Source organism: Vibrio sp. B1FIG11, assembly GCF_905175335.1.
GTDB classification, from domain to species: domain Bacteria; phylum Pseudomonadota; class Gammaproteobacteria; order Enterobacterales; family Vibrionaceae; genus Vibrio; species Vibrio campbellii.
The window spans coordinates 3,400,436-3,458,106 of the sequence record NZ_HG992751.1; the positions used below are offsets into that span (position 1 = coordinate 3,400,436).

Sequence of the window (57,671 nt, forward strand, 5' to 3'; positions counted from 1 at the left end):
TGGGAATCTCACATTTACACAGGCTACACAGTACCACCTCATTACGATTCAATGATTGGTAAACTGATCACTTACGGTGAGAACCGTGATGTAGCGATTGCACGTATGAAGAACGCACTAGGCGAGATGATCATTGAAGGCATCAAGACTAACGTTACTCTACAAGAGTCAATCATGAATGATGAGAACTTCCAGCACGGTGGTGCAAACATTCACTACCTAGAGAAGAAGCTAGGCCTACAATAAGCCTCCGCTAACCTCATAATAAATGCCCACATCTGTGGGCATTTTTGTTTTGTATAAAGTCTATACTCAAACAAATCGTAGAGTTCTGGTAAACTCTGCGCCACTTCATTCACTTTAAGAGCAAAAACAAATGCCTTGGATTCAAATCAAACTCAATGCGACCAATGAAAACGCTGAGCAAATCGGCGACATGCTAATGGAAGAGACTGGTGCGCTGTCTGTAACATTCCTAGACGCGCAGGATACGCCTGTATTCGAACCTCTACCTGGCGAGACTCGCTTATGGGGCGATACTGACATTCTGGCACTGTACGATGCAGAAGCTGATACAAACTTCATCATCACTCAAATCAAAGCAAGCAACATGCTAGCGGAAGATTTTGCTTACAAAGTAGAACAGCTAGAAGACAAAGACTGGGAACGCGAGTGGATGGAAAACTTCCACCCAATGAAGTTCGGCGAACGTCTATGGATTTGCCCAAGCTGGCGTGAAATTCCAGAGCCAGACGCAGTAAACGTAATGCTCGATCCGGGTCTTGCATTCGGTACAGGTACTCACCCAACGACTGCATTGTGTCTTGAGTGGCTAGAGGGTCTCGATCTATCAGGTAAGACAGTAATCGACTTCGGCTGTGGTTCAGGCATCCTAGCGATCGCAGCGATCAAACTAGGCGCAGAAAAAGTTATCGGGATCGACATTGATCCTCAAGCACTACAAGCATCTCGCGACAACGCTGAACGTAATGGCGTAGCCGATCAACTTGAAGTGTTCCTACCTCAAAACCAACCTGAAGGTCTAATTGCAGACGTTGTGGTTGCAAACATTCTTGCAGGTCCACTACGTGAACTTGCACCAATCATTAAAAGCCTAGTGAAGCCAAATGGCGACCTTGCAATGTCGGGGGTTTTAGATACTCAAGCAGAAGATGTAGCGAACCATTACCGTGACGAGCTTCACATTGACCCAATCGCAGAGCAAAGTGAATGGTGTCGCATCTCTGGTCGTAAGCAAGGCTAGACAAGGTTTTCAGGGCTAATTGTTTGAATTTCATACAAATTACAAAAACAATTTGTAAATGCTCAAATATTAGTCTTTTCACGCAGTAAAAAAATGCGTAAAATGCGCGCCCTTGCTGGTACAGAACTGTGATGACGTTTTGAAAATCGGAAACTATCAACTTAAGAACAATCTAATCGTAGCCCCTATGGCTGGTGTAACGGATAGACCGTTTCGCGAGTTGTGTCTTCGCTATGGTGCGGGAATGGCCGTCAGTGAAATGATGTCTGCTAACCCGAAGCTATGGGGAACGTCAAAGTCGAAACAGCGCATGGTGCATGAAGGCGAATCGGGCATTCGCTCTGTACAGATTGCCGGTTCCGATCCACAGCTTATGGCCGATGCAGCTCAATTCAGTGTTGAAAACGGTGCGCAAATCATCGACATCAACATGGGCTGCCCAGCAAAGAAAGTGAATAAGAAGCTGGCGGGTTCTGCACTGCTTCAATACCCAGACATCATCAAAGAGATTTTGACTGCGGTAGTGGACGCGGTAGACGTTCCTGTAACGTTAAAGACCCGTACTGGCTGGAACACAGAAAACAAAAACTGTGTTCACATCGCTAAATTAGCCGAAGACTGCGGCATACAGGCTCTTGCACTGCATGGCAGAACAAAAGCATGTATGTACAAAGGTGAGGCCGAATACGACAGCATTAAAGCGGTTAAACAAGCTATATCCATTCCGGTTATCGCAAACGGTGATATCGATAGCCCGGAGAAAGCGAAGTTTGTACTGGAGTACACCGGTGCAGACGCTTTAATGATTGGACGCCCTGCCCAAGGTCGTCCTTGGATTTTCCAGGAAATCCATCACTATTTGGAAAACGGCACCACAATGGATGAGCTTCCAAGTGAGGAAGTGAAAGCCATTATGCTTGGTCATGTTAACGCTCTGCATGGTTTCTATGGAGAGTTCTTAGGTCCACGTATCGCGCGCAAGCACGTTGGGTGGTATCTAAAAGAGCATGAGCAAGCGAGTGAGTTTCGCCGTACCTTCAACGCTATCGACGCAGCTGAGCTGCAACTTGAGGCGTTAGAGGGTTATTTTGATAACGTTGCATCATAATTAAGAGAAGAGCTAGACCGAATATGTTCGAACAAAATCTGACTTCAGAAGCATTAACAGTAACTACAGTAACGTCACAAGACCAGATTACTCAAAAGCCTTTACGTGACTCTGTTAAAGCGTCTCTTAAAAACTACCTAGCTCAACTAAACGGCCAGGAAGTAACAGAACTATACGAATTAGTTCTAGCTGAAGTTGAACAGCCACTACTAGATACCATCATGCAGTACACTCGCGGTAACCAAACTCGCGCAGCAACTATGATGGGTATCAACCGCGGTACTCTTCGCAAGAAACTTAAAAAATACGGCATGAACTAATACGTTCATACAGTATTTTTGTAAAAAAGGCTTGGCCAGCAATGGTTAAGCCTTTTTTATTGCCTTCAAGAATCTTCAGGTATTTTTAAGCCATCCAGCTCTGCGCTCCTCATATTCTGTGTAAACATTAGTCGAATCTGATACATTGAACTGTGATCGGTATTGATTGTGAACTCAATATAAACAGATATAATCAAAGACTTACATTGGATAAAGGAACTAACCTCGTGATTTACAAAGAAAGGGAAGATTGGCTCCATGCCATTTTGAATACCCTCCCTGATCATGTCTTTATCCTCAATGAACAAGGCCGCTATATCGAAAGTTTCGGTGGCACTTACCATTCAAAGTACTTCAATGCGCAAAGCTATACCAACCTCAAGTTGAGCGATGTTTTGTCGACAAGCAAAGCCGCTGAGTTGCTTGGTTATATTGGTGATGTACTCCACTCTAACGAGCCAAAAGTCGTCAAATACAGTATCGCACTGCAAGATCACCTACTAATGCCAATAGAAGAACTAGAGGCGTTAGACAATCCAGAAGAGACCTGGTTTGAAGCAATCATCAAGCCTGTAGAAAGCCTACAAAGTGGCGAGAATTGGGTAATTTGGTCTGTCCGTGACGTTACGAAAACCCACCTACTTGAAAAGCGCTTGAAAGAGCTCTCAGAGACCGATGAACTAACTGGTGTGTTGAATCGACGAGCATTCTTAACCAGCCTAGATAAGGCTATGAGCTCACATTTGCGACCGTCTCAAACACTCTCCTGCATAATGATCGATATCGACCACTTTAAAGAGATTAATGATCAAGTCGGCCACTTCTCTGGGGATCAAGTGATCCATCACGTAGCCAAGATCTGCCAGCGAGCAATTCGCGGTAGTGACTTTATTGGTCGCTTAGGAGGAGAAGAGTTTGCTGTGATCTTAGTTAACACTAGTGCAATACAAGCCTATGATGTAGCAGAGAGAATAAGAGAGGCGATTCAAAATGCGCCATGTAAAGTTGATGGTATTGAGATCAGTACAACTGTAAGCATTGGCGTCGCAGAATATGATGAGCAAGTATCTAGCACTACGGAGCTCATGGTTAACGCCGATAAAGCTATGTATTACTCGAAGCACTCGGGGCGCAACCAAGTAACGCTTCACCACGGTAGTATTCCTGATGTGAAACTACAGCACTCTACCAACTTAAGAATCCAAAAGGTTTCTTAACTTTCTCTGTCTTATTTCAAATTAATCAACCCCATACCCATTTCACTCTATACACCTTCTCTCTTTAAAAACTGTTATACACGGCCTTCTCGCGAGCTCTATACAACCAAGGATACTTTCTTAATACAGTTTGTGGGTTAGCCTCAGAAAGGCCTATAAGTTATTGCGGAGTCGAACAAGGTGAGATGCGGAGAAGTAGTGCGTTAGCACTACATCGCAGCCAGTTGTTTAGGCGGAACAAAGAATAGTGAACAATAGTAAAAGAAGTTTAGAAGCGCCTTTAACAAGGTCTTGTCATTGGAATGAATTTACTTTGCTCCAAATGTAAAAAAGCCCACTCTTTCGAGTGGGCTTCTTCAAATTAAAAGCCTGGCGATGTCCTACTCTCACATGGGGAAGCCCCACACTACCATCGGCGCTAATTCGTTTCACTTCTGAGTTCGGAATGGAAGTCAGGTGGGTCCAAATCGCTATGGTCGCCAAGCAAATTCTTTAATTCAGAAAGCTGTTTCAGTTCTTACACATTCAATTCGTTCTTGCTTTGAGTCCATCAAAACCCCTTGGGTGTTGTATGGTTAAGCCTCACGGGCAATTAGTACAGGTTAGCTCAACGCCTCACAACGCTTACACACCCTGCCTATCAACGTTCTAGTCTCGAACAACCCTTTAGGATACTTAAAGTATCAGGGAAGACTCATCTCAGGGCTCGCTTCCCGCTTAGATGCTTTCAGCGGTTATCGATTCCGAACTTAGCTACCGGGCAATGCGTCTGGCGACACAACCCGAACACCAGAGGTTCGTCCACTCCGGTCCTCTCGTACTAGGAGCAGCCCCCTTCAATCTTCCAACGCCCACGGCAGATAGGGACCGAACTGTCTCACGACGTTCTAAACCCAGCTCGCGTACCACTTTAAATGGCGAACAGCCATACCCTTGGGACCGACTTCAGCCCCAGGATGTGATGAGCCGACATCGAGGTGCCAAACACCGCCGTCGATATGAACTCTTGGGCGGTATCAGCCTGTTATCCCCGGAGTACCTTTTATCCGTTGAGCGATGGCCCTTCCATTCAGAACCACCGGATCACTATGACCTGCTTTCGCACCTGCTCGAATTGTCATTCTCGCAGTCAAGCGGGCTTATGCCATTGCACTAACCTCACGATGTCCAACCGTGATTAGCCCACCTTCGTGCTCCTCCGTTACGCTTTGGGAGGAGACCGCCCCAGTCAAACTACCCACCAGGCACTGTCCGCAACCCCGATGAGGGGTCAACGTTAGAACATCAACACTACAAGGGTGGTATTTCAAGGACGGCTCCACTAATACTGGCGTACTAGTTTCAAAGCCTCCCACCTATCCTACACATGTAGGGTCAATGTTCAGTGCCAAGCTGTAGTAAAGGTTCACGGGGTCTTTCCGTCTAGCCGCGGGTACACTGCATCTTCACAGCGATTTCAATTTCACTGAGTCTCGGGTGGAGACAGCGTGGCCATCATTACGCCATTCGTGCAGGTCGGAACTTACCCGACAAGGAATTTCGCTACCTTAGGACCGTTATAGTTACGGCCGCCGTTTACCGGGGCTTCGATCAAGAGCTTCGACCGAAGTCTAACCCCATCAATTAACCTTCCGGCACCGGGCAGGCGTCACACCGTATACGTCATCTTACGATTTTGCACAGTGCTGTGTTTTTAATAAACAGTTGCAGCCACCTGGTATCTGCGACTCTCAATAGCTCCATCCGCAAGGGACTTCACCGTCGAGAGCGTACCTTCTCCCGAAGTTACGGTACCATTTTGCCTAGTTCCTTCACCCGAGTTCTCTCAAGCGCCTTGGTATTCTCTACCCGACCACCTGTGTCGGTTTGGGGTACGATTCCTTACAATCTGAAGCTTAGAGGCTTTTCCTGGAAGCATGGCATCAATGACTTCACTACCGTAGTAGCTCGACGTCGTGTCTCAGCCTTAAGAAGAGCCGGATTTACCTAACTCTTCAGCCTACGCACTTGAACCTGGACAACCGTCGCCAGGCCCACCTAGCCTTCTCCGTCCCCCCATCGCAATTGTAAGAAGTACGGGAATATTAACCCGTTTCCCATCGACTACGCCTTTCGGCCTCGCCTTAGGGGTCGACTTACCCTGCCCCGATTAACGTTGGACAGGAACCCTTGGTCTTCCGGCGAGGAGGTTTTTCACCCCCTTTATCGTTACTCATGTCAGCATTCGCACTTCTGATACGTCCAGCATGCGTTACCACACACCTTCAACCGCTTACAGAACGCTCCCCTACCCAATGCACAAAGTGCATTGCCGCAGCTTCGGTTTACTACTTAGCCCCGTTACATCTTCCGCGCAGGCCGACTCGACCAGTGAGCTATTACGCTTTCTTTAAATGATGGCTGCTTCTAAGCCAACATCCTGGCTGTCTGAGCCTTCCCACATCGTTTCCCACTTAGTAGTAATTTGGGACCTTAGCTGGCGGTCTGGGTTGTTTCCCTCTCCACGACGGACGTTAGCACCCGCCGTGTGTCTCCCGGATAGTACTTACTGGTATTCGGAGTTTGCAAAGGGTTGGTAAGTCGGGATGACCCCCTAGCCTTAACAGTGCTCTACCCCCAGTAGTATTCGTCCGAGGCGCTACCTAAATAGCTTTCGGGGAGAACCAGCTATCTCCAGGTTTGATTGGCCTTTCACCCCTAGCCACAAGTCATCCGCTAATTTTTCAACATTAGTCGGTTCGGTCCTCCAGTTGATGTTACTCAACCTTCAACCTGCCCATGGCTAGATCACCTGGTTTCGGGTCTATATCCAGAGACTGAACGCCCAGTTAAGACTCGGTTTCCCTACGGCTCCCCTAGATGGTTAACCTTGCCACTGAATATAAGTCGCTGACCCATTATACAAAAGGTACGCAGTCACACCACGAAGGTGCTCCTACTGCTTGTACGTACACGGTTTCAGGTTCTATTTCACTCCCCTCACAGGGGTTCTTTTCGCCTTTCCCTCACGGTACTGGTTCACTATCGGTCAGTCAGTAGTATTTAGCCTTGGAGGATGGTCCCCCCATATTCAGACAGGATATCACGTGTCCCGCCCTACTCGATTTCACTTTAAATGCGTTGCCGGTTACGGGGCTATCACCCTGTATCGCACAACTTTCCAGAAGTTTCACCTGACGCATAAAAAGCTTAAGGGCTAGTCCAATTTCGCTCGCCGCTACTTTCGGAATCTCGGTTGATTTCTTTTCCTCGGGGTACTTAGATGTTTCAGTTCCCCCGGTTCGCCTCGCTACGCTATGTATTCACGCAGCGATACTTACTTATGTAAGTGGGTTTCCCCATTCGGAAATCCCAGACTCAAATGGTTTTTACTACCTAATCTGGGCTTATCGCAAGTTAATACGTCCTTCATCGCCTCTGACTGCCAAGGCATCCACCGTGTACGCTTAGTCACTTAACCATACAACCCGAAGGAGTTTCGAATTGAAGTTAAACAACCAAAGTTGCTATCTCATTATTTGAATGAGCGAGATAGCTTTCGATTTTGCCGGACTCAAATATGTTTTGCTTTCACAAAACCCAAGAACACTTGAATGTGTTGTATTGGTGTTTGTCATAAAGACAAACATTGAGAACTTTACAAACAATCTTAAAGATTGTTTTGTCAGCTTTCCAAATTGTTAAAGAGCTATGTTAGCTACAAGCTTTCGCTTGTGAACTATCAATCTGTGTGGACACTCATCGTGAGTAATCATCGTATAAGGAGGTGATCCAGCGCCAGGTTCCCCTAGCGCTACCTTGTTACGACTTCACCCCAGTCATGAACCACAAAGTGGTAAGCGTCCTCCCGAAGGTTAAACTACCTACTTCTTTTGCAGCCCACTCCCATGGTGTGACGGGCGGTGTGTACAAGGCCCGGGAACGTATTCACCGTGGCATTCTGATCCACGATTACTAGCGATTCCGACTTCACGGAGTCGAGTTGCAGACTCCGATCCGGACTACGACGCACTTTTTGGGATTCGCTCACTCTCGCAAGTTGGCCGCCCTCTGTATGCGCCATTGTAGCACGTGTGTAGCCCTACTCGTAAGGGCCATGATGACTTGACGTCGTCCCCACCTTCCTCCGGTTTATCACCGGCAGTCTCCCTGGAGTTCCCGACATTACTCGCTGGCAAACAAGGATAAGGGTTGCGCTCGTTGCGGGACTTAACCCAACATTTCACAACACGAGCTGACGACAGCCATGCAGCACCTGTCTCAGAGTTCCCGAAGGCACCAATCCATCTCTGGAAAGTTCTCTGGATGTCAAGAGTAGGTAAGGTTCTTCGCGTTGCATCGAATTAAACCACATGCTCCACCGCTTGTGCGGGCCCCCGTCAATTCATTTGAGTTTTAATCTTGCGACCGTACTCCCCAGGCGGTCTACTTAACGCGTTAGCTCCGAAAGCCACGGCTCAAGGCCACAACCTCCAAGTAGACATCGTTTACGGCGTGGACTACCAGGGTATCTAATCCTGTTTGCTCCCCACGCTTTCGCATCTGAGTGTCAGTATCTGTCCAGGGGGCCGCCTTCGCCACCGGTATTCCTTCAGATCTCTACGCATTTCACCGCTACACCTGAAATTCTACCCCCCTCTACAGTACTCTAGTCTGCCAGTTTCAAATGCAATTCCGAGGTTGAGCCCCGGGCTTTCACATCTGACTTAACAAACCACCTGCATGCGCTTTACGCCCAGTAATTCCGATTAACGCTCGCACCCTCCGTATTACCGCGGCTGCTGGCACGGAGTTAGCCGGTGCTTCTTCTGTCGCTAACGTCAAATAATGCAGCTATTAACTACACTACCTTCCTCACGACTGAAAGTGCTTTACAACCCGAAGGCCTTCTTCACACACGCGGCATGGCTGCATCAGGCTTGCGCCCATTGTGCAATATTCCCCACTGCTGCCTCCCGTAGGAGTCTGGACCGTGTCTCAGTTCCAGTGTGGCTGATCATCCTCTCAGACCAGCTAGGGATCGTCGCCTTGGTGAGCCCTTACCTCACCAACTAGCTAATCCCACCTAGGCATATCCTGACGCGAGAGGCCCGAAGGTCCCCCTCTTTGGCCCGTAGGCATTATGCGGTATTAGCCATCGTTTCCAATGGTTATCCCCCACATCAGGGCAATTTCCTAGGCATTACTCACCCGTCCGCCGCTCGACGCCGTTATCGTTCCCCGAAGGTTCAGACAACTCGTTTCCGCTCGACTTGCATGTGTTAGGCCTGCCGCCAGCGTTCAATCTGAGCCATGATCAAACTCTTCAATTTAAGATTTTGTTCGGCTCAATGAATACTGAACATTACATAAAGTAATGTTTGAATTGACTGTGCTGAATCTTTCGATTCAATGGTCACTTCGTTTCATTGAAACCTAATTTGAAGCCGAAGCTTCTAATTGGATTATCATCAACGAGTGCCCACACAGATTGATAGGTCTATATTGTTAAAGAGCTTGGCTTTCAGTGCCTTAGCACTTAAGCGAGGTGCGTATAATACGCTTTCCACTTTGAAAGTCAACATAAAACTCTAAAATAATTTAGAACTTTATGGTGACTTGCTTATTAAATAAGCAAGTGCGAAATAAAGCCTGGCGATGTCCTACTCTCACATGGGGAAGCCCCACACTACCATCGGCGCTAATTCGTTTCACTTCTGAGTTCGGAATGGAAGTCAGGTGGGTCCAAATCGCTATGGTCGCCAAGCAAATTCTTTAATTCGGAAAGCTGTTTCAGTTCTTACACATTCAATTCGTTCTTGCTTTGAGTCCATCAAAACCCCTTGGGTGTTGTATGGTTAAGCCTCACGGGCAATTAGTACAGGTTAGCTCAACGCCTCACAACGCTTACACACCCTGCCTATCAACGTTCTAGTCTCGAACAACCCTTTAGGATACTTAAAGTATCAGGGAAGACTCATCTCAGGGCTCGCTTCCCGCTTAGATGCTTTCAGCGGTTATCGATTCCGAACTTAGCTACCGGGCAATGCGTCTGGCGACACAACCCGAACACCAGAGGTTCGTCCACTCCGGTCCTCTCGTACTAGGAGCAGCCCCCTTCAATCTTCCAACGCCCACGGCAGATAGGGACCGAACTGTCTCACGACGTTCTAAACCCAGCTCGCGTACCACTTTAAATGGCGAACAGCCATACCCTTGGGACCGACTTCAGCCCCAGGATGTGATGAGCCGACATCGAGGTGCCAAACACCGCCGTCGATATGAACTCTTGGGCGGTATCAGCCTGTTATCCCCGGAGTACCTTTTATCCGTTGAGCGATGGCCCTTCCATTCAGAACCACCGGATCACTATGACCTGCTTTCGCACCTGCTCGAATTGTCATTCTCGCAGTCAAGCGGGCTTATGCCATTGCACTAACCTCACGATGTCCAACCGTGATTAGCCCACCTTCGTGCTCCTCCGTTACGCTTTGGGAGGAGACCGCCCCAGTCAAACTACCCACCAGGCACTGTCCGCAACCCCGATGAGGGGTCAACGTTAGAACATCAACACTACAAGGGTGGTATTTCAAGGACGGCTCCACTAATACTGGCGTACTAGTTTCAAAGCCTCCCACCTATCCTACACATGTAGGGTCAATGTTCAGTGCCAAGCTGTAGTAAAGGTTCACGGGGTCTTTCCGTCTAGCCGCGGGTACACTGCATCTTCACAGCGATTTCAATTTCACTGAGTCTCGGGTGGAGACAGCGTGGCCATCATTACGCCATTCGTGCAGGTCGGAACTTACCCGACAAGGAATTTCGCTACCTTAGGACCGTTATAGTTACGGCCGCCGTTTACCGGGGCTTCGATCAAGAGCTTCGACCGAAGTCTAACCCCATCAATTAACCTTCCGGCACCGGGCAGGCGTCACACCGTATACGTCATCTTACGATTTTGCACAGTGCTGTGTTTTTAATAAACAGTTGCAGCCACCTGGTATCTGCGACTCTCAATAGCTCCATCCGCAAGGGACTTCACCGTCGAGAGCGTACCTTCTCCCGAAGTTACGGTACCATTTTGCCTAGTTCCTTCACCCGAGTTCTCTCAAGCGCCTTGGTATTCTCTACCCGACCACCTGTGTCGGTTTGGGGTACGATTCCTTACAATCTGAAGCTTAGAGGCTTTTCCTGGAAGCATGGCATCAATGACTTCACTACCGTAGTAGCTCGACGTCGTGTCTCAGCCTTAAGAAGAGCCGGATTTACCTAACTCTTCAGCCTACGCACTTGAACCTGGACAACCGTCGCCAGGCCCACCTAGCCTTCTCCGTCCCCCCATCGCAATTGTAAGAAGTACGGGAATATTAACCCGTTTCCCATCGACTACGCCTTTCGGCCTCGCCTTAGGGGTCGACTTACCCTGCCCCGATTAACGTTGGACAGGAACCCTTGGTCTTCCGGCGAGGAGGTTTTTCACCCCCTTTATCGTTACTCATGTCAGCATTCGCACTTCTGATACGTCCAGCATGCGTTACCACACACCTTCAACCGCTTACAGAACGCTCCCCTACCCAATGCACAAAGTGCATTGCCGCAGCTTCGGTTTACTACTTAGCCCCGTTACATCTTCCGCGCAGGCCGACTCGACCAGTGAGCTATTACGCTTTCTTTAAATGATGGCTGCTTCTAAGCCAACATCCTGGCTGTCTGAGCCTTCCCACATCGTTTCCCACTTAGTAGTAATTTGGGACCTTAGCTGGCGGTCTGGGTTGTTTCCCTCTCCACGACGGACGTTAGCACCCGCCGTGTGTCTCCCGGATAGTACTTACTGGTATTCGGAGTTTGCAAAGGGTTGGTAAGTCGGGATGACCCCCTAGCCTTAACAGTGCTCTACCCCCAGTAGTATTCGTCCGAGGCGCTACCTAAATAGCTTTCGGGGAGAACCAGCTATCTCCAGGTTTGATTGGCCTTTCACCCCTAGCCACAAGTCATCCGCTAATTTTTCAACATTAGTCGGTTCGGTCCTCCAGTTGATGTTACTCAACCTTCAACCTGCCCATGGCTAGATCACCTGGTTTCGGGTCTATATCCAGAGACTGAACGCCCAGTTAAGACTCGGTTTCCCTACGGCTCCCCTAGATGGTTAACCTTGCCACTGAATATAAGTCGCTGACCCATTATACAAAAGGTACGCAGTCACACCACGAAGGTGCTCCTACTGCTTGTACGTACACGGTTTCAGGTTCTATTTCACTCCCCTCACAGGGGTTCTTTTCGCCTTTCCCTCACGGTACTGGTTCACTATCGGTCAGTCAGTAGTATTTAGCCTTGGAGGATGGTCCCCCCATATTCAGACAGGATATCACGTGTCCCGCCCTACTCGATTTCACTTTAAATGCGTTGCCGGTTACGGGGCTATCACCCTGTATCGCACAACTTTCCAGAAGTTTCACCTGACGCATAAAAAGCTTAAGGGCTAGTCCAATTTCGCTCGCCGCTACTTTCGGAATCTCGGTTGATTTCTTTTCCTCGGGGTACTTAGATGTTTCAGTTCCCCCGGTTCGCCTCGCTACGCTATGTATTCACGCAGCGATACTTACTTATGTAAGTGGGTTTCCCCATTCGGAAATCCCAGACTCAAATGGTTTTTACTACCTAATCTGGGCTTATCGCAAGTTAATACGTCCTTCATCGCCTCTGACTGCCAAGGCATCCACCGTGTACGCTTAGTCACTTAACCATACAACCCGAAGGAGTTTCGAATTGAAGTTAAACAACCAAAGTTGCTATCTCATTATTTGAATGAGCGAGATAGCTTTCGATTTTGCCGGACTCAAATATGTTTTGCTTTCACAAAACCCAAGAACACTTGAATGTGTTGTATTGGTGTTTGTCATAAAGACAAACATTGAGAACTTTACAAACAATCTTAAAGATTGTTTTGTCAGCTTTCCAAATTGTTAAAGAGCTATGTTAGCTACAAGCTTTCGCTTGTGAACTATCAATCTGTGTGGACACTCATCGTGAGTAATCATCGTATAAGGAGGTGATCCAGCGCCAGGTTCCCCTAGCGCTACCTTGTTACGACTTCACCCCAGTCATGAACCACAAAGTGGTAAGCGTCCTCCCGAAGGTTAAACTACCTACTTCTTTTGCAGCCCACTCCCATGGTGTGACGGGCGGTGTGTACAAGGCCCGGGAACGTATTCACCGTGGCATTCTGATCCACGATTACTAGCGATTCCGACTTCACGGAGTCGAGTTGCAGACTCCGATCCGGACTACGACGCACTTTTTGGGATTCGCTCACTCTCGCAAGTTGGCCGCCCTCTGTATGCGCCATTGTAGCACGTGTGTAGCCCTACTCGTAAGGGCCATGATGACTTGACGTCGTCCCCACCTTCCTCCGGTTTATCACCGGCAGTCTCCCTGGAGTTCCCGACATTACTCGCTGGCAAACAAGGATAAGGGTTGCGCTCGTTGCGGGACTTAACCCAACATTTCACAACACGAGCTGACGACAGCCATGCAGCACCTGTCTCAGAGTTCCCGAAGGCACCAATCCATCTCTGGAAAGTTCTCTGGATGTCAAGAGTAGGTAAGGTTCTTCGCGTTGCATCGAATTAAACCACATGCTCCACCGCTTGTGCGGGCCCCCGTCAATTCATTTGAGTTTTAATCTTGCGACCGTACTCCCCAGGCGGTCTACTTAACGCGTTAGCTCCGAAAGCCACGGCTCAAGGCCACAACCTCCAAGTAGACATCGTTTACGGCGTGGACTACCAGGGTATCTAATCCTGTTTGCTCCCCACGCTTTCGCATCTGAGTGTCAGTATCTGTCCAGGGGGCCGCCTTCGCCACCGGTATTCCTTCAGATCTCTACGCATTTCACCGCTACACCTGAAATTCTACCCCCCTCTACAGTACTCTAGTCTGCCAGTTTCAAATGCAATTCCGAGGTTGAGCCCCGGGCTTTCACATCTGACTTAACAAACCACCTGCATGCGCTTTACGCCCAGTAATTCCGATTAACGCTCGCACCCTCCGTATTACCGCGGCTGCTGGCACGGAGTTAGCCGGTGCTTCTTCTGTCGCTAACGTCAAATAATGCAGCTATTAACTACACTACCTTCCTCACGACTGAAAGTGCTTTACAACCCGAAGGCCTTCTTCACACACGCGGCATGGCTGCATCAGGCTTGCGCCCATTGTGCAATATTCCCCACTGCTGCCTCCCGTAGGAGTCTGGACCGTGTCTCAGTTCCAGTGTGGCTGATCATCCTCTCAGACCAGCTAGGGATCGTCGCCTTGGTGAGCCCTTACCTCACCAACTAGCTAATCCCACCTAGGCATATCCTGACGCGAGAGGCCCGAAGGTCCCCCTCTTTGGCCCGTAGGCGTTATGCGGTATTAGCCATCGTTTCCAATGGTTATCCCCCACATCAGGGCAATTTCCTAGGCATTACTCACCCGTCCGCCGCTCGACGCCGTTATCGTTCCCCGAAGGTTCAGATAACTCGTTTCCGCTCGACTTGCATGTGTTAGGCCTGCCGCCAGCGTTCAATCTGAGCCATGATCAAACTCTTCAATTTAAGATTTTGTTCGGCTCAATGAATACTGAACATTCCTTTCGCTAATAAATAGCAGAAGTAATGTTTGAATTGACTGTGCTGAGTCTTTCGACTCAATGGTCACTTCGTTTCATTGAAACCTAATTTGAAGCCGAAGCTTCTAATTGGATTATCATCAACGAGTGCCCACACAGATTGATAGGTTCTTATTTTTAAAGAGCTTTTCTAACATTTTCAGCAACTTAGTTGCTCGTCGTTAGGGGTGCGTATCTTACTTCACACCGTGAGAGAGTCAAGCATTTTTTCAAATTCTTTTTTCTCTCTTCCCGACTCGCTGTGTGACTTTCGTCTCACTCCGTGTCGGTGGATGCGCAGTATAGGGGGTTGAGAAATTAGCACAAGCCTTTTTGCAAAAAAACTTTCAACCGCACAAATAACGAGCACTCTGCATAGATACTCAGCGATCTTGTCTAATATTTCGGGTTGCAGAGGATCTTTTCATGAAGAAACACCTGACTTCTGCATTAAAAGATCGCCGATTTCTTTGTGATTTCGGTTGCTGATCTTATCTCTCTTGGTTCTTTTTTCTCTTTCTATCTATATAAAGGCGAAAAAAAAGAGCAGAACGATGACGAACTGCTCTTTGGTCTTTGCTTTTTATTTAGGATGCTTCAGGTGAAGTCTTGGAAAAGTGCTTCTTCTATATATAGAAGAAAAGATCAGAGCATCCTTGCCCTTCTCTTTACGACAGAATAGTTAGGGGTATATCTAATATGCCGTTATTGTTCGATGACGCATTGAGCTCGTAAGAGTGGAGCATGCTTGCATTCCCAATGACGTCATCTTCGAGAGGAACTTAGTTCTTCAATACTTTTACGGTGTAGCTACCATCTTTTTGTTGGTATAGACCGTGGATGTCGGTTTCGAAACCTGGGTAATGCGCACCGATCTCACAAAGCATCTCTAGGAAGTCCAGCACAGGGCGAGACTCTTGAGTCACCATTTCACCAGGAAGTACTAGTGGCACACCTGGAGGGTAAGGAAGAATCATGTTCGCACTTACGCGGCCAACCATTTCTTCCAGTTTGATTTCTTCTACGTTACCGCGAAGCTCTTCTTGCCATGCTGCGTGTGGTGTTACTTTCATTTCAGGAAGAACATCGAACGCTTTGTACATTAGCTCTGGTAGGTTGTATTTCTTAGTTAGGTTGTGAATTGCTTGTGCTAGTTCTTGAACACGCATACCTTCATAGAAGCTTGGGTCTTCGTTGTATAGTGAAGGTAGGAAGCTCTTGATGGTTAGGTTCAAGTCGTAGCCACGTTTAAATTCAGTTAGGCCGCGTAGCAATTGCATTGCTTTTGATTTGTCGATACCGATTGAGAATAGGAACAACAAGTTGTATGGACCTGTTTTCTCTACCACGATGCCGCGCTCGTCTAGGAATTTAGCCACCAGCGAAGCAGGAATACCTGATTCTTCTAGTTCGCCTTCTTTATTCATCCCTGGAGTCAGTAGCGTTACTTTGATTGGATCAAGATACATGTGGTTGTCATCCATGTTCTTGAAGCCGTGCCATGTGTCGCTAGGGTCTAGTTTCCAACATTCAGTGCTATCGATGTTTTCTGGTTGCCATACATCGAAGAACCAGCTGTCACTTTCTGCTTCTAGGCGTTTGATCTCTTTACGGAAGCGGATTGCGCGATCGATAGAGTCTTGCATCAACTTCTTACCAGTGTTGCCGCGCATCATTGCCGCTGCTGTTTCAGTAGAAGCAACAATGCCGTACTGAGGTGAAGTTGAAGTGTGCATCATGAATGCTTCGTTGAAAGACTCTTTATCAAAGTCACCTTTCACGTGAATCATTGAAGCTTGTGAGAACGCTGCCAACAGTTTGTGTGTTGATTGTGTCTCGTAGAACACTTTGCCTGGCATCGCTTCACCACTCATACCGCATTTACCTTCGTAAATTGGGTTGAAGTTAGTGTAAGGCACCCAAGCACTGTCGAAGTGGATGTGTTTACAATCTAGCGACTCTTTGATGAATTGCGTGTTGTACAGCAGGCCATCGTAAGTTGAGTTAGTCACTACTGCGTAACTTGGCGCAGTTGCACCTGGTGTTTTCGCCACTTTCTCTGCAATGACATCACGGCTGAATTCACTTTGTGGAATACCACCAAGAATGCCGTATGCGTTACGAGTTGGGCGGAAGTAGATTGGTGTCACGTCGCTCATCATCATTAGGTGAGTCAGAGACTTGTGACAGTTACGGTCAATCAGTACTGTGCTGCCTGCAGGCGCTGAGTACATACCAACGATTTTGTTCGATGTAGACGTACCATTAGTTACGATGTAAGAGCTGTCTGCATTGAATGTACGTGCAATGTATTCTTCTGCATCTTTATGTGGGCCTGAGTGGTCTAGTAGAGAACCTAGCTCAGGCATTGAGATTGATACGTCCGCTTTGAATGTGTTTGGACCGTAAAAATCGTAGAAGATGCTACCAGCAGGACTTTTCTGGAATGCAGTACCCCCCATGTGACCTGGAGTACAGAAGGTGTATTTACCTTCTTCTACGTATTTGAATAGCGCTTTAGTGAATGGAGGCATGATTGCATCTTTGTATGCCTCAGTCGCTTGGTTGATTTTGATAGCGATGTCGTCAGCCATACCTAAAGCATACTCGAAGAAGCTCACGTTTAGACGTAGGTCTGTTAGTGAAATGTCTAGAGTAGACTGTTCGTTAGCAAATGCGTGAACAGGTAGTTTCTCGTTGATTTGGCTAATACGTTCACATAGCTCTAGTGAGTATTTATCCCAGTCGAACAGCACACCGCAAATGCGTGGGTTCATCTCAATCATTTTGATCAAGTCTTTATCATCTACTGGGTAAACCACTTCGTAGCCCGCTTTCTCGAGAGCAGCGTGAAGTTGACGAACTGGCTCTTCTTTAAAGAACACACCCATGTGGTTCAAGATAGCGAATATATTCATTTGGACATCTCCAAGGCGAATGAGGGCGCTCTTTGCCCTTTACAGGCAATGAGTAAGGTGAGCGCCGCGTGAATTTGAGTTTTATGGGCTGGCACCGTAGTGCCAGCGTTTGGGGATTAGTTGCTTGCTTGAGCAGCTACGTCTTCGTCAGCATGAAGCTTCATGTACTGAGCTAGACCTGCTTTTTTGCTGTAGAACATCAAGATAACAAGAGACACGATGAAGGTTGCTGTTAGCGTACCGCCCTCTGCACCTGCTAGTGCAATGAAGCAGAACAGACAAGCCACACCAGAGAACAGCATTACGAAGCCGTTACGTGTTGTCATACCTTCGAAGCGAATCAAGTTAATGCTTGAGTAGAAGTAAGGCAGCATAGTTAGTAGTACTGCGTCAGTTGTTAGCTGGTTGAACAGGTCTGATGCGTGTGCTGTTTTAGAGCTGAAGAACATCAGTACAACCATTAGCGCAGTCATCTTGATTGACGCAAGAATTAGACCTTTCTTAGGCACACCGTTTTTGTCTGTTTCGCCGTAGATTTTAGGGAAGTTACCGTCGTTTGCTGCGCGTTTACCCGCTTCACCTACTAGCATCATCCAAGAACCTAGCGAAGTGAAACATGCTAGTGCTGTGAATGCTGATACGAATGGTGCTGTCCAGCTACCGAATAGCTCAGTGGTTGCTAGCGCGAATGGTGCACCTGATGCTGCTACCTCTGATGCTGGGAACATACCGCTGATCATTTGAGTAGATAGGATGTAAATAACACCTGCGATAGCCGTACCCAACATAGTTGCTAGTGGTACTGTGCGTTTAGGGTTTTCAACCATACCTGTAGATACCGCCGCTGATTCCACACCAACGAATGACCATAGACAGATAAGAACCGCTGTTACTACTGCGTGGCTGTCAGTGCCTGCTGATACGTTCCAGTTTTGGCTGTAAAGCGCAGTATCGAAGTGTGTCCAACCAAATGCGGCTGTACCAACAACAGGGATAAGGATAAGTACTAGACCAAGCGTACATAGACGGCTTACCCAGCTACCACCAAGTAGGTTGACGAAAGTGAAGATCCATACCGATGCAATCGTCGCAATACCTGCCGGGATTGGGTTATTAAGCACAGGGAAGAATACAGAAAGGTAAGAGACACCTGTAATGGCAATAGCCAGGTTACCAATCCAGTTCGCGTGGTAATAAAGAACGCCCGTTTGGAAACCAAATACCGGAGACACTTCGCCAGCATAAGCGATAGGACCACCTTCTTGTGGGTTTTTGGTTGCCAGACGAGCGTAAACGAACGCCAGACTCAGTGCACCGACCAAACAGATCAGCCAACTGAAGATTGAAACAGAGCCTACAGAGGCAAGACTAGAAGGTAATAGTGCAATACCACTACCCATCATGTTACCGGCTACGACACCCGTACAGGCAATAAGGCCGATTTTTTTCGCATTCGATGACATAACATCTCCAAATCTATTCTACTCGAGTCAACATGACTCAAACTGAATGGTTATTAGCGAGATGCTCTGAGGAGGAATCTGCTCGACCTCGCTAAATTTCGAAGTGAAGACTACGCCCAAAAACTGGGAAAAAAATAAACTTGGGGTTATCAATAAAACAATTAGCCCATCGGTATAAAGTTGAGATAAACCTGATAAACTAAAAAACATAAATGCTGCATATACAGCAACTTATGAACAAAACCTAAAATGCTCATACTGAAAAACTAAAAACATCAACCTCAACAAATTTTCCATCAACCTTATCAACGACTATCAACATCAAGACAAGAACCAGCTAATTACCTGAACTGTTGATGTCGCCCTTCCCCACCGTTATTCGACAATTGACTTACATCAAACTTCCTTCCCTCTATTAATAAGAGGAGCTCGAATACAAGCCCTCTTTTTACTAAATCACTGAGCAATAAAGGACGGATTGAAGAATCAAGGCTACTGGATTGAGACTTACTTTTGATGCTGAATCTTTCTCTCCATACAAACAGATATAGAAAGCAGCGGCATTAGAGAATAGAGAATGAAAAGCCCTCTCCTTTTATATAACAAGCGTCATTAGTAGAAATAGAGGTAAGAGGCAGATACAAAAAAGCCCCTCACCGAAATGAAGGGCTAAGTATCTTACTCATCAAGAGCTGGTTTATTACAGCATACGCACTACAGAAGGGTGAACTGCGCGATACATAGCGTAATCAATCGCCTTCATGTTACTTGGAAAAACCAAGTTCTCGCACAATAAGTAAGTCTCGACGGATGTATCAATATAGAAGGCTTCGCTGTAGGACTCACTTGCCCAATCCAAATCACCATCTAATTCAGCGTGCTTACCTCGAATCACGTAAGACAGAACTGAATCCCGAATCTCAAGTGCTTGGTTCAAATGCTGCTTAGCTAAATCAATATCGCCAGCGATGGTTTCATTAAGGGCGAGAGCTTCATAAATTCGTGGTTGAATTGGCCCTACCATCATTTTCGTATTGGTTTCCAACTTCTCACTCAGTTGCTGAACTCTCCCCTTCCGTAGTTCTAATGCCGGATCAAGCGCATTTTGTACATGATAGGCAATCAGCAGTTCAGCCTGTACATAAGCATTATCTGGTTCAAGCTCAAGGATTTTCTCCATCAAGTCGATGCTATGCTGGAATTGATTCGCATCGGACACGTTTAAGTAGTGGTTTGCTTCAACAAACAACTCTACCGCGTCAGGGTTCATTGGCATACCCGCCACCAGCACTTTTGATTTCAATTTTGCATCTGGCACTTTCAATGCGTGCATCAAATCTAGAGAGGCTTGCTGCATAACCGACTTCAAATGGCTATTGGTTAACGCGTATTGGCGGCTGAACAAAACCTTTTCTGAAGAGTTATTGCGATATTCCACCTCAAGGAAGCTACCACCATCGTTTTCTTTGACGCGCACCACCACAGATTTCCCCGGCACAATACCCGTCGTAAAGGTCGCCTTTTTCAGCATCACTCGATAATCACTGACTTGAGCTACATCTGCCATCAACTTCTGTGCAAACCCGTCAGCTAAGTCATAGCTGCGGCCTTCTTTGCTGAAGTTATCCTGAAACTTGAATTCGATGAGGTGAGTATCAATAGCTTGCGTAATGCGCACTTCTGATTGCTTGTAGGTAAACACGCCCATCACCACAACCAAAATACTGATCCAAATGAAATTCATTAATCCCAGTCGCCAAGGGCTAATCTTATTTGGTTTACGCGGCGCTTTTTTTTTCTTTCGACATCTCGCACACAGCGCGAGTTAATGGTCCGGCAGGAAATGCGATGGATGGTACAGGCGCCTCGGGCTGTTCCTCTTCTGTTTCTTCAACAATAGGGGGAAGGATTTCGGCATTGCAATGACGACTTGCAAGGAATTCCTCGTGTGTCATTGGGGTCACATTCGCCACCAGCTTGTAACCACGCTTAGGTACAGTGATCACGTAGCTGATGTTTTCTTCTCGACCATCTCGCAGAAGTTTGCGCAGTTCGAAGATCGACTGTGTTACGACTTGATCCGTCACAATCGCGCCCGCCCAAACGTATTGGATCAGCTCTTCGCGATTGAACACTTCACTAGCGTGCTCAGCAAGAAAATGCAGCAAATTAATTAAGCGTGGCTCAACGGTAACTTCCCTGTCTTGTCGATACAGCTTATTTTCATCAACGCTCAAAACCCAGTCATTGATTTGAAAATAGACTCCAACCATGTATGAAAACTCTCGTATCTGATAGACAGCGTCGCTTTAGGAATAGATAGAACTACACATTCTTACAGTCGACTAAAGCCGAGATTATAGGTGGGAATACGGCTTGAACCTAGAAAAGCAAGCCGCCAAAAATGCAAACTTAAATTAAATGATGCAAAAGTGAGACTATTCAAGGGCTGCTAAAATCGAGCAGTGGCTTGCATCGTCGTTGTTATGACCACAACACGCGTCGTTTATCTTCTTTAATGCCGTGCGAATTTTAGTTAGTTCAGCAATCTTCTCATCAATTAAAGTTAACTTTGCAGAAGTAATGGCTTTTACCTCCGCACAGCTGTGTTCTGTTGCCTCTAATTTGATCCCAAGAAGTTCCTTGATCTCATCTAAGCTCAAGCCAAGCTCTTTCGCTTTGAGAATAAAACGCACCTGCTTTTGGTTCTCTTCGTTATACAGGCGATAGCCCGAATCACTTCGTCCTGCGGGTTTGATGAGCGCATTTTTCTCATAGAATCGCAGTGTATCGGCAGTCACACCACAGCGTTTCGCCAGTTCACCTATCTGAAACATAACTTTCCTTATTAACTATCTCGTTACTTTTAAAGCCAAAGATCGAGTTTTTTGCAATTATTTTTGAGATGCCAAACGATTGCGCGAGCTTTTTTGTAATAAATTGGTTAGAATACGCGCCATCAAATAGTGGAGACTGTTTTCTAAGCATGAAAACGCCTCGCAAAGGTCTTTACCAAAACTGGCCAATATTTTACCCCAAGAGGTAAAAACAAGTTCATTTTTGGCAAACATCTTTAACTCCGTGAATTTGAGGAAAATGGAAGCATGAACAACGCTCGTCCTATTCGCCGTGCGCTTATCAGCGTATCAGACAAAACAGGTATTGTTGAGTTTGCACAAGCTCTTGCTGAGCGCGGTGTCGATATCCTATCTACTGGTGGTACGGCTCGTCTACTTGCAGAACAAGGCATCGCTGTAACAGAAGTCTCTGACTACACTGGTTTCCCAGAAATGATGGACGGTCGCGTTAAAACGCTTCACCCGAAAGTTCACGGTGGTGTGCTGGGTCGTCGTGGCCAAGATGATGACGTGATGGAAAAACACGGCATCAACCCTATCGATATGGTTGTTGTTAACCTATACCCATTCGCAGAAACAGTTGCTAAAGAAGGCTGTACGCTTGCTGATGCAGTTGAGAACATCGACATCGGCGGTCCAACAATGGTTCGCTCTGCAGCGAAAAACCACAAAGATGTAACTATCGTTGTGAACGCTCACGACTACAACCGCGTGATCGCTGAAATGGACGCGAACGACAAATCTCTAACACTAGAAACTCGCTTCGACCTTGCTATCGCAGCATTCGAACACACGGCTTCTTACGACGGCATGATCGCAAACTACTTCGGCACTATGGTTCCATCTTACGGTGAGAACAAAGAAGGTGACGAAGAGTCGAAATTCCCACGTACTTTCAACCAGCAATTCGAGAAGAAGCAAGACATGCGCTATGGTGAGAACAGCCACCAAGCCGCAGCTTTCTACGTAGAAGCAAACCCACAAGAAGCATCTGTTTCTACTGCTCGCCAAATCCAGGGTAAAGCCCTTTCTTACAACAACATCGCAGATACTGACGCAGCACTTGAATGTGTGAAAGAGTTCAACGAGCCAGCATGTGTGATCGTAAAACACGCGAACCCATGTGGTGTAGCTCTAGGTAAGGATATCCTAGAAGCGTACAACCGCGCTTACCAAACTGACCCAACATCTGCATTCGGCGGCATCATTGCATTCAACCAAGAGCTAGATGCAGAAACAGCAACCGCTATTGTTGAGCGTCAATTCGTTGAAGTAATCATCGCACCTTCTGTTTCTGCTGAAGCGATTGAAGTGGTTGCAGCGAAGAAGAACGTGCGTCTACTTGAGTGTGGCGAATGGACAACTAAGACAACTGGCTTTGACGTGAAACGCGTGAATGGTGGTCTACTGGTTCAAGACCGCGACCAAGGCATGGTAAGCCTAGACGACCTAAAAGTGGTTTCTAAGCGTCAACCAACAGAAGAAGAGCTGAAAGATGCGCTGTTCTGCTGGAAAGTAGCGAAATACGTGAAATCAAACGCGATTGTTTACGCAAAAGGTGACATGACTATCGGTGTAGGTGCTGGCCAAATGAGCCGCGTTTACTCTGCGAAGATTGCAGGTATCAAAGCTGCAGACGAAGGTCTAGAAGTTGCAGGTAGCGTAATGGCATCTGACGCATTCTTCCCATTCCGTGATGGTATCGATGCAGCTGCAGAAGCAGGCATTAAGTGTGTTATCCAACCGGGTGGCTCTATGCGTGATGACGAAGTTATCGCAGCAGCAGACGAGCACGGCATGGCGATGATCTTCACAGGTATGCGTCACTTCCGCCACTAATTAGTTTTTGGTCCTCCCCCTTACCAAGGGGGAGTTAGAAGGGGTCTGTTGTACGTACACGACTTACCCCTCCCAACCTCCCCTTAATAAGGGGAGGAGCGAAATCAAAGGAAATATTATGAATATTCTTATCATTGGTTCAGGCGGTCGTGAACACGCACTAGGTTGGAAAGCGGCGCAAAACCCAAATGTTGAGACTATCTTCGTTGCTCCAGGTAACGCAGGCACAGCACTTGAGCCTAAACTAGAGAACGTAAATATCGCAGTAGAAGACATCGCAGGTCTGGTTGCTTTTGCAAAAGAGAAAGCGGTTGAACTGACTATTGTCGGTCCTGAAGCACCGCTGGTTATCGGTGTTGTGGATGCTTTCCGCGAAGCAGGCCTGCCAATCTTCGGCCCAACACAAGCAGCAGCGCAGCTTGAGGGCTCTAAAGCGTTTACCAAAGACTTCCTTGCTCGTCACCAAATCCCAACGGGCGCATACGCGAACTTCACTGAAATAGAGCCAGCTCTTGCTTACGTACGTGAACAAGGTGCGCCGATTGTGGTGAAAGCTGACGGCCTTGCTGCTGGCAAAGGCGTTATCGTAGCGATGACACTAGAAGAAGCTGAAGAGGCAATCAAAGACATGCTAGCAGGCAACGCATTTGGTGATGCTGGTAGCCGTGTCGTTATCGAAGAGTTCCTAGATGGTGAAGAAGCAAGCTTCATCGTTATGGTGGATGGTGAGAACGTTCTGCCAATGGCCACCAGCCAAGATCACAAACGCGTAGGCGACAAAGATACCGGTCCTAACACAGGTGGCATGGGTGCATATTCTCCTGCTCCAGTCGTGACACAAGAAATCCACAACCGCATCATGGAAGAAGTGATTTACCCAACGGTACGCGGCATGGCTTCTGAAGGTAACCCTTACACTGGTTTCCTATACGCGGGTCTGATGATCGACAAAGACGGCACTCCGAAAGTAATCGAGTACAACTGCCGCTTCGGTGATCCTGAGACGCAACCTATCATGATGCGTATGGAATCGGATCTTGTTGAACTCTGCCTAGCAGCAATCGACGAGAAACTGGATCAAGCGGAATCGAAGTGGGATCCACGAGCATCAATTGGTATCGTGCTAGCAGCCGGCGGCTACCCTGCCGCATACAACAAAGGCGACGTAATTTCGGGTCTGCCACAAGTTGAAATTGAAGGCGAAAAAGTCTTCCATGCTGGTACAGATAACAAAGACGGCGACATCGTGACAAACGGTGGTCGCGTTCTTTGTGCAACGGCACTTGGCAACAGCGTATCAGAAGCGCAGCAGCGTGCTTACGAGCTTGCAAAACAGATCAGTTGGGATGGTATGTTCCATCGTAACGACATCGGCTACCGTGCGATAGCACGTGAGCAAGAAAAATAAAAACAACTTCAGTTGGCTAAAAAGACAAAAGGCGCACTCAGCGCCTTTTTTATTGTTCTTTTTCGAGAGAATTCGAAGCCATGTCTATTCAGAGATCAACTTTGGTCGTGGTACACAATCAAAGTCATCATCATTGAGCATCAGCAATTCATCAACGGTCGCCGCATTACGCGACTCTTTACCAATAAACGCAATGTAACTGTCCACTGACGCCAATCTATCAATCACAAACTTAGGTAGGGTCTGATTGAATTCCAACGTCGTAAACTCTCGCCCTTTGCAGGTTTCGAACGTTTCACCATCCCAATAACCTTGGATTAGGCTCTGGCCATCACGAGATTGTTTCTTGATAGACGTAACGACATCGTTCGCCTCTTGCTTGTAACGCTCTAACTGGTCGCGCTGTAAGGGCAGCACTTTCCCATTCACACGGTACTGCTGATAGACCGCGTCACCATCTTTATTGAATCGAATGTGGATTTGAAAAGGCACCAATCCTTGTTTGGCATCGAGTTGCTTACCTTTTCGAATCAACTCTCTTAGCTCACCATCATCCCAGCGATAATCACTCTGGTACGAGCCGTAATCTCCCATCGTGACATAGTCTGCTGCCGTACTGACGCGTGTAAGACGCTCTGTCATCCAATATAAACTAGTTGCATCACCCATGATTTTCCCGCCTGAGAAATGGGTAAATTGGTCAAGATTTGGGGTTTCAACAGAAGAACAGCCAACAAGAGCGAGGCTTGATAGAAGGAGCGAAGTGAGTAGATGTTTTTTCATGAAATTGCACCGAGGCAGGATACCTCGGTGCATTTTAACTTAGTTTACTGATTCTTTCAGCGCTTTACCTGCTACGAATGCAGGTACGTTAGCTGCTGCGATTTGAATCTCGTCACCAGTCTTAGGGTTACGACCAGTACGTGCAGCACGGTGGTTTACTTTGAATGTACCAAAACCAATTAGTTGAACTTGGTCACCCTCTTTAAGAGCGCCAGTAACACCCTCAAGAGTTGCTTCAAGAGCAGCTTTAGCTTGTGCTTTAGATAGGTCTGCTTTCTCTGCAATAAAGTCGATTAATTGGGTCTTGTTCATTAGGTTTCCCTTCTCATATGTTATCGAATTCATCTCACTCTAAAACATAAATGCCCCATCTGGCAAAGGTTTGTAAGCGATCTTTCGATTTTCTGACGTAGTTTTAGCCATAATATGAGTAATAACTCACAATTTGTTACTACTTGTACGGGGAAAGCTCTTGCTTTCTAATGCAATAAGAACGATTTATAGGGCGCTTTTGCGGTTATAATCGCTTAAAATCCCGACTATCACATTACATTCAAGGGCAACTATGCTGCTGTTATCCATTTATATCTCTATTGCTATCGGCATTTCGTTTATCTGTTCGGTACTGGAGGCGGTACTTCTTAGTATCAGTCCGAGCTACATTGCGCAGCTCAAACAACAGGGGCACCCTGCTTCTGCTCAGTTAGAAAAACTGAAAGCAGACATCGACCGACCACTGGCTTCGATCCTGACCCTGAACACCATTGCTCACACTATCGGTGCAGCAACGGCAGGTGCACAAGCGGCGGTAGTGTTCGGTAGCGAAGCACTAGGTATCTTCTCTGCGGTACTGACACTGGCGATTCTTGTTCTATCAGAAATCGTACCTAAGACGATTGGTGCAACTTACTGGCGCCAACTTGCACCATCTGCGGCGGTATCGCTACGTTGGATGGTATGGGCACTAACACCATTCGTATGGTTCTCTGAGCAAATCACTAAGCGTCTAGCTCGTAACCACGAAGCACCAAAAATGCGTGATGAGCTGTCTGCTATGGCTATTCTGGCAAAAGAAAGCGGTGAGTTCGCAGAAGGTGAATCAAAGATCCTAAGCAACCTACTTGGTATTCAAGATGTGCCAGTAACACAAGTTATGACTCCGCGCCCAGTAGTATTTCGCGTTGACGCGACCATGACCATCAATGACTTTCTAGAGAAGCATAAAGAGACGCCTTTCTCTCGCCCACTGGTTTACAGCGAGCAGAAAGACAACATCATTGGTTTTGTGCACCGTCTAGAGCTGTTCAAGCTGCAACAATCAGGCAGCGGCCAAAAACAACTTGGCTCGGTCATGCGCCCAATCCAAGTGGTACTGAACAACACCGCTCTGCCTAAAGTGTTCGACCAGATGATGACTCACCGCCTGCAGCTAGCGCTTGTGGTTGACGAATACGGTACAGTACAAGGCTTGGTAACGCTAGAAGACATCTTTGAGCACCTATTGGGTGAAGAGATCATCGATGAAGCGGATAAGAGCACTGACATGCAAGAACTGGCTTACCAACGCTGGGAAAGCTGGAAAGAAAAGCACGGCGTAATTGAAAGCCGCGATGACGATGAAGAAGAGGAAGAACTGGAGAAACAGGACAAAGAGCCAGAAGCTCAAGAGCCAACCAAACCAGAATCTAAAGAATCGTAATCAGCATGGGGCGTAATCGCTCAAACGCAAAAACAAAAAAGGCATCCAATCTGGATGCCTTTGTTTTATCTATTCAACGATTAAAGTGCGATGCCGATGTTACTCACGGCTTCTTCGCGTAGTTCTTCACGCAAATCTTTAATCAAGCAGATGTCGCGCTCTACCGCTTCACGCAGTGGGCGGAAGATAGCCCATTGAACATCCCACTCTTCACATACGGCTTCATTTTCTTTTTGATTGTCGTTGGTGATTGGCTCTGAACCTTGTGCTTGTTCTAGGTCAGCCACGGTTTTTACCGACTGTTGGCTCACTTTAAGCATTGAATCGAAAAGGTAGTCGCGATCCAACAGACCGTGCAACAGCGTCGACAAGCTCTGACACGCATCCATCGCTGGATAAACACCGTAAAAATCGAATTCATCCGCACTTGGGAACAACTCTTCTAACTTCTCTAATTGACGTTCAAAATTAATTTTCGCGTTCTTAACCGTCAGAATTTCCCATACACTATCAAGAATCGCTCGGTAAGCACGTGGCTCAGCAAATTCTGTATTCTCACAAAACATCGCATAGTTTGGATACATGCGTTCACACAGACACGCCATGAAGGTAATTTGTTGCCAAGGTTCTAGTTTTTCCAAACGAACCTGAAGAGGATTCTTAAGCATAGTCACTCAATCATTGAAGAAAAAAACAGCGAAAGTGTACTTGATTCATCACAGGGAAAAAAGTTAATGCAGCATCCAAATCAGATTTTCCTGCTCTCAGAGCATCGCGACACCTACGAAACGTTACTGGCAGAGAAAAATCTGCCCGATCTTTGCCTCACCGACCAACCTGAAGAAGCTCAGATCGTACTGGCGGATCCACCATTACTACCACAAAGGTTAGACGAGTTTTCACAGCTTGAGTGGGTGCAATCCACATTTGCGGGGGTGAACGCTTTAATGTCACCGGATCTGCGCCAAGATTACACTCTGACCAACGTACGCGGTATTTTCGGCCCATTAATTGCCGAGTACGTAATTGGCTACTGCATTGCTCACTTCCGCCACTTTATGCAATACCACCAGCAACAACAGAGCAAGCAGTGGCAACCGCATCTGTACACCTCGCTGCAAAACAAAACCATGGTGATTCTTGGTACAGGCAGCATAGGTAGCCACTTGGGTAAAGCGGCACAATTGATGGGCATGAAAACCGTAGGGATCAATCGTACTGGTATCCCAACTTCTGGTGGCGAATTTACTCAAACCTTTCATATCAATGAACTGGCAAGCGCATTTCATCAAGCGGACATTGTGGTAAATACACTGCCGAGCACGCCAGACACTCAACGCTTACTCAACAGCGAGGTGCTAAGCCACCTTAATCAGGCACTGTTATTTAATGTCGGAAGAGGTGATGTGATTGATGATACTGGTCTATTGCTCGCGCTCAAGAATCGTTGGGTCGAACATGCTTTTCTCGATGTGTTTGAACAAGAGCCACTCTCACCGCAACATCCTTTTTGGAAACTTCCGCAAGTAACCATCACACCCCACATCGCAGCATTGAGTTTCCCAGAGCAAGTGGTCGACATTTTTGCAGACAACTACTTGAGTTGGCGAGACGGGTTCTCTCTAAATAATCAGGTCGATTTCGATAAAGGGTATTAACCATCTTATGTCTTTAGAAACATTGCTAAAGCAAGTACGAGCCTGCCAGATCTGCGCAGACGATTTACCTTTGGGTGCAAATCCTGTCGTACAAGCAGCAAAAGACGCACGCATCCTAATCATCGGACAAGCGCCAGGGACGCGCGTACACAAAACCTCGATACCTTGGAATGACCCAAGCGGCGATCGGTTACGCCAATGGCTCGATATCGACAAAGACACTTTCTACGACCCAAACAAAATAGCCATTGTCCCGATGGGCTTCTGCTATCCAGGCAAGGGGAACTCTGGCGATTTGCCTCCTCGCAAAGAGTGTGCGCCTGCTTGGCATAAAAAGATTCTAGATCAGTTGCCCAATATAGAGCTGACACTACTGATTGGTCAGTACTCACAACAGTACTATCTCACCAACAAACCAAAAACACTCACGCAAACTGTTCAGCAATGGCAGGACTGGGAGCCTGACTTTATCCCGCTTCCTCACCCTTCTCCACGCAACACATTGTGGTTAAAGAAGAACCCTTGGTTTGAATCTGACGTCGTGCCATACCTTAAAAAGCGTGTCCATTCGATGCTTTAGGTTACCTATGATCTAATTGCTTGTTTATCTGTACAAGAAAATTTTCGCACAAGCACCAAGACTATAAATCATTGTTTATAAACACCTTAAGCAGCAACTGAACAGCTCGAGTAGTAATTAGATCATGGTAGACCAAATGCTATCAGAGCTGTACAACCTTGCGTTTCAGATAAAAAATCTGAATTTTGGGTAAAAAAATACCGGCACTGAAGGCCGGTATTTGATTTCAAAAATTCGAGGTTACTTATGGTATGGCTTAGATAGCTCGTGTACCGCTTCCACAAATACGCCTGCGTTTTCTGGCGGCACATCCAAGTGGATACCGTGGCCTAGGTTGAACACGTGACCAGTACCTGCATCGCCAAAGCCTTCTAGAATACCCGCGACTTCTTCACGGATACGCTCTGGTGAAGCGTAAAGCATTGATGGGTCCATATTACCTTGTAGAGCCACTTTATCGCCGATACGTGCTTTTGCGTCTGCGATGTTGATCGTCCAGTCTAGACCTACCGCATCACAGCCCGTTGCTGCGATTTGCTCAAGCCACATACCACCGTTCTTAGTGAACAACGTTACTGGCACACGGCGACTGTCGTTTTCACGAATCAGACCATCCACAATCTTGTGCATGTATTGCAGTGAGAACAGGTTGTAATCACGAGGAGTCAGTACACCGCCCCATGTATCAAATACCATCACCGACTGTGCACCCGCTTTAATTTGCGCGTTTAGGTACTCGATAACGCTGTCTGCTAACTTATCTAGAAGTAGGTGCAGCGTTTGTGGTTCTGCGTACATCATCTTCTTGATCTTGGTGAACGCTTTCGAGCTGCCGCCTTCAACCATGTAAGTCGCCAGTGTCCATGGGCTACCAGAGAAACCAATCAGTGGAACGTCACCGTTCAAATCTTTGCGGATTTGACGCACTGCGTTCATTACGTATTGCAGCTCGCCTTCTGGATCCGGCAGACCGATCTTTTCTACGTCTGCTTTGCAAGTGATAGGCTTATCGAAAACCGGACCTTCACCCGCAGCAAAGCGAAGCTCTAAGCCCATTGCATCTGGGATAGTTAGGATGTCAGAGAACAAGATCGCTGCATCAAGAGGAAAACGGCGTAGTGGCTGAAGCGTTACTTCTGACGCCAACTCCGCGTTTTTACACAAAGACATGAAATCGCCCGCTTGCGCACGAGTTGCTTTGTATTCTGGTAGGTAACGACCTGCCTGACGCATCATCCATACTGGCGTGTAATCTACTGGCTCTTTTAAAAGGGCACGCAGATAACGATCATTTTTTAATTCAGTCATTCCGTAATTCCAATTGTTAGGCTTTCTTTGAAAGGGGGTATTCTATCACTGATTTAAGGCTAATAGCTGTGTGCTTTGCAACCTGGATCAAGTTATTAACTTTTAAATCAGTGCTTAATTTGCACCCAATCGGTATCAGTGTTAAAAATTTGTTCGCTAGCGAAAACTACAATTATAAACTGAGTACCCGGTACTCAGCATCTCATAACGACATCTTACTTACCCCCTCCCTCTCGGAGGGTTTTTTTTACCTATTTTTCAATGAATTAAAAAAGCCACCTTTCGGTGGCTTCATATTTCATAATCATGATTGGCAAACTTTTTTCATGACCCCTTTTACATATCCTTTGGATAGGTAAGTCGGGCACAAAGCCTCCCGCACCGATTGCGAATCAATAATGTAATTCTCAAAGTTTGTTAGTGCCGTGTTAGCACACCCATTTGTTGCGACTTCTTTAGCCAGCGCAAACTGAGAATTACTCGGTCGATCAAGCGTATACAACAACGCATTCGAGACCTTTTCATCTTCACAATATTCTGGAGACTGCTTGACTGCCGCAGCATAGAATGGAATCGCGAGAGATTTAGAGACATTCTGGAACACCTTTGTCCCTTCTTCAAAACTTACGCTGCCTGCTGGAGAGAGTTCGGCGAGCAGTTGACCGTAACTCTCAACACACCCTTCCATCGAATACTTAATGCAAGATTGCGCTGCCGGAACTAAAGTTTTTGCGAAGCTTTGAGTAAAACCTTTGGATTTAGACAGAAACGCATACTCAGTGAGTAGCTGTTGCCCTAGACCAATTGCGCTATCCGCCGCTCCAGAAGAGACGTAATTATTGAAGGCACCAGTCGCGGCATCCGCCACGAGAACTTGCCATGCATCATCTCGTTTTGAAGGTCGAATATCGTTCGCGTGAGCGAGCAGTTCATTCCAGCTTTGCGTTTTATGAAGAGCAGTTAAGTCCTCCATGGAATAACGCTCTTCCGCCGCAAAAGCTGAAAAGCTAGATGCCACGGCAAGTAAAGGTAATAATATTTTGTTCATTACCTTAGTTCCACGCTTGCTTGAGGTACTTCAGCGTTGAAGAGTCGTACGCCGCGTTCGGGTTCAAAGCAACATTGAGAACGCTACCACCGTCATCAAGAGAGAATCCTGCTTTACGCGCCTCAACGGAATCTTGACCAACAAATTGGATCTGCTGAACTTTCTGGAATTCTTCTTTGTAAAGCGCGGCATGTTCAGTCGTCGTACATAGCTTGACCATATCGTCATAGATATTGTTGATTAAACTACCAAGCCAGCCCGTGGTTTTTACTTCGTCTAAACGAGCTTCAGCGAAGTCATAGTCATCCCATGCGGTCCAATCAAAGTTCGTTGCTAGAGCTTCATTGCCACAAGCAGCTTGTACTTTTGCGACGTTTTCCGTCATGGTATTTTCGGTCAACATGCGCTTCGCTTTCACTTCAATACTTGCCTGTGCCGAAACACTCACCAAAGAGAAAGACGCAATACCTAGCCATAACGCTGATCTGTATTTCATTAGACATACTCCTTTATTAATCATTGTGTCATTACAGAATGCTGTGCCAGGTCAGTCTAACAACCCCTTTTGTCTCAAAAGTGATTCTACATTTTCCTTTAATCGCTTTACGAGTCGGCTCTCAAGCCTGTTGAATATCACTAATTGTTTGCTCAATTAGCGCTCGTGCAATCGTTCCTTCTGGTGCGACTGGCGGCATCTTGTCAACACCAAACCATTGCGCATCGGATAACTCAGTGTAGTCAGGGTTCAATTCACCAGAGTCAAAATCGGCCAGAAAAGCCATCATCATGCTAGATGGAAACGCCCACGGCTGGCTGCCAAAGTAACGAATGTTTTTCACATGTACGCCCGTTTCTTCGTGCACCTCACGCGCCACACACTCCTCCAAGGTTTCACCCACCTCTAAAAAGCCCGCTATTACGGTATACATGCCATTTCGATGGCGAGGGTGCTGAGCTAGCAAGATTTGGTTGTCTTTACGCACAGCGACAATGATGCATGGGAAAATACGCGGATAATGCAAAGTACGGCACTCACCACACTGCATTGCCAATTGATTGTTATTGAGGAAATTACGACCGCCACATTGTGGGCAAAAGCGTAGGCTCTGTGTCATGTGGCCATATTGAATCGCTTTGCTGATCAGTAAGAAAAGCGCTTCTGGAAAATGCAGGCAATCACGCAGAGAAACCAGTTCTAAATCATTGTCTAAATCCGACAGGTTGAACCACATTACTGGGGCACCTTGGTATTCACCTATCTGCCTTGCGCTGCCCTCTGGCAGTGAGTACTGCTCTGCACTTCCGAAAGGAATAGCACCATCCACCAGCCAAACATCGCTTCCTGAAACAACACACCAATGGGCGTTTTTCGTACGGTTAACTTCACCTTTTCTTAACATTACAGCGTCCCTTTGCTTGAAGTTCATTCATTTTACTGGCAATCTAATTTCATACCAGAGTTTGTCGTTCGCCAATTTTGCAACTATAAATTCTAGTAAGGACAAGAGTTTGTAATCACTTTACTAACTTTGCTTTGCAAAGGATACGTTCGCCAATGGGCGATCAGATCATGAGGGCATGGTCATGCTAAAAAAATTCAAACAAACACAAGACCAATGGGGCGGCTCCAGTGACGTTATCGACCATTGGCTGGAAACGAGACAATCTCTGATTGTCGAATATTGTAAGCTTGCAGCACTGCAACCTTGTTCGAAATCCAATGTCATTGAACTCCCTTCTCCTGACGAACTTCAGCACTTCTGCCAACACCTTGTCGACTACATCTCCGAAGGTCACTTTAAAATCTACGATATGGTGATGGATAAGTGGAAAGCCACTGGCTTTGTCGCGACAGATGAAATCAACCAGACTTACGCGAAGATCGTCCTTACTACTGAGCCGTTACTGAACTTTACCGACAAATACTCTGATGTTTCCGCTGAAGATGAATTGTCTGATTTTGATCAGGACATGTCTTTGATTGGGGAAATCATTGAGACACGTTTCGCGGTAGAAGACCACTTGATTCAGTTGATTGCCGACAGTTTAGCAATGCCGCCTGGCGCATAGCGAGAAGCGAGAAGCGAGAAGCGAGAAGCGAGAAGCGAGAAGCGAGAAGCGAGAAGCGAGAAGCGAGAAGCGAGAAGCGAGAAGCGAGAAGCGAGAAGCGAGAAAATTCTTGAGGGTTGGCGTATGCACGTCAACCCTTTTTGTTTTTCGGGATTCGGGATTCGGGATTCGGGATTCGGGATTCGGGATTCGGGATTCGGGATTCGGGATTCGGGATTCGGGATTCGGGATTCGGGATTCGGGATTCGGGATTCGGTTCATTTTGTCTTTTTAGGAACAAGTCCTGTCAACACCTTTCGAGAGCAAGCTTCTTGTAACCCCCTCCAACAAACACTCCTCGACTCCTAAAGCGAAGCGCTCTCGACTCTCGGAGCGTAAGCGTTCTATTTGGCCTCCAAGAAACAAAAAAGGCACCCGAGGGTGCCTTTTCTTTTAAGATCTTAACGATTACTCGTCAGAAGAGAAGCCTGCGTTTAGAAGTGCAGCTAGGTTATCTGTTGCTTGTTCAGCAGATGGACCTTCTTGCGCTTCAGCACGTTTAGCTTGACGATCTTGGTGGTATGCGAAACCAGTACCAGCTGGGATCAGACGACCAACAATTACGTTCTCTTTCAGACCACGTAGGTCATCACGCTTACCAGAAACCGCAGCTTCTGTTAGTACGCGAGTTGTCTCCTGGAACGATGCCGCAGAGATGAACGACTCAGTCGCTAGAGATGCCTTAGTAATACCTAGTAGCTCACGCTCGAAACGTGCAGGCTCTTTGCCTTCAGCTTCTAGGTTACGGTTAGCAATCTTAACTTGTGAGTATTCAACTTGCTCACCAGGTAGGAACTCAGAGTCACCAGCGTGAGTAATTGTACACTTACGTAGCATTTGACGAACGATAGTCTCGATGTGCTTATCGTTAATCTTAACGCCTTGTAGACGGTAAACTTCTTGTACTTCGTTAGCGATGTACTGAGTTACAGCGTGTACGCCACGTAGACGTAGGATGTCATGTGGAGACTCTGGACCATCTGCGATCACGTCACCACGTTCAACACGCTCACCTTCAAATACGTTCAACTGACGATGCTTAGGAATCATCTCTTCGTAAGTATCACCGCTGTCGCGAGTGATAACTAGACGACGCTTACCTTTCGTTTCTTTACCAAAGCTCACAGTACCTGTGTGCTCAGCAAGGATCGCAGGCTCTTTAGGCTTACGAGCTTCGAATAGGTCAGCTACGCGTGGTAGACCACCGGTGATATCTTTGTTACCGCCAGATTTCTGAGGGATACGAGATAGTGTGTCACCAATGCCAACTTCAGCGCCATCTTCGATGTTTACAATCGCTTTACCAGGTAGGAAGTAGTGAGCTGGCATTTCTGTACCAGGGATCATTACATCGTTACCTTGCTCATCAACAAGTTTGATAGCTGGACGCATATCTTTACCTGCTGCTGGGCGAGCTGCTGGGTCAGTTACTTCGCTTGAAGATAGACCTGTTAGGTCATCTGTTTGACGAGAAACTGTAACACCGTCGATCATGTCTACGAACTGGATGCGACCTGCCACTTCAGTGATGATTGGCATGGTGTGCGCTTCCCAGTTAGCAACAACTTCACCAGCTGTTACTGCGTCGTTGTCGCCTTTGCTTAGCATCGAACCGTAAGGAAGTTTGTGCTTCTCTTTAGTACGACCGAATTCATCAATGATAGTTAGCTCAGATGCACGAGACGTGATTACTAGCTTCTTATCTTTGTTGATTACGAACTTAGCATTGTGCAGTTTAACTGTACCAGTTGTCTTCGCTTGGATGCTGTTCTCTGCTGCTGCAGTAGATGCTGCACCACCGATGTGGAACGTACGCATCGTAAGCTGTGTACCCGGTTCACCGATAGACTGAGCAGCGATAACACCTACTGCTTCACCTTGGTTCACTAGGTGACCACGTGCTAGGTCACGACCGTAACACTGTGCACAACAACCGAAGTCAGAATCACAAGTAACTACAGAGCGCACTTTCATGCTGTCTACTGAGTTCTCTTCCATGATCTGACACCACTTCTCATCAATTAGAGTGTTACGTGGGATCAGAACATCTTCTGTACCTGGCTTAAGAACGTCTTCAGCTACTACACGACCTAGCGCTAGCTCAGTTAGTGCAACTTTAACATCACCACCCTCGATGTGAGGCATCATGTCAACACCCTCATGAGTGCCACAGTCATGTTCAGTTACAACAACGTCTTGAGCAACGTCTACTAGACGACGAGTTAGGTAACCCGAGTTCGCTGTTTTCAGTGCCGTATCCGCAAGACCCTTACGAGCACCGTGCGTTGAGATAAAGTACTGAAGTACGTTTAGACCTTCTTTAAAGTTCGCAGTGATCGGCGTTTCGATGATCGAACCATCCGGACGAGCCATCAGACCACGCATACCCGCTAGCTGACGAATCTGAGCTGCAGAACCACGAGCACCCGAGTCAGCCATCATGTAGATGCTGTTAAACGATTCTTGTTGCTCTTCTTCACCGTCACGGTTAACTACCGTTTCAGATGAAAGGTTTGCCATCATCGCTTTCGCTACGCGATCGTTGGTCGATGCCCAGATATCGATAACTTTGTTGTATCGTTCGCCCGCAGTAACAAGACCAGATTGGTATTGTTCCTGGATTTCACGTACTTCTTCTTCCGCTTCTGCGATTTCAGTGTACTTAGCTGGCGGTACAACCATATCGTCGATACCAACAGATACACCAGATAGTGCCGCGTATGCGAAACCTGTGTACATGATTTGGTCAGCGAAGATTACAGTGTCTTTCAGACCTAGCTTACGGTACGCCTCGTTTAGTAGGTTAGAGATTTGCTTCTTACCTAGCTTTTGGTTAACGATGCTGTACGGTAGACCAGCTGGCACGATTTGCCATAGCATTGCACGACCGATAGTTGTATCAACCATCTTAGTCTCTGTTGTGCTGTTGCCGTCTTCGTCTACAACTGTTTCTGTAATACGTACTTTAACGCGTGCGTGAAGTTCAGCTTGCTTAGTGCGGTATGCTTTCTCAGCCTCTGCTGGGCCAGAAAGGTACATGCCTTCACCTTTCACGTTGATCTTGTCACGAGTCATGTAGTACAGACCCAATACAACGTCCTGAGAAGGTACGATGATCGGATCACCTGACGCTGGCGACAGAATGTTGTTTGTCGACATCATCAGAGTACGAGCTTCAAGCTGTGCCTCTAGAGTTAGAGGTACGTGAACCGCCATTTGGTCACCATCGAAGTCCGCGTTGTACGCCGCACACACTAGTGGGTGTAGCTGGATCGCTTTACCTTCGATTAGTACTGGTTCGAACGCCTGGATACCTAGACGGTGAAGTGTAGGTGCACGGTTCAATAGTACTGGGTGTTCGCGGATTACTTCGTCTAGGATATCCCAAACTACCGCTTCTTCACGCTCTACCATCTTCTTAGCAGCTTTGATTGTAGTCGCAAGACCACGAGTCTCTAGCTTGCTGTAGATAAATGGTTTGAATAGCTCAAGTGCCATCTTCTTAGGAAGACCACACTGGTGTAGACGAAGGTATGGACCTACTGTGATTACAGAACGGCCAGAGTAGTCTACACGTTTACCTAGAAGGTTCTGACGGAAACGACCTTGTTTACCCTTGATCATATCAGCAAGAGATTTCAGAGGACGCTTGTTAGAACCTGTGATCGCACGACCACGACGACCGTTATCTAGTAGCGCATCAACAGACTCTTGCAGCATACGTTTTTCGTTACGTACGATGATGTCCGGAGCAGCTAGCTCTAGAAGACGCTTCAAACGGTTGTTACGGTTGATCACACGACGGTATAGGTCGTTCAGATCTGAAGTCGCAAAACGACCGCCATCTAGTGGTACTAGAGGACGTAGATCTGGCGGAAGAACTGGAAGTACAGTTAGGATCATCCACTCTGGGTTGTTGCCAGATTGAATAAACGCTTCTACCAGTTTCAGACGCTTAGTTACTTTCTTACGCTTAGTTTCAGAGTTAGTTGTTTCTAGCTCTTCACGCATCTGTTCTGCTTCAGCGTGCATATCCATAGAACCTAGTAGGTCCTTGATTGCTTCTGCACCCATCTTAGCAGTGAACTCGTCGCCCCACTCTTCTAGACGATCCAGATACTCTTCTTCAGTAAGCATCTGAGATTTTTCTAGATCAGTCATACCCGGTTCTGTTACTACGTACATTTCGAAGTAAAGAACACGTTCGATATCACGTAGAGGGATATCCATTAGTAGACCGATACGAGACGGTAGCGATTTTAGGAACCAGATGTGAGCTACTGGTGAAGCTAGCTCGATGTGGCCCATACGGTCACGACGAACTTTAGTTTGTGTAACTTCTACACCACACTTCTCACAGATAACACCACGGTGCTTCAGGCGCTTGTACTTACCACAAAGACATTCGTAGTCTTTAACTGGACCAAAGATACGCGCACAGAACAGACCATCGCGTTCAGGTTTGAACGTACGATAGTTGATCGTTTCAGGTTTTTTAACTTCACCGAAAGACCATGAACGGATCATGTCTGGTGAAGATAGACCGATTTTGATTGCATCAAATTCTTCGGTCTTATGCTGTGCTTTTAGAAAGTTTAATAAGTCTTTCACAATCAGCTCCTGTAAGGAGTTAAAAGGAGCTCACCCGCTAAAGTGAGCACCTTCTACCAAATAATCGCTTTATATCTCTCTCAACCTTGGTCGAGAGAGAAAGAGATTACTCTTCGTCTTCTAGCTCGATGTTGATACCTAGCGAGCGAATCTCTTTCAACAATACGTTGAACGATTCTGGCATACCAGGTTCCATGCTGTGGTTACCGTCTACGATGTTTTTGTACATCTTAGTACGGCCGTTAACGTCATCCGACTTAACCGTTAGCATTTCTTGTAGAGTGTAAGCAGCACCGTATGCTTCTAGTGCCCATACTTCCATCTCACCGAAACGCTGACCACCGAACTGAGCTTTACCACCAAGTGGCTGCTGAGTTACTAGGCTGTACGAACCAGTTGAACGAGCGTGCATCTTGTCATCAACAAGGTGGTTCAGTTTCAGCATGTACATGTAACCTACAGTTACAGGACGCTCAAACTGGTCACCTGTGCGACCATCAAACAGTTTTAGCTGACCAGATTCTGGTAGGTCTGCTAGTTTCAGTAGCGCTTTAATAGACGCTTCTGGTGCACCGTCAAATACTGGAGTCGCGATTGGTAGGCCGCCACGTAGGTTCTTGATCAGAGTACGAACTTCGTCATCAGATAGAGAAGCAATGTCTACTTTCTGGCGAGTTTCGCCTAGATCGTAAACTTTCTGTAGGAACTCGCGGAATTTCGCTAGTTCTTGCTGCTCTTTAACCATCTGGTTGATCTTGTCACCGATACCTTTCGCTGCCAGACCTAAGTGTACTTCTAGGATCTGACCGATGTTCATACGCGAAGGTACACCCAGTGGGTTAAGTACGATGTCTACAGGCTGACCTTTTTCATCGTATGGCATGTCTTCAACAGGGTTGATCTTAGAGATTACACCCTTGTTACCGTGACGACCCGCCATCTTATCACCAGGCTGGATGCGACGTTTAACCGCTAGGTAAACCTTAACGATCTTCAGTACGCCAGGTGCTAGATCATCACCTTGTGTGATCTTACGACGCTTAGTTTCGAATTTCTTATCGAAGTCAGCTTTTAGCTCGTCCCACTGCTCAGCAAGTTGCTCTAGCTGAGTTTGTAGAGCGTCATCTTCTAGCGTTAGTTCTAGCCACTTCTTACGATCAGTTGTGTCTAGTTTCGCTTCAGAGTAACCGCCATCGATCAATACAGCGCGAACACGGTTTAGAAGGCCACCCTCAAGAATCTGGAATTCTTCAGTTAGGTCTTTCTTCGCTTCTTTAAGCTGCATTTGCTCGATTTCAAGCGCACGCTTGTCTTTCTCTACGCCATCGCGAGTAAAGACTTGAACGTCGATAATCGTACCTGAAACAGAGTTAGGTACACGTAGTGAAGTATCTTTAACGTCAGATGCTTTTTCACCGAAGATTGCACGTAGTAGCTTCTCTTCAGGCGTTAGCTGAGTTTCACCTTTAGGTGTTACTTTACCAACTAGGATGTCGCCACCCTTAACTTCAGCACCGATGTAAACGATACCTGACTCGTCTAGTTTAGACAGAGCAGATTCACCTACGTTTGGAATATCCGCTGTGATCTCTTCAGAACCAAGCTTAGTATCACGCGCCACACAAGTAAGTTCTTGGATGTGGATAGTCGTGAAGCGGTCTTCTTGAACTACGCGCTCAGATACTAGGATCGAGTCTTCGAAGTTGTAACCGTTCCAAGGCATGAACGCGATACGCATGTTTTGACCAAGCGCTAGTTCACCAAGGTCTGTTGAAGGACCATCAGCAAGAACGTCACCGCGTGATACAGGTTCACCTGGCATCACACATGGGCGCTGGTTAATACATGTGTTCTGGTTAGAACGTGTGTATTTAGTCAGGTTGTAGATGTCGATACCAGCTTCACCTGGTACTAGCTCTTCTTCGTTCACTTTAACAACGATACGAGAAGCATCTACTGACTGGATTACACCACCACGTTTAGCAACTGCAGTTACACCTGAGTCAACTGCTACGTTACGTTCAATACCAGTACCAACTAGAGGCTTGTCAGCCTTAAGTGTTGGAACTGCCTGACGTTGCATGTTCGCACCCATCAATGCACGGTTCGCATCATCGTGTTCTAGGAACGGGATAAGCGATGCAGCGATAGATACAACCTGGTTTGTCGCAACGTCCATGTACTGAGCGTGCTCACGAGGGTGTAGACCAGATTCACCTTTTTGACGAGCTGTGATCAGCTCATCTGCAAAACCGCCTTCTTCAGTTAGCGCAGCGTTAGCCTGTGCGATAACGAATTGGCCTTCTTCGATTGCAGATAGGTAATCTACTTCGTCTGTTACAACGCCATCTACAACGCGACGGTATGGTGTCTCTAGGAAACCGTACTCGTTACAACGCGCAAACGCAGATAGAGAGTTGATCAGACCGATGTTTGGACCTTCCGGCGTTTCGATAGGACATAGACGACCGTAGTGAGTTACGTGTACGTCACGTACTTCGAAGCCAGCACGTTCACGAGTTAGACCGCCAGGACCCAATGCAGAAATACGACGCTTGTGCGTTACTTCTGATAGCGGGTTGTTTTGGTCCATGAACTGTGAAAGCTGTGAAGAACCAAAGAATTCTTTAACAGCTGCAGAGATTGGTTTCGCGTTGATCAGGTCTTGAGGCATGATTGCGTCAAGATCGCCTAGGCTTAGACGCTCTTTAACTGCACGCTCAACACGTACTAGACCTACACGGAACTGGTTCTCAGCCATTTCGCCTACAGAACGGATACGACGGTTGCCAAGGTGGTCGATATCGTCCACTTCGCCTTTACCGTTACGGATCGCGATAAGCTTCTTCATCACTTCAACGATGTCTAGCTCGTCAAGTGTGCCTTGCTCTTGAGCATCTTCACGGCCGATAGAGCTGTTGAACTTCATACGACCAACAGTCGATAGATCGTAACGCTCTTCAGAGAAGAATAGGCTTTCGAATAGTGCTTCTGCAGCTTCTTTTGTTGGTGGCTCGCCAGGGCGCATCATGCGGTAGATTTCTACCAATGCAGAAATACGATCAACAGTGCTGTCGATACGTAGTGTTTCTGACATGAATGGACCGTGGTCTAGATCGTTGGTGAACAACGTTTCTAGTGATTTGTGGCCAGCCTGAGATAGGTTCGCTAGTGCTTCCAGGCTAATTTCCTGGTTAGCGTTAACAATGATCTCGCCTGTTGCTTCGTTGATGTAATCTTTCGATGCAACTTTACCAACGATGTACTCAACTGGTACTTCGATGTGATCAACGCCATCTTTTTCTAGTTGGCGGATATGACGAGCTGTAACGCGGCGACCTTGCTCAACGTAAGTTTTACCGTTCGCTTCGATGTCGAATGACGCAGTTTCACCACGTAGACGATCAGGAACCAACTCCATTAGTAGAGTTTGGTCTTTCACTTCGAAGTTCACTTTCTCGAAGAAGATATCTAGAATTTCTTCTGACGTCTTACCAAGTGCACGAAGGATGATCGAAGCTGGTAGCTTACGACGACGGTCGATACGTACGTATAGGTTATCCTTAGGATCGAACTCAAAGTCTAGCCATGAGCCACGGTAAGGAATTACACGTGCGTTATATAGAACTTTACCTGAAGAGTGGGTCTTACCCTTATCGCTGTCGAAGAACACGCCTGGGCTTCGGTGCAGCTGGGATACGATAACCCTCTCGGTACCGTTAATTACGAAGGTACCATTGTCTGTCATAAGCGGAATTTCGCCCATGTAGACTTCTTGTTCTTTAATGTCTTTTACAGTACCTGCTGGCGCGTCTTTATCAAAGATTACTAGACGTAGTTTTACGCGTAGTGGCTTTGAGTAAGTTACACCGCGGATTTGACATTCTTTAACGTCAAAAACTGGCTCACCAAGACGGTAGCTAACGTATTGCAGCTCAGAATTGCCGTTGTAGCTCTGAATTGGGAATACAGAACGGAAAGCAGCTTCAAGACCGTATTGACCTTCAGGATCCTGTTCGATGAATTTGTCGAACGAATCGAGCTGGATCGATAGCAGGTATGGAATGTCCAAAACTTGTGGACGAGTACCAAAGTCCTTACGGATGCGCTTTTTCTCGGTATAAGAGTAAACCATGGGGTTCCTCAGCTCGCTGATAAGTGACCCAAACTGTCCGCCCGCTCCTAGTTACTTAAGGGGGGTAAGGGACAGTGACTAAATAGCTGTTTACTGTAGTGACATTTCATTGCGTAGGAATGAAATGTTTTTTGCTCGGGGACAGGCGCTTAAACAGCGGGAAAATTCGCCTATACCCTACAGCGCAAAAAGGCCGGTGGTTAAAAAACCACCAGCCAATTAGCCGTTAGGCTAAGAAACTATGCAATAATTACTTAACAGCAACAGTTGCACCAGCTTCTTCTAGCTGAGCTTTAAGTGCGTCAGCTTCTGCTTTGTCAACACCTTCTTTAAGAGGTGCTGGAGCGCCGTCTACAAGAGCTTTAGCTTCTTTAAGACCTAGGCCAGTTGCGCCACGTACTGCTTTGATTACAGCAACTTTGTTACCGCCAGCAGATTCTAGGATTACGTCAAATTCAGTTTGCTCAGCTGCAGCTTCGCCGCCTGCTGCGCCACCTGCAACTACTGCAGCAGCAGCAGATACACCGAATTTCTCTTCCATAGCTTCGATTAGTTCAACAACTTGCATTACAGACATTTCTGCAACTGCGTCTAGGATTTGCTCGTTAGTAATAGACATAACAATTCTCTTTTAAGTCAACAATAAGTTTATTTTGCAACCAGTAAAAAGCAAGGCTTAAGCCGCTGCTTCTTCTTTTTGATCGCGGATAGCAGCGATAGTACGTACCAGCTTGCCAGCAGAAGCTTCTTTCATGCACATCATTAGGCGTGCGATTGCTTCGTCGTAAGTTGGTAGTGTTGCTAGTACTTCAGCGTCAGTTACAGCGCCTTCAAATGCAGCAGCTTTGATCTCGAAATCTTTGTTCTCTTTAGCGAAGTCTTTGAAAAGACGCGCTGCAGCACCTGGGTGCTCGTTAGAGAACGCGATTAGAGTAGGACCAGTGAAAGTGTCAGTTAGACACTCGTAGTCTGTACCCTGAACCGCACGACGTGCTAGAGTGTTACGCACGACTTTCATGTAAACACCCGCTTCGCGAGCTTGTTTACGTAGAGAAGTCATCGCGCCAACTTCAACGCCACGAGAATCAGCTACAACTGCAGAAAGTGCACCACTGGCAGCTTCGTTGACTTCAGCAACAATTGCTTTTTTGTCTTGAAGGTTTAAAGCCATCTTGGATTTACTCCTGGTTGTCGTTACACCACTCACTATCATCACGACAGTGAGAGCTATTGAGGTGCATTCCCAGAAGAAAGTTAACTATTTACATAGAGCTTTCTGTCAGTTCGGGCACCATCTACGTAGGATGATTAAGTTTGTCTTGAGAACAAACACCTACGGTCTTGGACGGAGACTGGGTCTTAATTCATTTCGAACTAGGAGACAGTTCAAAGAACCAATGTTCAGCCCCAACCACAAATATTAGGCGCAAAATTATACACAAATTTTGCGCCTAAGCAAATAAATTATGCTTGAGTGTTCAGGCTAGCCTGATCAACAGCAACACCAGCACCCATAGTAGTAGAGATGCTTACTTTCTTCAGGAAAGTACCTTTCGCTGAAGATGGCTTAGCTTTCTTCAGAGCAACTAGAAGAGCTTCTAGGTTCTCTTTGATCTGCTCAGCAGAGAAGTTTGCTTTACCGATAGTAGTGTGGATGATGCCGTTTTTGTCGTTACGGTAACGAACCTGACCAGCTTTAGCGTTCTTAACCGCTTCAGCAACGTTAGGAGTTACAGTACCAACTTTAGGGTTTGGCATTAGACCGCGAGGACCTAGGATAGTACCTAGTTGACCTACAACGCGCATTGCATCTGGAGAAGCAACAACTACGTCGAAGTTCATTTCGCCTTTCTTAACTTGCTCAGCAAGATCTTCCATACCAACGATGTCTGCGCCAGCTTCTTTAGCTGCTTCAGCGTTTGCACCTTGAGTGAACACTGCAACGCGGATTTCGCGGCCAGTACCGTGAGGCAGTACAGTTGCACCACGTACGTTCTGGTCAGATTTACGAGCATCGATGCCTAGGTTAACAGCAACGTCAACAGACTCTACGAATTTAGCAGTAGCTAGTTCTTGAAGAAGAGCAACAGCTTCGTTGATTTCGTACTCTTTAGTTACGTCAACTTTTTCGCGGATTACGCGCATGCGCTTAGTTAGTTTAGCCATCTTATTAACCCTCTACCACTAGGCCCATTGAACGAGCAGTACCAGCGATTGAGCGCTTCATCGCTTCGATGTCAGCACCAGTCATATCAGCAGCTTTAGTTTCTGCGATTTCTTGGATTTGAGCGTCAGTTACAGTACCAACTTTTTCAGTGTTTGGACGACCTGAACCAGACTTAACGCCAGCAGCTTTCTTAAGAAGAACAGCAGCAGGTGGAGTCTTAGTTACGAACGTGAAAGAACGGTCGTTGTATACAGTGATAACAACAGGAGTAGGTAGACCTTTCTCTAGAGATTCTGTTTTCGCGTTGAACGCTTTACAGAATTCCATGATGTTAACACCGTGTTGACCTAGTGCAGGACCAACTGGTGGACTTGGGTTCGCCATACCAGCTGCAACTTGTAGCTTGATGTAAGCTTCAACTTTCTTAGCCATGATAATTCCTAAGTTTGGGTACAAACGCTAATCACCGATCAGCTCCCCGTTTATGAAAAAACTCTTTACTTCACCAGAAGTAAAAAGGCGCGAAATTATAGTCATAATTCGCGCCTTAGACAACCCTTAAAAAGGTGTTTTTTTAATCAAGTTTTTCAACCTGACCAAATTCAAGCTCAACTGGTGTTGCACGACCAAAGATCGATACAGACACTTTCAGGCGGCTCTTCTCGTAATCCACTTCTTCAACAGTACCATTGAAGTCAGCAAATGGACCTTCATTAACACGTACCACTTCGCCCGCTTCGTACATAGTACGTGGACGAGGAGCTTCACTCGCTTTTTCAAGACGGTTAAGAATAGCGTCAGCTTCCTTATCTGTGATAGGTGCCGGACGGTCTGAGGTACCACCAATGAAGCCCATGACACGCGGCACACTGCGTACTAGGTGCCATGATTCATCGTTCATAATCATCTGAACAAGGACGTACCCTGGGAAGAACTTACGCTCAGATTTACGACGCTGACCCGCGCGCATTTCTACTACTTCTTCAGTAGGAACAAGTACTTCACCGAATAGCTCTTCCATGCTGTGCATTTTGATATGCTCGCGAAGAGATTGAGCTACACGACCTTCAAATCCAGAGAAGGCTTGAACCACATACCAGCGTTTTTTTGGAGCTTCACTCATGAATTAAAACCCTCTATACCCCAGTCGCTAGAGCTACTAGACGAACCATAATGCCGTCAATACCCCAAAGCGCTAGAGCCATTACAATACTTACAGCTAAAACGATCAGTGTTGTTTGCATAGTTTCTTGGCGTGTAGGCCAAACAACCTTACGAACTTCCATACGAGATTCTTTTGCAAAACTGATCGCTGCTTTACCTTTAGTCGTTGTTGCTGCAACGCCAAGGGCAGCTGCAATAAGAACAACAACGCCTGCAGCGCGAACAACTACAGACATTTCACCATACAGGTAATTACCCACAACAGCGGCCGCTGCTAATACGAAAGCGGCAATCCACTTAAACGTATCTGCTGCGTTTGAGCTATCAGGAGTTTCAGCATTATTTGCTTTCATAAACCAACCTGTCACAAGTCTTAATATAGACGACAACAACCCCGCTGTTGCAGGGCAAACTCCATATCGCTGAAAAAATCAGCGCTACTCTCTTAAGATTAAGCCTGTCTGGCCAATCTTGCTCTGCTCTCAACCAAAATCTGAACAAGAAAACAGCTAAAATAATGTTGAGTGCAGAAAAAGGGCATCAAATGATGCCCTTTTTGCTACTGGTTCGTCAAATCTAATTCAAGATTTTCCGAAGACATTCGTTAATTCGTTAAGAATTAGTCGAAGATCTTAGCAACAACACCAGCACCTACAGTACGGCCACCTTCACGGATAGCGAAACGTAGGCCTTCATCCATAGCGATAGGAGCGATTAGCTCAACTTGCATTTGGATGTTGTCGCCTGGCATTACCATTTCTACGCCTTCTGGTAGAGAGATGTCACCAGTTACGTCAGTTGTACGGAAGTAGAACTGTGGACGGTAGCCTTTGAAGAATGGAGTGTGACGACCACCTTCATCTTTAGACAGTACGTATACTTCTGACTCGAACTTAGTGTGTGGAGTGATTGAACCAGGCTTAGCTAGTACTTGACCACGTTCAACTTCATCACGCTTAGTACCACGTAGAAGTGCACCAACGTTCTCACCAGCGCGGCCTTCGTCAAGAAGCTTACGGAACATTTCAACACCAGTACATGTAGTAGTAGTAGTGTCTTTGATACCAACGATAGCAACTTCGTCACCTACGTTTAGGATACCACGTTCGATACGGCCAGTTACTACTGTACCACGACCTTGGATTGAGAATACGTCTTCGATAGGCATTAGGAATGGCATATCTACTGCACGCTCTGGCTCAGGGATGTATGAATCTAGCGCTTCTGCTAGTTCAACAATCTTAGCTTCCCACTGCTCTTCGCCGTTTAGTGCGCCTAGTGCAGAACCTTGGATAACTGGTAGGTCATCACCTGGGAAATCGTACTCAGATAGAAGTTCACGAACTTCCATTTCTACTAGTTCTAGTAGCTCTTCATCGTCAACCATGTCACATTTGTTCATGAATACGATGATGTATGGGATACCAACCTGACGGCCTAGTAGGATGTGCTCACGAGTTTGTGGCATTGGGCCATCTGTAGCAGCAACTACAAGAATACCGCCGTCCATCTGTGCAGCACCAGTGATCATGTTTTTAACGTAATCCGCGTGTCCTGGACAGTCAACGTGCGCGTAGTGGCGAGTTGGAGTGTCGTACTCTACGTGAGAAGTAGCGATTGTGATACCGCGCTCACGCTCTTCTGGAGCGTTATCGATAGATGCGAAGTCACGAGCAGCACCGCCGTATACTTTAGCAAGTGTTGTACAGATAGCAGCTGTTAGAGTTGTTTTACCGTGGTCAACGTGGCCGATAGTACCAACGTTTACGTGCGGTTTTACACGTTCAAATTTTTCTTTAGACATGAGTAGTCCCTCTAGGTACGGATTTAGGTGGCCCGAATTGACCACGCAACCAAAAAAGATAATTGGTAAATCTTATATCAAAAGGAAATAACTTTGAGAGCTGGTGCTGATAGGCAGACTCGAACTGCCGACCTCATCCTTACCAAGGATGCGCTCTACCACCTGAGCTATATCAGCACTCAAATTAGAGTGGAGCGGGCAGCGGGAATCGAACCCGCATCATCAGCTTGGAAGGCTGAGGTAATAGCCATTATACGATGCCCGCAACACGTAACTCTGAGAGCTATTTCCTAAAGAATATGGTGGAGGGGGACGGATTCGAACCATCGAAGGCAGTGCCGGCAGATTTACAGTCTGCTCCCTTTGGCCACTCGGGAACCCCTCCAAAATTTCAAGCCATTCTTACTACAATTATTTCTCTAAGAAACAGGAAAGAATGGTGCCGACTACCGGAATCGAACTGGTGACCTACTGATTACAAGTCAGTTGCTCTACCTACTGAGCTAAGTCGGCATAAGTGGTGCGCATTCTATTGAATGATTTTCTAGGTTGCAATAGCTATTTCAAAAAAAAACGTAAAATTAGACTTTTTAGAATCAATTGCTGCAAAATCATACAAACCTCGCTTTTTAAAGCAAACTTTCGAGCTTTGTCGTTTGCTTTGCACGGAGCTTGTTGTATGTTCTTGCTCTCTATGAAACCAAGGATAAAAGAGACCCATGAGTCCATTTTTGTCATTTGACCGTGCCGAATGGGCAGAATTGCGTAATTCTGTTCCAATGACACTATCTGAAGATGATTTAACTGCGCTTCAAGGCATTAATGAAAACCTCACTATGGAGGAAGCGGTAGAGATCTACCTTCCTTTGTCTCGCCTTTTAAATCTGTACGTTCAGGCTCGCCAAAGCCGCAACTCGGTACTTCAGCAATTTCTCAACACAGAAGAACATGCCCCACCCTTTGTTATTGGTATCGCAGGCAGTGTGGCAGTTGGTAAGAGTACGACCGCGCGACTGCTAGAGGCTTTGCTATCACGTTGGGAGAACCACCCAAAAGTTGCACTTGTAACAACGGATGGTTTCTTATACCCAAAGAAGGTATTGGAAGAGAAAGGTATCATGCATCGTAAAGGCTTCCCGGAGTCTTACGACATTAAACGCTTGGTCGAATTCGTTTCCGATGTAAAAGCCGGTCAGCCGAATTTAGAAGTCCCGGTTTATTCACACATCACTTATGACATCACTGAAGAACGCAAGAAAGTAGATCGCCCTGATGTACTTATTATCGAGGGATTAAATGTCCTACAGAGCGGTATGGACTACCCGCATGATCCTCATCGTGTATTTGTCTCAGACTTTCTTGATTTCTCTATTTATGTGGATGCGGAAACCGAAACCATCGAGCAATGGTATGTAGAGCGTTTCTTGAAGTTTCGTAGAGGGGCATTTACCAAGCCTGGCTCGTACTTTAGTCATTACACTCAGCTCTCAGTGGAAGAAGCAAAGAGTAAAGCAAAGCAAATTTGGCATGATATTAATGGACTCAATTTAGAGCATAATATTCTTCCCACTCGAGAAAGAGCCCATCTTATCTTACACAAAGGACCAAGCCACTTGGTTGATAAAGTATCACTGAGAAAGTAATGCTAGCTTGATCGCTCTATTCCGTTTTTCTTAAGGAGATCTCACCACCAATGTAGGTCTCCAATCCATTCTCGGTTTCTAGAACAACACCGCCTTGTTGGTCAATGCCTTTCACTACGCCATGCACTTCTCTTGGGCCCATTAGTAACTTCACTGGGCGACCAATAAAATTATCTAAACGATTCCAACGTTCAACAAAACCGGCCAATCCCGTCATTTCGTATTCTTCTAATGCCATCTTCCAATGTTTGATGAACTTGAGCGCTAGGTCATTTCGGTCGATGCTAAAACCATCACTAACTTGATTCAAAGTTGTCCAAGGCTGATCAATGTCCGGCTGCAAGTCTGGCATACCAATATTAAGCCCCATACCAATGACTAAATGCGCTGCACCGCCTGCTTGCCCAGACATTTCCACTAAGATACCCGCGAGCTTTTTATCCTGGTAGTAGATATCATTCGGCCATTTAAGTTTAACGCCTTGAATACCCAACTCTTCGATAGCTTCCACAGCGGCAATGCCAACAACTAAACTCAACCCCATAGCCGCTGCCATACCAGCATCCAAGCGCCAGTACATGGATAAGTATAAGTTTGTACCAAAAGGCGATATCCATTGACGACCACGTCGCCCTCGCCCCTTCGCCTGATATTCTGCTAAGCAGACTCGCCCTTTCACAGAATCATTGACTCGATCGAGTAGATATTGGTTAGTAGAGTCGATCACGGAAATAAGCTCGAGAGGAGTATCCAGTTGAGCTTGAAGTCTCTCTTCGTCGAGTAACTGCAAAGGTTGTGCTAACTGATAGCCACGTCCTTGGATACGGTATATATCAACGCCCCAGTCATTAAGCCCTTTAATGTGCTTAGCAATCGCAGCTCGAGAAATCCCAAGTTCTTGCCCCAAGCCTTCTCCGGAATGAAAACCCCCATCGCTAAGGGACTTGAGGATATGCAGCTTTACAGAGTGTTCCTTTCTCATTGTTTAGCCTCAATCTCAGCTAGATTGGTTTCACCTTTGTTATTCATAAAACGAACTTCGTGTTCAAGTTCAATCTGGTATTTATCCCAAACGGTCTTTTTCACCAAAGACGCTAAGTCGACCACATCATCAGCACTGCAGTTATCAACATTAGTCAACACCAAAGCTTGCAGTGGATTCACTTGAGCACCATTGACCGATATACCCTTAAGGCCACATTGGTCTATTAACCATCCCGCTGCGACCTTCATTCCGCCTTGTGCTGGGTAAGCCACCATATTGCTGTGCTGCTGAATTAGGCGATCATAATGATCTTGGCTGATCACAGGGTTTTTGAAGAAACTGCCTGCATTGCCGACTTTCGCTGGATCAGGCAGCTTTTCCATACGCACTTGGCAAACGCGTTCAAAGATAGCGAGAGGAGTTAACTCATCCTCTGGAATACTCTGCAAAGGGCCATATTGATTGATCGCCTTCCACTGCTTCGGCAATTTCAGACCCACCGCTGTGATAAAGCACTTTTCATACAGTTCGTGCTTGAAGATAGAATCACGATAACCAAACTGGCACTCGTTAGCGGTCATTCGCCTTGTTTCAAAGCTGTGAAGGTCAAGAATGTCCACGTACTCACAAATGCTCTGTAACTCTAAGCCATAAGCTCCGATGTTTTGGATAGGAGCAGAACCCACACATCCAGGAATAAGAGCGAGATTCTCCATCCCCCCCCATGCCCTGCTCAACACTCCACGCAACCAAACTCGGCCAATCTTCCCCACCTTCAATGTGTAGTAAGTAATGCTCGTCGGTTTCAGTGACCGTTTTACCCATTAAACGGTTGATGATCACCATACCTTCATAAGGCTGAGTAAACAGCATGTTGCTGCCCTTCCCCAGAAAGAGCTTGGGTATGTCTTTATAAGCTTGGTCTTGGAAAAGTTGTCTTACGTCCTCTACTGACTCAACAATCGCCAGGTACGCACAGGTTTGTTCGATACCAAATGTGTGGAAAGCCTTAAGGCTCGCGTGTTTCTTAATTTCCATAGTGGATTTGCAACGCCTGATGAGATTCTCTTAAACTGTGAACATTCTACATTAGTTATCTTTTAGCCGCAGTGACAATACCTAGCTCATTAATCATAGAAGTGTTAAATCCAATCAAACTTCCTCTTATTAAGAGGTTGTATAAAGCCCATTATCCCGCTGGACGGGCAAAACGAGACGAGCTAATCATTACAGCCAGTATCGACAACAGTATCGTCGCTTTGTTAAGAATGAAGACGGTAGAGAAGTCACGGCTACTAACCGGTATGCTCGTTGTGCCGGAATATAGGGGGACAGGTGTGGGAGGGGCGCTGCTTGAACATTGCACAAGCAAAGTTTTCAATGATGGCGACTATTGCTTTGCTTTTAGCCATTTAGAAAACTATTACGCACAACATGGATTCAAAACCATCGAGAGCACAGAGCTTCCCAATTCATTAAAAATGGCTTATTTGCGTTATGTAGAGAGTGGTAAAGATCTCATTCCAATGCAATTCATTACTTCTCACACCTCAAAGGGTGTGGTTTTGTAGCCAGAGAAATCATATCTTTGGTAAAATGTCAGGTTCGCAATATTGCACTTAATTAAGGTACTCACACCGGTATGATAGTAAGTAGGAACCCATTCGAACAGTTGCCAAGTCTCGCAGTTAAGCCTGAAGACTTTGAAGTTCTGCATGCAGCAGATACTTTCAGAACTCGTCTTCTTGAAGCGATCAGCAAAGCAACGTCGCGAATTTACCTAGTCGCTCTATATCTGGAAGATGATGAAGCTGGCCGTGAAATTTTCACAGCGCTCTATGAAGCGAAGCAGCGCAATCCTGGATTGGACATCAATATCTGTGTAGATTGGCACCGAGCGCAACGTGGTCTCATTGGCGCAGAGTCGTCAGAAGGTAATGCTGCACTGTACAAAGCCTTCGCAAAGAAATATCAACATTCTATTCCTGTCTACGGTATTCCAGTGCGTGGTAGAGAAGTGTTTGGTGTGCTGCACCTTAAAGGTTTTATCGTAGATGACACCGTGATCTACAGTGGTGCAAGCCTGAACAACGTATACCTTCAGTACAACGATCGTTACCGTTTCGACCGCTACCATGTCATTCAGCATAAAACGTTAGCAGACTCTATGGTGAGGTTCATTCAAGACGAAATGGTCGCTCATCCTGCAGTCAACGACTTAGCCGGCAAAGATAAGCCTGAAACCAAAGAAATCAAAGCTGACATTCGCCAACTTCGCTCTTCACTTGCACGTGCAAACTATGAGTTTGAACCAGAAATTGCTAGCGAAGAAGAAGTGAAGGTGACGCCATTAGTCGGTTTAGGTAAGCGTCGTAATTTACTCAATCAACAAATCGTTAAGCTACTTGCTGCTGCTCAGAACGAAATCTTTATCTGCACTCCTTACTTTAACTTCCCGAAAGCAATTAATCGTGAAGTTAAACGTGCAATGAAACGTGGTGTAAAAGTAACAATAGTGGTTGGTGACAAAACTGCTAACGACTTCTACATCTCCCCTGAAGAAGAGTTTAAGACTATTGGTGGCTTACCATATCTATACGAACTCAATACGTCGTTCGTCAAAAGCAAATGAAGCTAGCATTGCTGCTCGTAAGCTATCTATTCACCTTTGGAAGCACGATAACAACAGTTTCCATCTAAAAGGCATTTGGGTAGATAAGCGCTACATGCTGATGACTGGTAATAACTTGAACCCTCGTGCATGGTCACTGGATCTAGAAAATGGTCTATTGGTACAAGATAACTACGCCAAGATGACAGATAAGTTTGAACAAGAAGTAGCAAACATTCTTGAACATACTCAGCTTATTTGCACCTATAAGCAGCTAGAAAAAGTAGAAGACTACCCGGTAAGTGTTCAGAAGTTAGTTCGCAAGATCACTCGAATCAAAGCTGATGGGGTACTTAAACGTATTCTTTAAGAAGTCTAGCTAAAGTCATAACGAAGCCCAGTATGAAAGTACTGGGCTTTTTTATTACTGGTAGCTTGGGAGGTAAGGGCAACTAAAACTCGCAGAGAACAACAAGGTCTATAAGCTCCGAATAAACAAACTCCCCCTATGACACCCCCTCTAATGACTCATAAGGCAATAACGTTGGGTTACTTTAGAGGGAAATAGCTAGATCGAGTAAATAAGAAGGCTTTCAGTGTCTCCCCTGAATCGACACTTCACCTCGAAGGGGTGAATATTAGGGTATGAACAAAACCCTTTCCCCTTGGGATTCACATTTCCAGCATGCGCTATTTTGGGTTTAGGGGAATCAGATGCACTTTCAACTAGACTGGTATTCTTTTCTTCATATACGAAAAAGGCTCTAGTCTTTCGACTAGAGCCTTGAATATGGCAGGGGTGGAGAGATTCGAACTCCCAACACGCGGATTTGGAATCCGCTGCTCTGCCAATTGGAGCTACACCCCTGTAGAAACTACAGTTTATCACATTGTAGATTCAAAAAAACCTCGCAAAAGCGAGGTCTTTGAAATAAGTGGCGGAGCGGACGGGACTCGAACCCGCGACCCCCGGCGTGACAGGCCGGTATTCTAACCAACTGAACTACCGCTCCGCACTGGTTAGACATTTAAGTCTAAATTTAAAGCCTGGCGATGTCCTACTCTCACATGGGGAAACCCCACACTACCATCGGCGCTAATTCGTTTCACTTCTGAGTTCGGAATGGAAGTCAGGTGGGTCCAAATCGCTATGGTCGCCAAGCAAATTCTTTAATTCGGAAAGCTGTTTCAGTTCTTACACATTCAATTCTGTTCTTGCTTTGAGTCCATCAAAACCCCTTGGGTGTTGTATGGTTAAGCCTCACGGGCAATTAGTACAGGTTAGCTCAACGCCTCACAACGCTTACACACCCTGCCTATCAACGTTCTAGTCTCGAACAACCCTTTAGGATACTTAAAGTATCAGGGAAGACTCATCTCAGGGCTCGCTTCCCGCTTAGATGCTTTCAGCGGTTATCGATTCCGAACTTAGCTACCGGGCAATGCGTCTGGCGACACAACCCGAACACCAGAGGTTCGTCCACTCCGGTCCTCTCGTACTAGGAGCAGCCCCCTTCAATCTTCCAACGCCCACGGCAGATAGGGACCGAACTGTCTCACGACGTTCTAAACCCAGCTCGCGTACCACTTTAAATGGCGAACAGCCATACCCTTGGGACCGACTTCAGCCCCAGGATGTGATGAGCCGACATCGAGGTGCCAAACACCGCCGTCGATATGAACTCTTGGGCGGTATCAGCCTGTTATCCCCGGAGTACCTTTTATCCGTTGAGCGATGGCCCTTCCATTCAGAACCACCGGATCACTATGACCTGCTTTCGCACCTGCTCGAATTGTCATTCTCGCAGTCAAGCGGGCTTATGCCATTGCACTAACCTCACGATGTCCAACCGTGATTAGCCCACCTTCGTGCTCCTCCGTTACGCTTTGGGAGGAGACCGCCCCAGTCAAACTACCCACCAGGCACTGTCCGCAACCCCGATGAGGGGTCAACGTTAGAACATCAACACTACAAGGGTGGTATTTCAAGGACGGCTCCACTAATACTGGCGTACTAGTTTCAAAGCCTCCCACCTATCCTACACATGTAGGGTCAATGTTCAGTGCCAAGCTGTAGTAAAGGTTCACGGGGTCTTTCCGTCTAGCCGCGGGTACACTGCATCTTCACAGCGATTTCAATTTCACTGAGTCTCGGGTGGAGACAGCGTGGCCATCATTACGCCATTCGTGCAGGTCGGAACTTACCCGACAAGGAATTTCGCTACCTTAGGACCGTTATAGTTACGGCCGCCGTTTACCGGGGCTTCGATCAAGAGCTTCGACCGAAGTCTAACCCCATCAATTAACCTTCCGGCACCGGGCAGGCGTCACACCGTATACGTCATCTTACGATTTTGCACAGTGCTGTGTTTTTAATAAACAGTTGCAGCCACCTGGTATCTGCGACTCTCAATAGCTCCATCCGCAAGGGACTTCACCGTCGAGAGCGTACCTTCTCCCGAAGTTACGGTACCATTTTGCCTAGTTCCTTCACCCGAGTTCTCTCAAGCGCCTTGGTATTCTCTACCCGACCACCTGTGTCGGTTTGGGGTACGATTCCTTACAATCTGAAGCTTAGAGGCTTTTCCTGGAAGCATGGCATCAATGACTTCACTACCGTAGTAGCTCGACGTCGTGTCTCAGCCTTAAGAAGAGCCGGATTTACCTAACTCTTCAGCCTACGCACTTGAACCTGGACAACCGTCGCCAGGCCCACCTAGCCTTCTCCGTCCCCCCATCGCAATTGTAAGAAGTACGGGAATATTAACCCGTTTCCCATCGACTACGCCTTTCGGCCTCGCCTTAGGGGTCGACTTACCCTGCCCCGATTAACGTTGGACAGGAACCCTTGGTCTTCCGGCGAGGAGGTTTTTCACCCCCTTTATCGTTACTCATGTCAGCATTCGCACTTCTGATACGTCCAGCATGCGTTACCACACACCTTCAACCGCTTACAGAACGCTCCCCTACCCAATGCACTAAAGTGCATTGCCGCAGCTTCGGTTTACTACTTAGCCCCGTTACATCTTCCGCGCAGGCCGACTCGACCAGTGAGCTATTACGCTTTCTTTAAATGATGGCTGCTTCTAAGCCAACATCCTGGCTGTCTGAGCCTTCCCACATCGTTTCCCACTTAGTAGTAATTTGGGACCTTAGCTGGCGGTCTGGGTTGTTTCCCTCTCCACGACGGACGTTAGCACCCGCCGTGTGTCTCCCGGATAGTACTTACTGGTATTCGGAGTTTGCAAAGGGTTGGTAAGTCGGGATGACCCCCTAGCCTTAACAGTGCTCTACCCCCAGTAGTATTCGTCCGAGGCGCTACCTAAATAGCTTTCGGGGAGAACCAGCTATCTCCAGGTTTGATTGGCCTTTCACCCCTAGCCACAAGTCATCCGCTAATTTTTCAACATTAGTCGGTTCGGTCCTCCAGTTGATGTTACTCAACCTTCAACCTGCCCATGGCTAGATCACCTGGTTTCGGGTCTATATCCAGAGACTGAACGCCCAGTTAAGACTCGGTTTCCCTACGGCTCCCCTAGATGGTTAACCTTGCCACTGAATATAAGTCGCTGACCCATTATACAAAAGGTACGCAGTCACACCACGAAGGTGCTCCTACTGCTTGTACGTACACGGTTTCAGGTTCTATTTCACTCCCCTCACAGGGGTTCTTTTCGCCTTTCCCTCACGGTACTGGTTCACTATCGGTCAGTCAGTAGTATTTAGCCTTGGAGGATGGTCCCCCCATATTCAGACAGGATATCACGTGTCCCGCCCTACTCGATTTCACTTTAAATGCGTTGCCGGTTACGGGGCTATCACCCTGTATCGCACAACTTTCCAGAAGTTTCACCTGACGCATAAAAAGCTTAAGGGCTAGTCCAATTTCGCTCGCCGCTACTTTCGGAATCTCGGTTGATTTCTTTTCCTCGGGGTACTTAGATGTTTCAGTTCCCCCGGTTCGCCTCGCTGCGCTATGTATTCACGCAACGATACTAGCTTATGCTAGTGGGTTTCCCCATTCGGAAATCCCAGACTCAAATGGTTTTTACTACCTAATCTGGGCTTATCGCAAGTTAATACGTCCTTCATCGCCTCTGACTGCCAAGGCATCCACCGTGTACGCTTAGTCACTTAACCATACAACCCGAAGGAGTTTCGAATTGAAGTTAAACAACCAAAGTTGCTATCTCATTATTTGAATGAGCGAGATAGCTTTCGATTTTGCCGGACTCAAATATGTTTTGCTTTCGCAAAACCCAAGAACACTTGAATGTGTTGTTTGGAGTATTCAATTAAGAATACTTTGAGAACTTTACAAACAAACTTAAAAGTTTGTTTTGT

The 57,671-nt window shown here is 46.7% G+C and carries 34 protein-coding genes, 6 tRNA genes, 8 rRNA genes and 3 pseudogenes (1 of these 51 cut by a window edge); 14 read left to right on the forward strand and 37 right to left on the reverse strand.

Annotated features, from left to right (window positions below; all coding sequences use genetic code 11):
• The 5 genes from accC to KHO06_RS15805 all read left to right on the forward strand — a co-directional run.
• On the forward strand, positions 1-246 hold the 3' end of the coding sequence (gene accC / locus KHO06_RS15785) for an acetyl-CoA carboxylase biotin carboxylase subunit (RefSeq protein ID WP_005440401.1). It extends 1,098 nt beyond the left edge of the window; the window shows 246 of its 1,344 coding nt (coding positions 1,099-1,344); the start codon falls outside the window, past its left edge; its stop codon occupies positions 244-246.
• 130 nt (positions 247-376) lie between these two features.
• The gene (gene prmA / locus KHO06_RS15790; RefSeq protein ID WP_212581857.1) at positions 377-1,264 is read left to right on the forward strand and encodes a 50S ribosomal protein L11 methyltransferase; all 888 of its coding nucleotides are present in this window, start codon (positions 377-379) and stop codon (positions 1,262-1,264) included.
• Between the two features lie 139 nt (positions 1,265-1,403).
• Positions 1,404-2,372, forward strand: coding sequence for a tRNA dihydrouridine synthase DusB (gene dusB, locus KHO06_RS15795; protein ID WP_005530866.1), 969 nt, complete (start codon positions 1,404-1,406; stop codon positions 2,370-2,372).
• Positions 2,373-2,395: 23 nt separating this feature from the next.
• Positions 2,396-2,692: a DNA-binding transcriptional regulator Fis gene (fis, locus tag KHO06_RS15800; protein ID WP_000462885.1), complete on the forward strand. Its 297-nt coding sequence runs from the start codon at positions 2,396-2,398 to the stop codon at positions 2,690-2,692.
• Between the two features lie 227 nt (positions 2,693-2,919).
• Positions 2,920-3,909 (forward strand): GGDEF domain-containing protein, encoded by a 990-nt coding sequence (locus KHO06_RS15805; protein WP_212581858.1) that lies wholly within the window; start codon positions 2,920-2,922, stop codon positions 3,907-3,909.
• Positions 3,910-4,276: 367 nt separating this feature from the next.
• Here the strand turns inward: KHO06_RS15805 and rrf (KHO06_RS15810) are convergent.
• From rrf (KHO06_RS15810) to KHO06_RS15860, 11 genes and pseudogenes are all read right to left on the reverse strand, one after another.
• Positions 4,277-4,393: ribosomal RNA gene (rrf, locus tag KHO06_RS15810) — 5S ribosomal RNA — on the reverse strand.
• 87 nt (positions 4,394-4,480) lie between these two features.
• A 23S ribosomal RNA gene (locus KHO06_RS15815) occupies positions 4,481-7,369 on the reverse strand.
• A gap of 299 nt (positions 7,370-7,668) precedes the next feature.
• Positions 7,669-9,221 (reverse strand): 16S ribosomal RNA (locus KHO06_RS15820).
• 317 nt (positions 9,222-9,538) lie between these two features.
• A 5S ribosomal RNA gene (rrf, locus tag KHO06_RS15825) occupies positions 9,539-9,655 on the reverse strand.
• A gap of 87 nt (positions 9,656-9,742) precedes the next feature.
• Positions 9,743-12,631, reverse strand: a 23S ribosomal RNA gene (locus KHO06_RS15830).
• Between the two features lie 299 nt (positions 12,632-12,930).
• Positions 12,931-14,483, reverse strand: a 16S ribosomal RNA gene (locus KHO06_RS15835).
• The 16S, 23S and 5S rRNA genes sit together here, the layout of an rRNA operon.
• Before the next feature lie 835 nt (positions 14,484-15,318).
• On the reverse strand, positions 15,319-17,454 hold the full coding sequence (locus KHO06_RS15840) for a lysine decarboxylase CadA (protein WP_010444363.1): 2,136 nt from the start codon (positions 17,452-17,454) through the stop codon (positions 15,319-15,321).
• Between the two features lie 116 nt (positions 17,455-17,570).
• Complete coding sequence (cadB, locus tag KHO06_RS15845) at positions 17,571-18,917, reverse strand: cadaverine/lysine antiporter (protein WP_045372949.1); 1,347 nt, start codon at positions 18,915-18,917, stop codon at positions 17,571-17,573.
• A 700-nt stretch (positions 18,918-19,617) separates the two neighbouring features.
• Positions 19,618-21,190 (reverse strand): annotated as a pseudogene (gene cadC, locus KHO06_RS15850) (lysine decarboxylation/transport transcriptional activator CadC).
• A 165-nt stretch (positions 21,191-21,355) separates the two neighbouring features.
• Positions 21,356-21,754, reverse strand: coding sequence for a Zn(2+)-responsive transcriptional regulator (gene zntR, locus KHO06_RS15855; RefSeq protein ID WP_005433620.1), 399 nt, complete (start codon positions 21,752-21,754; stop codon positions 21,356-21,358).
• 57 nt (positions 21,755-21,811) lie between these two features.
• Positions 21,812-21,988 carry a hypothetical protein gene (locus tag KHO06_RS15860; protein ID WP_005433622.1) on the reverse strand — a complete coding sequence of 59 codons (177 nt, stop codon included), beginning with the start codon at positions 21,986-21,988 and terminating at the stop codon, positions 21,812-21,814.
• A gap of 33 nt (positions 21,989-22,021) precedes the next feature.
• Between KHO06_RS15860 and purH the strand changes: the two genes are divergently transcribed.
• Positions 22,022-23,614, forward strand: a complete 1,593-nt coding sequence (purH, locus tag KHO06_RS15865) for a bifunctional phosphoribosylaminoimidazolecarboxamide formyltransferase/IMP cyclohydrolase (RefSeq protein ID WP_045384502.1) — start codon at positions 22,022-22,024, stop codon at positions 23,612-23,614.
• A gap of 118 nt (positions 23,615-23,732) precedes the next feature.
• Positions 23,733-25,022, forward strand: coding sequence for a phosphoribosylamine--glycine ligase (purD, locus tag KHO06_RS15870; RefSeq protein ID WP_212581859.1), 1,290 nt, complete (start codon positions 23,733-23,735; stop codon positions 25,020-25,022).
• A gap of 84 nt (positions 25,023-25,106) precedes the next feature.
• Here the strand turns inward: purD and KHO06_RS15875 are convergent, their stop codons facing one another.
• Positions 25,107-25,805 (reverse strand): DUF1481 domain-containing protein, encoded by a 699-nt coding sequence (locus KHO06_RS15875; RefSeq protein WP_010650823.1) that lies wholly within the window; start codon positions 25,803-25,805, stop codon positions 25,107-25,109.
• Positions 25,806-25,844: 39 nt separating this feature from the next.
• On the reverse strand, positions 25,845-26,117 hold the full coding sequence (hupA, locus tag KHO06_RS15880; RefSeq protein WP_005433627.1) for a nucleoid-associated protein HU-alpha: 273 nt from the start codon (positions 26,115-26,117) through the stop codon (positions 25,845-25,847).
• A 253-nt stretch (positions 26,118-26,370) separates the two neighbouring features.
• On the opposite strand from hupA, the gene KHO06_RS15885 reads away from it, so the two are divergent.
• Positions 26,371-27,504 carry a hemolysin family protein gene (locus KHO06_RS15885; RefSeq protein ID WP_005433628.1) on the forward strand — a complete coding sequence of 378 codons (1,134 nt, stop codon included), beginning with the start codon at positions 26,371-26,373 and terminating at the stop codon, positions 27,502-27,504.
• Between the two features lie 80 nt (positions 27,505-27,584).
• On the opposite strand, the gene KHO06_RS15890 is transcribed toward KHO06_RS15885, so the two are convergent.
• The gene (locus KHO06_RS15890; RefSeq protein ID WP_005433631.1) at positions 27,585-28,172 is read right to left on the reverse strand and encodes a DUF416 family protein; all 588 of its coding nucleotides are present in this window, start codon (positions 28,170-28,172) and stop codon (positions 27,585-27,587) included.
• A gap of 66 nt (positions 28,173-28,238) precedes the next feature.
• Between KHO06_RS15890 and KHO06_RS15895 the strand changes: the two genes are divergently transcribed.
• Positions 28,239-29,162, forward strand: a complete 924-nt coding sequence (locus KHO06_RS15895) for a D-2-hydroxyacid dehydrogenase (protein ID WP_212581860.1) — start codon at positions 28,239-28,241, stop codon at positions 29,160-29,162.
• A 7-nt stretch (positions 29,163-29,169) separates the two neighbouring features.
• Entirely contained in the window at positions 29,170-29,742 is a 573-nt protein-coding gene (locus KHO06_RS15900) for a uracil-DNA glycosylase family protein (protein WP_010444391.1), read from the forward strand.
• 240 nt (positions 29,743-29,982) lie between these two features.
• Here KHO06_RS15900 and hemE read toward each other — a convergent pair whose 3' ends face one another.
• The 4 genes from hemE to nudC all read right to left on the reverse strand — a co-directional run bounded on the left by hemE (position 29,983) and on the right by nudC (position 33,498).
• A complete protein-coding gene (gene hemE / locus KHO06_RS15905; protein WP_212581861.1) occupies positions 29,983-31,050 on the reverse strand; it encodes a uroporphyrinogen decarboxylase in 1,068 nt (355 codons plus the stop codon).
• Positions 31,051-31,354: 304 nt separating this feature from the next.
• Positions 31,355-32,098 (reverse strand): hypothetical protein, encoded by a 744-nt coding sequence (locus tag KHO06_RS15910; protein ID WP_212581862.1) that lies wholly within the window; start codon positions 32,096-32,098, stop codon positions 31,355-31,357.
• Positions 32,099-32,102: 4 nt separating this feature from the next.
• Positions 32,103-32,594: a hypothetical protein gene (locus KHO06_RS15915; RefSeq protein WP_212581863.1), complete on the reverse strand. Its 492-nt coding sequence runs from the start codon at positions 32,592-32,594 to the stop codon at positions 32,103-32,105.
• Positions 32,595-32,715: 121 nt separating this feature from the next.
• Positions 32,716-33,498, reverse strand: coding sequence for an NAD(+) diphosphatase (gene nudC / locus KHO06_RS15920; RefSeq protein WP_212581864.1), 783 nt, complete (start codon positions 33,496-33,498; stop codon positions 32,716-32,718).
• Positions 33,499-33,676: 178 nt separating this feature from the next.
• Between nudC and KHO06_RS15925 the strand changes: the two genes are divergently transcribed.
• Positions 33,677-34,168, forward strand: a complete 492-nt coding sequence (locus KHO06_RS15925; RefSeq protein ID WP_010650836.1) for an Rsd/AlgQ family anti-sigma factor — start codon at positions 33,677-33,679, stop codon at positions 34,166-34,168.
• Between the two features lie 447 nt (positions 34,169-34,615).
• Here KHO06_RS15925 and rpoC read toward each other — a convergent pair whose 3' ends face one another.
• The 13 genes from rpoC to KHO06_RS15990 all read right to left on the reverse strand — a co-directional run bounded on the left by rpoC (position 34,616) and on the right by KHO06_RS15990 (position 48,601).
• Positions 34,616-38,818, reverse strand: a complete 4,203-nt coding sequence (rpoC, locus tag KHO06_RS15930) for a DNA-directed RNA polymerase subunit beta' (protein WP_005433640.1) — start codon at positions 38,816-38,818, stop codon at positions 34,616-34,618.
• Between the two features lie 106 nt (positions 38,819-38,924).
• A complete protein-coding gene (gene rpoB, locus KHO06_RS15935) occupies positions 38,925-42,953 on the reverse strand; it encodes a DNA-directed RNA polymerase subunit beta (protein WP_005433641.1) in 4,029 nt (1,342 codons plus the stop codon).
• Positions 42,954-43,203: 250 nt separating this feature from the next.
• The gene (gene rplL / locus KHO06_RS15940) at positions 43,204-43,572 is read right to left on the reverse strand and encodes a 50S ribosomal protein L7/L12 (RefSeq protein ID WP_005433642.1); all 369 of its coding nucleotides are present in this window, start codon (positions 43,570-43,572) and stop codon (positions 43,204-43,206) included.
• Positions 43,573-43,629: 57 nt separating this feature from the next.
• Positions 43,630-44,124: a 50S ribosomal protein L10 gene (gene rplJ / locus KHO06_RS15945; RefSeq protein ID WP_005533792.1), complete on the reverse strand. Its 495-nt coding sequence runs from the start codon at positions 44,122-44,124 to the stop codon at positions 43,630-43,632.
• A 293-nt stretch (positions 44,125-44,417) separates the two neighbouring features.
• On the reverse strand, positions 44,418-45,119 hold the full coding sequence (gene rplA / locus KHO06_RS15950) for a 50S ribosomal protein L1 (protein ID WP_005384683.1): 702 nt from the start codon (positions 45,117-45,119) through the stop codon (positions 44,418-44,420).
• A 4-nt stretch (positions 45,120-45,123) separates the two neighbouring features.
• A complete protein-coding gene (gene rplK / locus KHO06_RS15955; protein ID WP_005451125.1) occupies positions 45,124-45,552 on the reverse strand; it encodes a 50S ribosomal protein L11 in 429 nt (142 codons plus the stop codon).
• Positions 45,553-45,694: 142 nt separating this feature from the next.
• Positions 45,695-46,243, reverse strand: a complete 549-nt coding sequence (nusG, locus tag KHO06_RS15960) for a transcription termination/antitermination protein NusG (RefSeq protein WP_005451123.1) — start codon at positions 46,241-46,243, stop codon at positions 45,695-45,697.
• Positions 46,244-46,256: 13 nt separating this feature from the next.
• On the reverse strand, positions 46,257-46,637 hold the full coding sequence (secE, locus tag KHO06_RS15965) for a preprotein translocase subunit SecE (protein WP_005451121.1): 381 nt from the start codon (positions 46,635-46,637) through the stop codon (positions 46,257-46,259).
• Positions 46,638-46,903: 266 nt separating this feature from the next.
• Complete coding sequence (gene tuf / locus KHO06_RS15970; RefSeq protein ID WP_005438393.1) at positions 46,904-48,088, reverse strand: elongation factor Tu; 1,185 nt, start codon at positions 48,086-48,088, stop codon at positions 46,904-46,906.
• A gap of 101 nt (positions 48,089-48,189) precedes the next feature.
• Positions 48,190-48,265: transfer RNA gene (locus KHO06_RS15975), tRNA-Thr, on the reverse strand.
• 13 nt (positions 48,266-48,278) lie between these two features.
• A tRNA-Gly gene (locus KHO06_RS15980) sits at positions 48,279-48,353 on the reverse strand.
• A gap of 35 nt (positions 48,354-48,388) precedes the next feature.
• A tRNA-Tyr gene (locus tag KHO06_RS15985) sits at positions 48,389-48,473 on the reverse strand.
• Positions 48,474-48,525: 52 nt separating this feature from the next.
• A tRNA-Thr gene (locus KHO06_RS15990) sits at positions 48,526-48,601 on the reverse strand.
• Between the two features lie 206 nt (positions 48,602-48,807).
• Between KHO06_RS15990 and coaA the strand changes: the two genes are divergently transcribed.
• A complete protein-coding gene (gene coaA, locus KHO06_RS15995; RefSeq protein WP_038893024.1) occupies positions 48,808-49,731 on the forward strand; it encodes a type I pantothenate kinase in 924 nt (307 codons plus the stop codon).
• 16 nt (positions 49,732-49,747) lie between these two features.
• On the opposite strand, the gene birA is transcribed toward coaA, so the two are convergent.
• Positions 49,748-50,713: a bifunctional biotin--[acetyl-CoA-carboxylase] ligase/biotin operon repressor BirA gene (birA, locus tag KHO06_RS16000; protein ID WP_045372896.1), complete on the reverse strand. Its 966-nt coding sequence runs from the start codon at positions 50,711-50,713 to the stop codon at positions 49,748-49,750.
• Positions 50,710-51,754: pseudogene (gene murB / locus KHO06_RS16005) on the reverse strand (UDP-N-acetylmuramate dehydrogenase). Before murB ends, birA begins: the two are co-directional and overlap by 4 nt.
• Positions 51,755-51,855: 101 nt before the next feature.
• Between murB and KHO06_RS16010 the strand changes: the two are divergent.
• The gene (locus KHO06_RS16010; protein ID WP_012126554.1) at positions 51,856-52,287 is read left to right on the forward strand and encodes a GNAT family N-acetyltransferase; all 432 of its coding nucleotides are present in this window, start codon (positions 51,856-51,858) and stop codon (positions 52,285-52,287) included.
• 71 nt (positions 52,288-52,358) lie between these two features.
• A pseudogene (gene pssA / locus KHO06_RS16015) lies at positions 52,359-53,697 on the forward strand (CDP-diacylglycerol--serine O-phosphatidyltransferase).
• A 421-nt stretch (positions 53,698-54,118) separates the two neighbouring features.
• On the opposite strand, the gene KHO06_RS16020 reads toward pssA, so the two are convergent.
• The 4 genes from KHO06_RS16020 to KHO06_RS16035 form a co-directional block, all read right to left on the reverse strand.
• A tRNA-Trp gene (locus KHO06_RS16020) sits at positions 54,119-54,195 on the reverse strand.
• A gap of 68 nt (positions 54,196-54,263) precedes the next feature.
• A tRNA-Asp gene (locus KHO06_RS16025) sits at positions 54,264-54,340 on the reverse strand.
• Between the two features lie 32 nt (positions 54,341-54,372).
• Positions 54,373-54,489: ribosomal RNA gene (rrf, locus tag KHO06_RS16030) — 5S ribosomal RNA — on the reverse strand.
• Positions 54,490-54,577: 88 nt separating this feature from the next.
• Positions 54,578-57,467 (reverse strand): 23S ribosomal RNA (locus KHO06_RS16035).
• Positions 57,468-57,671 lie beyond the last annotated feature (204 nt).

What these genes read in the sequence shown, in the direction of transcription:
- KHO06_RS15910 (WP_212581862.1), bottom strand. Translation starts at nt 32,098, where the DNA reads ATGAACAAAATATTATTACCTTTACTTGCCGTGGCATCTAGCTTTTCA.
- hemE (WP_212581861.1), bottom strand. Translation starts at nt 31,050, where the DNA reads ATGACTGAATTAAAAAATGATCGTTATCTGCGTGCCCTTTTAAAAGAG.
- KHO06_RS15895 (WP_212581860.1), top strand. Translation starts at nt 28,239, where the DNA reads ATGCAGCATCCAAATCAGATTTTCCTGCTCTCAGAGCATCGCGACACC.
- zntR (WP_005433620.1), bottom strand. Translation starts at nt 21,754, where the DNA reads ATGTTTCAGATAGGTGAACTGGCGAAACGCTGTGGTGTGACTGCCGAT.
- KHO06_RS15915 (WP_212581863.1), bottom strand. Translation starts at nt 32,594, where the DNA reads ATGAAATACAGATCAGCGTTATGGCTAGGTATTGCGTCTTTCTCTTTG.
- secE (WP_005451121.1), bottom strand. Translation starts at nt 46,637, where the DNA reads ATGAAAGCAAATAATGCTGAAACTCCTGATAGCTCAAACGCAGCAGAT.
- purD (WP_212581859.1), top strand. Translation starts at nt 23,733, where the DNA reads ATGAATATTCTTATCATTGGTTCAGGCGGTCGTGAACACGCACTAGGT.
- rplL (WP_005433642.1), bottom strand. Translation starts at nt 43,572, where the DNA reads ATGTCTATTACTAACGAGCAAATCCTAGACGCAGTTGCAGAAATGTCT.
- rplJ (WP_005533792.1), bottom strand. Translation starts at nt 44,124, where the DNA reads ATGGCTTTAAACCTTCAAGACAAAAAAGCAATTGTTGCTGAAGTCAAC.
- tuf (WP_005438393.1), bottom strand. Translation starts at nt 48,088, where the DNA reads ATGTCTAAAGAAAAATTTGAACGTGTAAAACCGCACGTAAACGTTGGT.
- rplK (WP_005451125.1), bottom strand. Translation starts at nt 45,552, where the DNA reads ATGGCTAAGAAAGTTGAAGCTTACATCAAGCTACAAGTTGCAGCTGGT.
- KHO06_RS15925 (WP_010650836.1), top strand. Translation starts at nt 33,677, where the DNA reads ATGGTCATGCTAAAAAAATTCAAACAAACACAAGACCAATGGGGCGGC.
- fis (WP_000462885.1), top strand. Translation starts at nt 2,396, where the DNA reads ATGTTCGAACAAAATCTGACTTCAGAAGCATTAACAGTAACTACAGTA.
- rpoB (WP_005433641.1), bottom strand. Translation starts at nt 42,953, where the DNA reads ATGGTTTACTCTTATACCGAGAAAAAGCGCATCCGTAAGGACTTTGGT.
- rplA (WP_005384683.1), bottom strand. Translation starts at nt 45,119, where the DNA reads ATGGCTAAACTAACTAAGCGCATGCGCGTAATCCGCGAAAAAGTTGAC.
- KHO06_RS15875 (WP_010650823.1), bottom strand. Translation starts at nt 25,805, where the DNA reads ATGAAAAAACATCTACTCACTTCGCTCCTTCTATCAAGCCTCGCTCTT.
- purH (WP_045384502.1), top strand. Translation starts at nt 22,022, where the DNA reads ATGAACAACGCTCGTCCTATTCGCCGTGCGCTTATCAGCGTATCAGAC.
- prmA (WP_212581857.1), top strand. Translation starts at nt 377, where the DNA reads ATGCCTTGGATTCAAATCAAACTCAATGCGACCAATGAAAACGCTGAG.
- KHO06_RS15900 (WP_010444391.1), top strand. Translation starts at nt 29,170, where the DNA reads ATGTCTTTAGAAACATTGCTAAAGCAAGTACGAGCCTGCCAGATCTGC.
- KHO06_RS15860 (WP_005433622.1), bottom strand. Translation starts at nt 21,988, where the DNA reads ATGTTTGCCAAAAATGAACTTGTTTTTACCTCTTGGGGTAAAATATTG.
- nusG (WP_005451123.1), bottom strand. Translation starts at nt 46,243, where the DNA reads ATGAGTGAAGCTCCAAAAAAACGCTGGTATGTGGTTCAAGCCTTCTCT.
- hupA (WP_005433627.1), bottom strand. Translation starts at nt 26,117, where the DNA reads ATGAACAAGACCCAATTAATCGACTTTATTGCAGAGAAAGCAGACCTA.
- KHO06_RS15890 (WP_005433631.1), bottom strand. Translation starts at nt 28,172, where the DNA reads ATGCTTAAGAATCCTCTTCAGGTTCGTTTGGAAAAACTAGAACCTTGG.
- KHO06_RS15840 (WP_010444363.1), bottom strand. Translation starts at nt 17,454, where the DNA reads ATGAATATATTCGCTATCTTGAACCACATGGGTGTGTTCTTTAAAGAA.
- birA (WP_045372896.1), bottom strand. Translation starts at nt 50,713, where the DNA reads ATGAGAAAGGAACACTCTGTAAAGCTGCATATCCTCAAGTCCCTTAGC.
- nudC (WP_212581864.1), bottom strand. Translation starts at nt 33,498, where the DNA reads ATGTTAAGAAAAGGTGAAGTTAACCGTACGAAAAACGCCCATTGGTGT.
- coaA (WP_038893024.1), top strand. Translation starts at nt 48,808, where the DNA reads ATGAGTCCATTTTTGTCATTTGACCGTGCCGAATGGGCAGAATTGCGT.
- KHO06_RS15885 (WP_005433628.1), top strand. Translation starts at nt 26,371, where the DNA reads ATGCTGCTGTTATCCATTTATATCTCTATTGCTATCGGCATTTCGTTT.
- cadB (WP_045372949.1), bottom strand. Translation starts at nt 18,917, where the DNA reads ATGTCATCGAATGCGAAAAAAATCGGCCTTATTGCCTGTACGGGTGTC.